The following is a 44,779-nucleotide window of genomic DNA, read 5'->3' on the forward strand; positions in this document are numbered from 1 at the left end:
TCCCGCGGCGTGCTGCGCGTGGGTGCCCGCTGTTCACGCACGGAGCCCAGTGGGGTGGATGCTGCTTCTCTTCGCATCATCCCTGGCCAGTTGAGGTCCGCACCTCCATGTGTAGTCCGTGAGGGCGGTCACAGCAAGGGCTCAGACGGGTGCACCGTTTCAGAGCCGGGGATAAACGGAAGGTGTCGGACACGCCGTGGTTGCGGCACAACCACTCCCGGTCAATCCCCGAGGCGGATCAGTCGCCGGACTCACTATTACCGGCGCGTCCACGCCGGTGCCGCCGCAGTCCGTACCAAGCCGCCCCCGCCGCCGCGACCACCCCGAGCCCCACCGCGGCCGCCGCCACGGTCGCCCCCGACGGGGTTGGGATCCGGGCCCGCAACGAGACCGGATCGGAGAAGGTCAGCACCGGCCAGCCCCGCTGCGCGGCGAGTTTCCGCAGCGCACGGTCCGGGTTCACCACGGTCGGATGGCCAACGGCCTCCAGCAGCGGAAGATCGGTGATGGAGTCGGAGTAGGCGTGCGAGGCGCTCAGGTCGTACCCGTGCTCCTCGGCCAGCCCGCGCACCGCGACGGCCTTGTTCTCGCCGTAGCAGTAGAAGTCGACATCTCCAGAGTAGCGACCCTCGGTAACCACCATCCGGGTGCCGACCGAGTGCGTGGCTCCCACCATGTTCGCGATCGGAGCCACTATTTCCGCCCCGGAAGCCGACACCACGACCACGTCGTGGCCCTCCTGCCGGTGCTCCCCGATCAGCTGGGTCGCCTCGGCGTAGACCAGCGGATCAACGATGTCATGCAGGGTCTCCTCCACGATCGAGCGAACCTGCTCCACATCCCACCCGGTGCACAGCGCGGTGATGTGCGACCGCATCCGATCCATCTGATCGGCATCCGCCCCCGCGAGCATGAACACGAACTGGGCATAGGCACTCTTGAGCACCGCCCGCCGATTGATCAACCCCTCCTGGAAGAACGGCCGGCTGAACGCGAGCGTGCTGGACTTCGCGATCACCGTCTTGTCCAGGTCGAAGAACGCGGCAACCCGCTTGCCAGCACTGATGCCATCGCCACGAGGTTCGGTCACCCGACCAGCATAGGTGTCGGTGAGATAGCGATGAGGTTGCGAGCCGTGTCGCTCGAACGGACGAGAAGCGTCACCCACCCGCGGGGGGATACAGTAGACGCGTCCGGCTTAGCCGGATGAGTTCAGTCCGACCCCCCGGGGCTGAACTCCTGACGACCCCCGTCCCTCCCCCCTGGCGGGGGTCGTCCCATATCCGGACCCCGGTTCCGCACAGTGACAACCCCAGTCACTCCCAAGTTGCCAGAACCCGGCCCCGAACGCACACTCCTCCCGGCTCCCGGCTCCCGGCTCCCGGCTCCCGGCTCCCGGCTCCCGGCTCCCGGCTCCCGGCTCCCGGCTCCCGGCTCCCGGCTCCCGGCTCCCGGCTCCGCGCGGCCTCACCCCGCCGCGTCCCACGCCGCCACCGCTCCCAGCCGACGCCCCGCCCCAGCCAACCTCCGCCATGCCTCCGCCCAAGGCCCTGGTGCCCACTTCACGCACCTCTCCTCAGCGGTCAATCACCCGACCCTCTGCCCGGCCCCACTCAGTCAGCCAACCCCGACTCGGCCCCACTCGCCCAGCCAACCCCGGCCCTGCCCGGCTCACAGCCGCGCCCCACGTCCCTCCGCAGCCCAAGCCGCCAAACCAATGCACCCTGCCCTGTCTCTCGCGCAGGCCCGTGCGCCCACTCCACAACTCCGCCCCCGGCTCGCCCCACCCGAGTGTCACCCAACTCCGCCCAACTCCACCCGATCCCGGCCGCCCCCGCCGCTCGCCCAATCCCGTCGCCAGCCCGCCCCGCCGCTCGCCCTCTCCCGATCCCTCACCGATCCTCCCGTTATCCCCTCCCAACTCCCGTTATCGCCCTCTCCCCTCCCTGTCACTCCCCCCCGAACCCCCTCTGCCCACCAATCCCTTCTGCCCGCCCGCGCGCGAGGGGATCCCCCATTTCCAGCCTGCCCCACCCACCCGGCACCCCACCCCCAAACCCCCTCCAAGATCCCGACTTATCCACATCACCCCCACCTATCCACAGAACCAATCCACCCCCTGGCTCCACGCCCCCATCCCCGCCACGGTGGACACACACTCGCAACCACCGCACCACCCCAGGGGGATGCATGCCCGAGACCCGCCCGCTAGTCATGGTCAACGAGGACACCCTGCTCGACGAGGTCCTCCGCGTGGCCGCCGCCACGGGCCGCGACGTCGAGTGCGTCCCCGACCTCACCGCCGCCCGCCAGCGCTGGGCGCGGGCCCCGCTGGTCGTGCTCGACGACGACGGCCTCGCCCAGTGCGCGAACGCCGGCATGCCCCGCCGCAACGGCATCTACGTCCTCTGCCGCACCGACCCGCCGCCGGAGATCTGGGCCCGCGCCCTGGCCGTCGGCGCCGAACAGGTGAGCTGCCTCGCCGAGGCCGAGCCCTGGCTCTCCGCCGCGCTGGCCAAGGCCGAGGAGGTCGAGGACGAACCAGACGGCCGGGTCATCGCGGTGCTCGGCGGCCGCGGCGGCGCGGGCGCGTCGGTGTTCGCCACCGCCCTGGCCCTCACCGCCGCCGACCGCGGCTCCCCGGCCATGCTGCTCGACTGTGACCCACTGGGCGGCGGGCTCGAACTCGTTCTCGGCGGTGAGAAACGCGAAGGCGTCCGCTGGTCCGGCATCACGGTGAACCGCGGCAACCTGGGCAGTGCCACCCTGCGCAACGCCCTGCCCAGCTTCGGCCGCAACCAGCTCACCGTGCTCTCTTGCGACGACGACACCACCGAACTGGAACCCCAGGCGGTGGACCAGGTCCTCGACGCCGGGCGTCGCGGCGGCGGCACGGTCGTCTGCGACCTGCCCCGCCACTTCGACCAGCCAAGCCGCACCGTGCTGGACGCCGCCGACCTGGCCGTGCTGGTCGTCCCGGCCGAGGTCCGCGCCTGCACCGCCGCGGCTCGCATCGCCGAGCGCACCAAGGAACGCGGCACGCCGCTGGCCATGGTCGTCCGCGGGCCCGCGCCCACGGGGCTGTCCGTCCGCGATGTCGAAGCCGCCGTCCGGCTCCCGGCCCTGGTCACCATGCGCCCCTTCAGCGGCCTGGAAGCCGCGCTGGACACCGGCGGCCTGCCCAACCGGCCACGGGGCCCACTGGCCCGCGCCGCCCGCCGGGTGCTCGACCGGGCCGACGACGGCCGCGACTGACGTGGACAAGGGACTGATCGACCGTGTGCGCAACAGACTCGCCCAGCTCGGCAGTCGGCCCACCCCGGCCAACCTGGCCGAGGCCATCCGCGCCGAGACCGGCGGCCTGCTCACCGACGCCGACCTGCTGGACACCCTGCGCCTGCTCGATCGCGAACTCATCGGCGCCGGGCCGCTGGAACCGTTGCTGCGCATGGACGGCGTCACCGATGTCCTGGTGACCGGCCCCGGCCGGGTGTGGGTCGATCGCGGCCACGGCCTGACCCGCACCGCGGTCACCCTCCCCGACGAGGAGGCCGTGCGCCGCCTGGCCCAGCGCCTGGCCCTGGCCGCGGGCCGACGGCTCGACGACGCCCAGCCATTCGTCGACGGCTGGCTCCCCGGCGGCGTCCGCCTGCACGCCGTGCTGGCCCCGATCGCGGCGGGCGGAACGTGCATCTCACTACGTGCCCTGAAACCCGCCGCCCACGACCTCGCCACCCTGCGCTACCTCGGCACCTTCGCCGAACCAACGGAGAACCTGTTGCGCCGCATGGTGAAAACCCGGCTGAGCTTCCTGGTCGTCGGCGGCACCGGTTCCGGCAAGAGCACCCTGCTCAACGCCCTGCTCGGCTGCGTGGACCCCGCGGAACGAATCGTCACCGTCGAGGAAGCCGAAGAACTCCACCCCGCCCACCCGCACGTGGTCCGCCTGGTCGCCCGCCCACCGAACATCGAGGGCGCGGGCGAGATCACCCTGCGCGACCTGGTCCGCCAGGCCCTGCGCATGCGCCCGGACCGCCTGGTCCTGGGCGAGGCCCGCGGGGCCGAGATCGCCGACCTGCTCGCGGCCATGAACACCGGCCACGAAGGCTGCGCGGGCACCCTGCACGCCAACTCCCCGACCGAGGTCCCAGCCCGTCTGGAAGCCCTGGCGGCTCTTGGCGGCATGTCCCGCCCGGCGCTGCACAGTCAGCTCAGCGCGGCACTCCAGGTCGTCCTGCACCTGCGCCGGGACGACCACGGCAGCCGCACCCTCGCCGCCATCGGCGTCCTGGACCGCACCGACGACTACATCCGCGTAGTGCCCGTCTGGCAACAAAACCACGGCTGGACCACCGCCAAAACCCGCCTCACCACCCTGCTCCGCGCCCGGGAACTCGCACCCACATGACCGCAGCCGCCGCCTTCGCGCTAGCCCTGGCCCTGTTGCTCTGGCCACCCAGGACCGGCCACCACCGCCTGTCCCAACTCCGCCCATCCCCGCCCCGCCACCGCCGAACCCACCCCACCCGCGTCCTGCTGCTGATCCCGCCAATCGGCGCCACCCTGCTCGCCGGCATCGGCGGCCTGCTCGCCGCAACCGTCCTGACCTGGACCCTGCACCGCCAGCGCACCCGTGCCAACGCCATCCGCAAGGCCCGGCACATCGACATCGCCCGCGCCGACGCCCTCAACCTGCTGGTCACCCAGCTCCGCACCGGAACCCACCCGGCCCTGGCCGCCGAAGCCGTAGCCAAAGAGGCCGACCCGGCCATCGCTCCCACCGTGACCGCCCTGGCCACCGCCATCCGCCTCGGCAGCCACGCCGACAACTCCGGCAACCGTCTGCTCCGCGCCTGGCACACCGCCCACAACCACGGCATCCCCCTCGCCGACCTGCTGGACGCCGAACGCCGAGACCTGGCCGAACGAACCCGATTCGCCACTCAGGTCGAGGCCCGCCTGGCAGGTGCCCGCGCGACCGCCACCATCCTGGCCGCCCTGCCCGTGCTGCCAATCCTGTTGGGCGAAGCCATGAACGCCCACCCCGTGCACATCCTCACCGCAACCTCAGCAGGCCAGTTCCTGCTTCCCCTGGGCGCCCTGCTCATCTGCCTCGGCCTCGAATGGAGCGCCCACCTAACCGCCAACACCACAAAACCCAAAACCCCAACAAACCACCAGATCCCCTCACCCCCACCCCGGACCCCACCATGCCCACCCAAGCCACAGCCGCCCTCCTCCTAGCCCTGGCCCTGCTGACCTACCCCAGCCGCCCCAACCACCGCACCCGCCTGAACCTCCCACCCACCCCCCGCCCCAGCCGCACAATCCCAGTCCTGCCAACCCTGCTGGGAATCTCCATCGCCGCCGTCACCCTGCTCAACGGCCTGCACCCCGCCATCAGCCTGCCCCTGGCCGCAGCAGCCACCGCGCTAAGCCACACCCTGCAATCCCGCGCGCCCCAATCCCCACCCCCCGACCCACTGGCCCTGGCCACCGCCTGCGACCTCCTGGCCGCCTGCCTACGCGCCGGACTCCCCATTCCCCAAGCCCTACGCCTGTCCGCAGCCGAACTGACCGGCCCACCAGCCGTCGCCCTGCACGACGTGGCCGCCCTCCTCACCCTGGGCGCCACCCCCACTCAGGCATGGACTCCAGCCACTCAACTCCCAGCCCTGACCCGCCTGGCCCGCGCCGCCCGCCACACCGCCCGCTCCGGCGCAGCCCTGGCCGGCACCGCAGCCAATCTGGCCACCCAACTCCGCACCGAAACCGAACAACAAGCCGAAGCCCGAGCCCAACGCGTCACAGTCCTCATCACCGCCCCACTGGGCCTGTGCTTCCTCCCAGCCTTCATCTGCCTCGGCGTAGCCCCCACCATCATCGGCCTGGCCCAAACCCTGTTCCCCCACTGAAAACCAGCCCCGAGCCCCCCGCCTGTCCAACCCACCGGATCAATCCGCCTGCCAGATCCACGGCCCGTTGACCGGAACTTGTTTCCCGCACAACACATTTCCGCTCGCAGGCCACTCGATTCGCCGATCACCTAACGCGCGACCTACCCAATGCGGCGCCTACTCAACGCGCCCAAACACGGACGCGCCCAAAAAGCCACTCACCCAACAGCTCCACCCGCACCCATCGCGCGAGCCGCGGCCACACATGCCGCCGACACCACCATCACCTGGGCGACCAGCCCACACTCACTTCCATCCGGCCCCATACCCGCTCAGCGCTTACCCGCCCGCCGCCTCACCCTGCCTGTCCCACCTCGCCCGCCCCACCTCGCCCGCACCGGCTCGCTCCAAACTTCGCCCGCCGTGCCCGCCCCTACCCGCTCGCGCCCGCCCTTGCCCACTCCGCGCGCGCGACTGGGGGTCCCCCCGAATTCCATTCTTCCAGGCAGCGCAGACATTTCCGCCGATCAGTGGCCCAGTGATCGCGAGTTATCCACATAGACCCCAGCTATCCACAGATCCGCTGAGCTGGCTGGCGAAGTGTCCGAGATCGAGGAAAGTGGGAGCTGCCGCACCCGTGGCAACAACCGGTCCACAGTGGACAAAATCCGCCCGAAGGAGAGCCATGCGATCCGAGTTCCTGCTGCCACCCAATGCGTTCGCGCGGTTCCGGCACTCCGACGACGGGACCATCACGGTCGAGTACGCGATCGCGATCACCATCGGCGCCGCGCTCGCCGGAATACTGCTCACCGTTGTCACGGCTGGGTGGGTCTCCGAATTGATCTCCGAGATGTTTCGGGATTCGTTGGAGGTGAAGAGGTGATGCGAAGACCACTGGCCGGTGATCGCGGGTCGGTCACCGTTGAGGCGGCGATCTGCATCGCGTCCATCGCCGTGGTGCTGGCGCTTGCCTTCGCCGGTTTCCGGTTGGCGGTGACTCAGCTGCGGTGTGTGGACGCGGCGCGGGAGGCGGCTCGGCTGATCGCGCGTGGTGAACAGGATCGCGCCGCGGTGGTGGTGCGGGAGATGGTGCCGGGGCCGGTGCAGCTGTCCAGCCGGGTTGAGGCGGATGCGGTCCGGGTCGAGGTTGTGGCGCGGCCGCTCGGTGGGGTGTTTCCGTTGCGGGAGAGTGCTTTCGCGTTGCTGGAACAGTCGACGGAACCGATCGTGGGCGAGGTTTCGCAGGGACGATTACCCGGCGCTGTCGGTGGGCTGAGGCGGGACGCCCCGGCGGTGGCGTCGCGGTCGCATCAGATCGAACCCGCTGGCGCGCAAGGAATTGGGCGTCTCAGCGTACGAGGTCGCGCTCGTTGGCAGGCTGGCCCGCGCAGGCAAGCCCGCCTGCGGACTCGTCGCGCCAGTAGCCGGGTACGAGGCAGCGCCCGTGATGCGAACGCGGAGCGTACGGTCGCGACGGCCCCGCCGTGCGAACCTGCACTGGCGCTCGAACTCACATTGGCGGGCGAGCCGACGCCGGTGCCTGCCCATTCACCTGTGCGCGCCCTCGCGCCCGCACGCGTGCCCGCGCGAGGGCGCGTGCCTGCCCGCTCGTGCGAGTGCGCCCGCGCGCACACGCTGGCATGCCTGCTCGCCCGCACGCGGAGAACTCGGCCCAACACGGCTTCCGAGCCCGCCGCCACCGGGGCGCTCAACTCCGCCGCGGAGCCTAAGCCAAACCCCGGACGGCCAGCGGCGACCAGCGACCCGCGTCCACGACCCACTCTCGGCGACGACCGTGGATTCGCGACCGGACTCGCGGTGCTGGTGATCGCGGGACTGCTCGCCGCGACGGTGGTCCTCGCCCATCTCGGCGCGGTGGTGGCCGCTGGGCGGCGGGCGGCGGCGGCCGCTGATCTGGCGGCGCTGGCTGCCGCTGGGCGGCTGGTGGAAGCAGGGCAGGGGTGTGCGGCGGCGGGGCGGGTGGCGGGGGAGATGGGTGGGCGGTTGGCGGAGTGCCTGGTGGATGGATGGGCGGTGACGGTGCGGGTGCGAGTGGGGCTGCCGGGGGTGTTGGCGGTGTTCGGCGCGACGAGCGCGCGGGCGCGGGCCGGTCCGGCAGAACTGTGAACGGCGCCGGGTGCGATGAGCGGTCATCGAGCGGCGGTGAGCGGGCAAATGGCGTCATTACACGGGTTTGCGGGTTGCGGTCAACGGTGAAACCTGTGTTCCGCCCTGCTTGTGGCCTGCGTTACTCGGCGTGCCGTTCCGACCGGTGGTCGACTTACCGGTTACCTCCGTTGGGGGCGGTGCCGTTTCTTGTAGGAGAAGGATTTGGTTGCGGTAGGAGGCGACATGGACTGGTCGGATAGTTGGCGCGGGGCATTCCGGATCGAGTTGCGGGCGGAGGCCATCGGTCTCGCGTTCCGCGGCTGGCCGGTGCTGCCCGGCACCTATCCGGCGGGCTCGCAGTGGGCGGGCCGGGACGGTGTGCAGGCCGAGGGTCCGGTGCCGGTGCACCGTGACTGGCAGGAGCGGATCGGCACCCAGGCCGAGCAGGTGGCCTCCTGGTGGACCGGGCGTCCCTACTCGCTGCTGCTGGCCACCGGCGTTGTGCTGGACGCCATCGAGGTTGACGCCGAACTGGGCCGCCGGGTGGCCACGGCGCTGCGGGTCGCCGGTGGACCGGTGCCGATCGCGGCGACGCCGACCGGCAAGTGGCTGTTCCTGACCACCGCGGGCGAGCCGCTGCGGGACGCCCTGGCCGAGCGGTCCGACATCGCGCTGCTCGGCAAGGGCAGCTGGATCCCGTTGCCGCCCTCGCCGTTCCAGCACGGCGTGGTGCACTGGCGGGTCAAGCCGCAGATCTGCAACTGGAACCTGCCCGAGTCGCACGTGGTGCAGGACGCCATCACCGAAGCTCTTCGGGACGACATGCTTGCCGGGGTCGTCGAGCTGGTCAGCTCGGAACGATCCCACTGATTGGGGTGGCCGGAGCGGGGACGTCGTGGGGCAGCACTCCCAGTACGGCGTCCAGCACGGCCACCGCGCCCGCCTTGTCCAGCGGTTCGTTACCGTTGCCGCACTTCGGCGACTGGACACAGGATGGGCAACCAGCCGGGCACTCGCAGGCGGCGATCGCCTCCCGCGTAGCGGCCAACCAAGGGACCACCGCGGCATAGCCGCGATCGGCGAAACCGGCTCCGCCGGGATGCCCATCGTGCACGAACACCGTCGCCTCCCCGGTGTCAGCGTGCGAAGCGGTGGACACACCGCCGATGTCCCAACGGTCACAGGTCGCGAACAGCGGTAGCAGGCCGATCGCGGCGTGCTCGGCTGCATGCAGCGCACCGGGGATGCGCGCCGGATCGAGACCGGCGCCCCCCGGTGCGCTGCTCCGTAGCAACTCGGCGGAGATCGTGTACCAGACCGCCCTGGTGGGCAGGGACTGCGCGGGCAGATCCAGAGGCACCCGGTCGATCACCTCGCCGGAGGGGCGGCGGCGCAGGTAGCCGACGACCTGGGCGGTGACCTCCACCTCGCCGAGACAGACAGTCACGCCAGGCTCGTCGGAGGCGGCACCGCCGGCGCCGGGCGAGCTTGCCACTGCCGGGAAACGGCGTTCAGCCAGGGTGCGGAGCACGCTGATGTCGACCGTGGTGCTGGCCATCGTGGACCAGTCCGGTGTCTCGGCGTGCACCAGCGCCAGGTGGTTGTCCAGGTCCAGCTCGTCCACCACATAGGACTGGCCCTGGTGCAGGTACAGCGCGCCGGGGTGGACCACCGCGCAGGCCGAGTCCGGGTCGACGGTGCCCAGCAGGCGGCCGGAATCAGCCTCCACCACCGAGATCTTGTCGCCGCCGCTGCCGCGGATGTCCACTCCGCTGTGCGGTGGGCGCACATCCGACCAGTACCACCCGGCCGGGCGGCGGCGCAGGTGTCCCTCGGCGACGAGCTGGTCGATCACCTGGCGGGCCGCCTCGCCGCCGAAGGCGGGCAGGCAGTCCTCGGTGAGCGGTTGTTCGGCCGCGGCGCAGGCCAGTTGCGGGGCCAGCACATACGGGTTGGCCGGGTCCAGCACGGTGGCCTCGACCGGGCGGGACAGCATGGCCTCGGGGTGGTGCACCAGGTAGGTGTCCAGGGGATCGTCGTTGGCGACGAAGACGACCAGCGCGCCCTGACCGTCGCGACCGGCGCGGCCCGCCTGTTGCCAGAAGGAGGCCAGGGTGCCGGGGTAGCCGGCGATCAGGACCGCGTCCAGGCCGGCGATGTCCACGCCGAGTTCCAGGGCGTTGGTGGTGGCCACCGCGAGCAGGTCGCCGGTGCTCAGCGCGGTTTCCAGGGCCCGGCGTTCCTCGGGGAGGTAGCCGCCGCGGTAGGCGGCGACCCGGGCGGCGGAGTCCAGGTCCACATCGGCCAGGTGGCGGCGGGCGGCCATCGCGGTCAGCTCCGCGCCGCGGCGGGAACGGACGAAGGCCAGCGTGCGGGCGCCAGCCAGGACCAGATCGGCCATGATGCGGGCCGATTCGGCGCCTGCCGAGCGGCGGACCGGGGCGCCGTTCTCCCCGGCGAGGGCATCCAGCAGCGGCGGTTCCCACAGCGCGATGGTGCGCGGGCCGGCGGGGGAGGCGTCCTCGGTGACGCCGGTGCAGGGCAGGCCGGTGAGCCGGGTGGCCGAGGCGGCCGGGTCGGCGACCGTGGCCGAGGCCAGCACGAAGGTCGGGTTCGCGCCGTAGCGGGCCGCGATCCGGCGCAACCTGCGCAGCAACAGGGCCACGTGCGAGCCGAACAGGCCGCGATAACTGTGGCACTCGTCGATCACCACATAACTCAGCCTGCGGAAGAACGCGCCCCAGCGCTGGTGCCCCGGCAGGATGCCGCGGTGGATCATGTCCGGGTTGGTGAAGATCCACCTGGCGTGTGCGCGGACCCAGTCCCGCTCGACCAGCGGGGTGTCGCCGTCGAAGGCCGCCGGGCGCACCCCTGGCAGGTCCAGTTCCTTCACCGCACGTAACTGATCCGCGCCCAGCGCCTTGGTCGGCGACAGGTACAGCGCGGTCGCCCTGGGGTCGGCGAGCAGCCGGGACAGCACCGGCAACTGGTAGGCGAGGGACTTGCCAGAGGCGGTGCCGGTGGCGATCACCACGTGCCCGCCCGACCACGCCAGCTCGGCCGCCGCCGCCTGGTGCGCCCACGGCCGCGGCACCCCGGAGTCGGTCAACTTCTCGATCAAGGGCGCGGCCACCCAGGTGGGCCAGTCCGTATGCGCGGCAACGCGTTCAGGTAGTTCGGCCACATGGGTCAACGGGGAGGACTCCAACGGGATGCCGCTGACCACCCGGTCCAGCAGTCCGCCGCCCCGGCCGGGCCGCCGCCCGGTCTGCTCCGCCCGCTCCGCTCGTGCGCCCACCACGGCAGCCTGACACAGCACACCGTCGGTTCGCGCCAATGCCCGAACGGACCAAGATCCACAGCTCAGACCACTTGAACGGTCTAGTGCACCTGCCCCGAAGTCACTCTAGGTATTTGACAAGGGACGCCCCGCAAGGCCCTGTGACCTTGCCAATAGACTCCGCCTCCGTCGCGCTGCCTCGATGGTGGCGCGCGTGACTCACCACGCGTCAGAGCGGACGCAAGAGCCCGGCTCCTGGCGCACGGACCACGGAGAAGCAGGAGGACGGATGTCCCCCCAAAGCCTCGCCCAGGGCAACTGGGCGGCCGAGGAACTGGTGCTCACCGGGGGTGACCGCGGAATTGTCGCGGTCGTCGCGGTAGTCGCCCTCGCCGCCCTGGTCATTGGGTACATCCTGCTCCGCGAGGTGCTGGCCGCAGGCCAGGGCACCGCGAAGATGCAGGAGATCGCCACCGCGGTGCAGGAAGGAGCATCGGCCTACCTGAACCGGCAGTTCCGGACACTCGGCATTTTCGTCGTCGTGGTGTTCCTGCTGCTGTTCGCACTGCCCGCGGCTGACTGGATGGAACGGCTCGGCCGTTCCCTGTTCTTCATCGTCGGCGCGGTGTTCTCCGCGGCGATCGGTTATCTCGGCATGTGGCTCTCGACCCGCGCGAACGTGCGGGTCGCGGCGGCGGCCAACGAGACCGGTGGCCGCGAGAAGGCCACCCGGATCGCCTTCCGCACCGGTGGCGTGGTCGGCATGATGACCGTCGGCCTCGGCCTGTTCGGCGCCGCGCTGGTCGTGCTGGTCTACGCGGGGCAGGCCCCGAAGGTGTTGGAGGGCTTCGGGTTCGGCGCCGCGCTGCTCGCGATGTTCATGCGAGTCGGCGGCGGCATCTTCACCAAGGCCGCTGACGTCGGCGCCGACCTGGTCGGCAAGGTGGAGCAGAACATCCCCGAGGACGACCCGCGCAACGCCGCGACCATCGCGGACAACGTGGGCGACAACGTCGGTGACTGCGCCGGTATGGCCGCCGACCTGTTCGAGTCCTACGCGGTGACCCTGGTCGCCGCGCTGATCCTGGGCACCGCGGCCTTCGGCACGCAGGGCCTGATGTTCCCGCTGATCGTGCCTGCCATCGGTGTGCTCACCGCGGTGCTCGGCGTCTACATCACCAAGGCCAGGGCCGGTGAGAGCGGCCTGACCGCGATCAACCGCTCCTTCTACATCTCCGCGATCATCTCCGCGGTGCTGTGCACGATCGCGGCCTTCGCCTTCCTGCCCAACACCTTCACCGGCCTGACCAGCGTCAGCCCGGAGATCGCGGCCACCGAGGGCAACCCGGCCATGGTCGCGGCCATCGCGGTGATCATCGGTATCGTGCTGGCCGGCATCATCCTGTGGCTGACCGGCTACTTCACCGGCACCGACTACCGCCCGGTCAAGGACGTCGGCAAGACCTCGCTCACCGGCGCGGCCACCGTCGTGCTGGCCGGTATCTCGGTCGGTTTCGAGTCCGCGGTCTACACCGCCATCGTCATCGGCGGCGCGGTCTACGGCGCGTTCCTGCTCTCCGGCTCCATCACGGTCGCGCTGTTCGCGATCGCGCTGGCCGGTTGCGGTCTGCTGACCACCGTCGGCGTCATCGTCGCGATGGACACCTTCGGCCCGGTCTCGGACAACGCCCAGGGCATCGCCGAGATGTCCGGGGACGTGCACGGCGAGGGCGCGCAGATCCTCACCGAGCTGGACGCGGTGGGCAACACCACCAAGGCGATCACCAAGGGCATCGCGATCGCGACCGCGGTACTGGCCGCGACCGCGTTGTTCGGCTCCTACACCGACGCGATCAAACAGTCGCTGCTCGGCGCGGGCCAGGCCTTCGCCGATGCCGACTTCGCCGTCTACGGCCCCGGCATCCTGGTCGGCCTGATCATCGGCGCGGCCGTGGTGTTCATGTTCTCCGGCCTGGCCGTCAACGCGGTCACCAGGGCCGCGGGCGCGATCGTGTTCGAGGTGCGCCGCCAGTTCCGGGAGAACCCCGGGATCATGGACGGCACCACCAAGCCGGAATACGGCCGGGTCGTGGACATCTGCACCAAGGACTCGCTGCGTGAGCTGGCCACCCCCGGCCTGCTCGCGGTGCTGGCCCCGATCGCGGTCGGCTTCGGCCTCGGCGTCGGCCCGCTGGCCGGTTACCTGGCTGGCGCCATCGCCTCCGGCACGCTGATGGCGGTGTTCCTGGCCAACTCCGGTGGCGCCTGGGACAACGCGAAGAAGCTGGTCGAGGACGGCCACCACGGTGGCAAGGGCTCCGACGCGCACGCGGCGACGATCATCGGCGACACCGTCGGCGACCCGTTCAAGGACACCGCGGGCCCGGCGATCAACCCGCTGATCAAGGTGATGAACCTGGTCGCGGTGCTCATCGCGCCCGCGATCGTCACCCTGTCCGTCGGCGCGGACGCCTCCCCGGCGATCCGGGCCGCCATCGCCATCTTCGCGGTGCTGGTCATCGTCGGCGCGGTGATCGTGTCCAAGCGGCGCGGCACCGCCATCGCCGAGGACAGCCCGTCCGAGGGCGAGAAGGTCAGCAACGGCGCTGCCTGATGGCAGCACCTGATGGCAGATAGCTAGACAGATGCGGCCCGTCCCCGGCTCCGGGGGCGGGCCGCACCTCGTTCTCACGGGGCGTCGCCTAGCGTCGGCGAGCGCCCCCAGCGAAGAGGAGAGCTTCATGGCCCGCCGTACCCCCGCCGGCGTCCTGGCCGCGGCCGCCGGACTCACCCTGGTCCTGGCCGCCTGTGGCTCCGGTGGCGACACGCCAGCCTCCCCGGGTGCCAACACGCCGTCCAGCGACTCCAGCGCCACCTCAGCCCCGGAAACCAGCGCCAGCGGCGGCGTGGACCGCGGTCCCGGCGGACAGCCGGGCGCGCCCGGCGGCGGCCAGCCCGCTCCCGGCGGCACCAACGCCGACCCGGTGCGCTGGAACGACGCGGTCTGCAAGGGCCTCGGCGGCTCCATGCGGGCCATGCTCACCGCGCTCAAGGCCAACTCCCCCGACCACAAGCCGGAGGACCGCAAGGCCGCCACGGTCGCCTACCTCGGCGCCACCGAAGGCGCCCTCGGCACCGCCAGGACCGAGCTGACCGGCCTGGGCCGCCCGGCCGCACTGCGCCAGGACACCCACAACGAGCTGATCGGCTACCTCGGCGCCGCGGTCGAGACGATCAAGCGCAAGCAGCCCGAGGTGGCCGGCCTGGACGTCAAGGACCCCCGGTTCGAGGAGAAGTTGCAGCCCTTCGCCGCCGAGGAACTCGATCCGGCCCGGCTGCTGGCCAAGTTCGAGGAGGTCCGCACCGCGCCCGGCATGGAGGAGGCATATCGCAAGGCCCCCGAGTGCCAGCGGATGGTCAAGGACACCGAGGGCGCCTTCGGCGGCTGACCCGGTCACTGGGACGATCGCGCGACCATGGCGCGTTTCGAGACGAAGAGCCTGGTCTTCCTGCCCGGTCAGCGGGTCCGGGCCATCGTGCGGGCCCACTTCACCTGCGGGCCAGAGCGTTGACCGTCGGGCGGAAATCGGGCTGAAGCACCCCAGAAATTCACACCATCGGGTGGATCTGACCGTCGCCTGAGTCGAACATGTGTTCTACGCTGCACCCGTGGGACAACTGTCCTTCTACTCCGCGGAGGCCAGGCAACCGAGGGTTGCCGACCTGGCCGGGCTGTTGTGCGGCCCTGGTCAGGCGGTCGGCTTCGGCCGGGGCGCCGCGGCCAAGGTCTCGGTCGAACTGGCCGAGCCGTGGCGGGCGCACGCCGTGGCGCTGGCCTGCGCCGAGCGTGGGGTGCAGGCCGAGGTCAGCCCCACCGAGGACGGGCGCAGGCTGCTGCGCACCGCCTTCCGCTGCGATCTCGCGCCACTGGCCACCGCCTGGCTGCGCGGCACCGAGAAGGCCGTCCCGGATGACCTGGAACTGGACGGACCGGCGCTGCGGATCTGGGCGCTGACCGCGGGCGCGCTGGAGACCAGCGGTTATCTGCTCGGCCTTGACCCGCTCGCGCCGGAAACCCACCCGCTGCTGGCCGCCGCGCTGCTCCGGCTGGGCCTGGCCGGGCACCTGCTCGGCCCCAAAGCCGGTGGTCCCGCACTGCGTTTCACCGGGCGACGGCGGCTGGCCCGCCTCGCCGAACTCGTCGGCCCCACCCCGGTGGCGGCCGCGCACAGCTTCTGGCCGGCCGCCTGAGTCGCCGGTCAGCGCGAAGCCGAAGGGGCCGTTCCGGGCACTCCCACCGTGCGGAACGGCCCCTTCGGGCACTAAATCGTGCTCAGACCCTCGGCTTGGGCAGCGTGCAGCCCGCCCTGTTCGGATCCACGTTGTTACCGGTGCTCATGCAGGCGTTGACCTGGAAGGTCTGCTGCCCGTAGTTGATGCCGCGGCGCACCGTCACATTCCCGGCCGCGTCCACCTCGCACGGGTTGTTCTGGGTGCACCGGCCACCGTTCTCATTGCCGGTGTTGTTCACCCCGACCACCGTGCCGTCGGCGGTGTCGATGATCGGCGAGCCCGAGGTGCCGCCGATGGTGTTGCAGCTGGAGGTGTAGCGAAGGGAGTCCTTCCAGGTCCAGTTCGCCTCCTTGAGCTGGTGCACGAAGGCGTCGACCTTGCAGGAGTAGATCCGCTTCCAGTAACCCGAGACCACCCGGATGTCCGCGCCCTGCTTCGGGTGCGCCGAGTTCAGGGTCAGCGCCTTGGTCCGGTACCGGCTCTCGATGTCGGCGTAGCTCTCCCGCAGCTGGTACAGCGCCAGGTCGGTGTCGGTCATGGTCGCGTAGGCCAGCTTGGTCGCGGTCAGCGTGCCCAGGTTCTGCGCCGAGGGGTTCAGCAGGGTGAAGGTGCGCGAGCTGGCCTGGTTCACGATCACCTCGCCCGCGGCCATGAACTTCACGCAGTGACCGTTGGTGAGCACCAGCGCCTTGTCCGTGCTCGCCGCGCCGGAGGGCCGGACCACCGAGCCGGAACAATTGTTCAGCGCCACGATCGCGGTGTAGTCCACCGCGTTCGGCGCGGCCGTCGCCGGGGCGGCCGCGAGTGTGCCCGTGATCGTCATCGCGGCCGCCGCGGCCGCCATAAAACCGACAAAACGCCTGGTCATCCGGGATCTCCTTCGAGCAGGGCGAAGAGGACTGGGGTGGTTCAGCACATCCTGTCGGCCGAATGGCCGCCACCCCCGGAAGTCGGCGGCGAAACACTGGAAGTCAACGGTCTTACCGGCTGTTGAAAGAGGTGCCCCAGGGGGCCTGTGACCACATCGGCGTGGGTGACCGCGCACAGCGGCTGTCATGATGGGTCATTGCACGGGGGTCATCACGGCAAGCTGGGGGGCCCGGCCGGGTGGACGGGCAGATCGGTCAGACAAGGAAGCAGGCGCGCGTGGCACGGACGAAGAGCAGCGAAAACGGGGCGGGCGGTGGCTCAGCTAACCGACGACTGGTGATCGTCGAGTCGCCCGCGAAAGCCCGTAAGATCGCCTCGTACCTCGGGCGCAACTTCGTCGTGGAGTCCTCCAAGGGACACATCCGCGACCTGCCCAAGAACGCCGCGGACGTGCCGGAGAAGTACAAGAGCGAGTCCTGGGCCCGGCTGGGCGTGGACGTGGACAACGACTTCGAACCGCTCTACGTCGTCTCGGTGGACAAGAAGACCACCGTCAATGAGCTGAAGCAGGCGCTCAAGGGCGTCGACGAGCTTTACCTGGCCACAGACGGTGACCGCGAGGGCGAGGCCATCGCCTGGCACCTGCTGGAGACGCTCAAGCCCAAGGTCCCGGTGCGCCGGATGGTCTTCCACGAGATCACCGAGTCCGCCATCCGGGCCGCCGCGGCCAGCCCGCGTGACCTGGACCAGGACCTGGTCGACGCCCAGGAGACCCGCCGCATCCTGGACCGGCTCTACGGCTACGAGGTCAGCCCCGTGCTGTGGAAGAAGGTCATGCCGAAGCTCTCGGCTGGCCGGGTCCAGTCGGTGGCCACCCGGATCGTGGTCGAACGCGAACGTGAGCGGATGCGCTTCCGCTCCGCCGGGTACTGGGACATCGCCGCGGTGCTCGACGCCGGCGCCCAGGCCGACCCGCGCACCTTCGCCGCCCGGCTGCACACCGTGGACGGCGCCCGCCTGGCCACCGGCCGCGACTTCGGCCCGGACGGCAGGCTCAAGCAGTCCTCCGACGTGCGGGTGCTGGTCGAGACCGAGGCCCGCGCACTGGCCGCCGCGCTGGAGGGCGCGCCCTACGCGGTCACCTCGGTGGAGGAGAAGCCCTACACCCGCAAGCCCTACGCGCCGTTCATGACCTCGACCCTGCAGCAGGAGGCCGGCCGGAAGCTGCGCTTCTCCGCCGAGCGCACCATGCGCGTGGCGCAGCGGTTGTACGAGAACGGCTACATCACCTACATGCGTACCGACTCCACCACGCTGTCGGAGACCGCGCTCACCGCGGCACGCAGGCAGGCCACCCACCTCTACGGCGCGGAATACGTCAGCAAGACCCCGCGCCAGTACACCCGCAAGGTCAAGAACGCCCAGGAGGCGCACGAGGCGATCCGGCCGGCCGGTGAGTCCTTCCGCACCCCCGGCGAGGTCGCCAACGAACTCGAATCCGACGAGTTCCGCCTCTACGAGCTGATCTGGCAGCGCACCATCGCCTCCCAGATGGCCGATGCCCGCGGCACCACCCTGAGCGTGCGCATCACCGGCACCGCCACCAGCGGGCAGGAGTGCGTCTTCGCCGCCTCCGGCCGCACCATCACCTTCGCCGGGTTCCTCAAGGCCTACGTAGAGTCGGTGGACTCCGAGGCCGGTGGCGAGAGCGACGACGCCGAGCGCAGGCTGCCCAACCTGGCCAAGGGGCAGGCGATCCAGGCCAACGAGCTGTCCCCGGACGGCCACACCACCAGCCCGCCGCCGCGCTACAGCGAGGCCGGCCTGATCAAGGCGATGGAGGAGCTGGGCATCGGCCGCCCGTCCACCTACTCGCCGACCATCAGCACCATCCAGAACCGCGGCTACGTCTGGAAGAAGGGCTCCGCGCTGGTGCCCTCCTGGGTCGCCTTCGCAGTGGTCGGCCTGCTGGAACAGCACTTCGGCAGGCTCGTCGACTACGACTTCACCGCCGCGCTGGAAGACGAACTCGACGGCATCGCCGGCGGGCGCCAGGAGCGCACCGCCTGGCTGTCCGGGTTCTACTTCGGCGGCGAGATCGGCCCCGAGGGCTCGATCGGCCGCGCAGGCGGGCTGAAGAAGCTGGTCGGCTCCAGCGTCGAGCACATCGACGCCCGCGAGGTGAACTCCATCCCGCTGTTCTCCGACGAGGCCGGACGCACCGTGGTGGTCCGGGTCGGCCGCTACGGCCCCTACCTGGAGCGGCCGGAACTCGACGAGGACGGCAACGCCACCGGTGAGTCGCAGCGGGCCAACCTGCCCGACGAACTGCCGCCGGACGAGCTGTCCGCCGAGATCGCCGAGACCCTGTTCTCCACCCCGATGGAGGGCCGCACCCTCGGCGCCGACCCGGTCTCCGGGCACGACATCGTGGCCAAGGACGGCCGCTACGGCGCCTATGTCACCGAGGTCCTGCCCGAGGGCAGCAAGAACAAGCCGCGCACCGGCTCGCTGTTCAAGGACATGGAGCTGGCCTCGATCACCCTGGAGGACGCGCTGCGGCTGCTGTCCCTGCCCAGGGTGGTCGGCGTGGACCCGGCCTCCAATGAGGAGATCACCGCGCAGAACGGGCGCTACGGGCCGTACCTGAAGAAGGGCACCGACTCCCGCTCCCTGGTCACCGAGGAACAGCTGTTCACGGTGACCCTGGAGGAGGCGCTGGCGATCTACGCCGAGCCGAAGAAGCGTGGCCGCCAGGCCGCCGCCTCGGCCCCGCCGCTCAAGGAAATGGGCAACGACCCGGTCTCCGGCAAGCCGATGGTGGTCAAGGACGGCCGGTTCGGCCCGTACGTCACCGACGGGGAGTACAACGCCTCGCTGCGCAAGAGCGACAGCGTGGAGACCCTCACCGACGAGCGCGCGGCCGAACTGCTGGCGGAGAAGCGCGCCAAGGGCCCGGCGCCGAAGAAGAAGGCCGCGCCGAAGAAGGCCGCGGCCAAGAAGACCACCGCGGCCAAGACCACCAAGGCCGCCAGCACGAAGACCACGGCCGCGAAGAGCACCACCACCAAGACGGCGGCCACCAAGACCGCGGCCAAGCCTGCCGCGAGCAAGTCCAAGGCGGCCAGCAAGTCCTGATTCACCCGGCTACCTCCCGGAACCGGCGTTAACCTGGTTCCGGGAGGTGGCTTCCGTGGCCAAGGACGCGCTCTCCGGTGGGGACGGCACCCAGTCGCCGTCACCCCCGGCCCCGATGCCCGACGCGCTGCTCCCACCCCGCAACCCGGCGGGCGAGGAACCCCAGCGCCGGATCGACACCCCGGCCGCGGTCGGCGACCCGGCCCAGCTGCGCGCCGCCATCGAGGCCGCGCTCAGCGCCGAGGCCGACCAGCCGCTGCCCGGCTACGCCCAGGCCACCCCGTTCCACCAGCAGGTCGAACCACTGCCCCGGCGCCGGTTCGTGCCCAAGGCCCGCATTCCACGACCCCGCCTGCCCGAACTCCGCCGCGCCCTGCCCGCCGGAGGGATCAGCGGGGCCACCCTCGCCTTCCTGGCGCTGATCATCCTCACCGTGGTGCTCGTGCTCGCCTTCCTCTCCAGCTTCATCAGCTGGTTCTCCGGCCTGCTCGGCTAGCGCCCGGCTACCCTGGGGCCCGTTCGGGGACGTGCACGTCAGCGCGAGCGAGGTGAGCAGGATCCGGCAGGAACCCGCCGAGTCGTCGGCCTCGACCGTGCACCGGGTGCGCAGCGTGCTGGCCATCGGCCCGTTCCGCAGGCTCTGGGCGGTCAACTCGCTGTGCAGCGTCGGCGACTGGCTCGCCCTGCTGGCCACCACCGCGCTGGCCACCAACCTCACCACCGGCTACCAGGCGCAGAGCTTCGCCTTCGGCGGCGTGGTCGCGATCAAACTGCTGCCCGCGCTGCTGCTGGCCCCGCTGGCCGGGGCATTGGCCGACAAGTTCGACCGGCGCAGGCTGATGGTCGTCTGCGATGTGCTGCGCTGCCTGGTGCTGCTGAGCATCCCCCTCGCGGGCTCGCTGTGGTGGCTGTTCGTGGCCACCTTCCTGCTGGAGCTGTGCACCCTGTTCTGGGTGCCTGCCAAGGACGCCTCCATCCCCAACCTGCTGCGCAGACCGGCCCAGGTGGAGACGGCCAACCAGCTGTCCATGGTGATGACCTACGGGGTCTCCGTGGTGACCGCCTCCGGGCTGTTCACCGCGCTCACCGTGCTCGGCCCGACCCTGTTCCTGCCGCTGACCCCGACCCAGATCGTCTACTTCGCGCTGGTGCTCAACGGCCTGATCTACCTGACCAGCTCGATCACCCTGGCCACCCGCATCCCGGAGATCTCCGGCCGGGCCGGGGCCAGAACCGAACAGGTGCGTAGCGCCAGCCTGCTCGCGCTGATCAGGGACGGACTGCGTTTCGTCGGCACCACCCCGCTGATCCGCGGCCTGGTGATCGGCATCGCCGGCGCGTTCACCGCGGGCGGCGCGGTGATCGCCTGCGCCAAGCTGTACGCGGTCAGCCTCAAGGGCGGCGACGCCAGCTACGGCCTGCTGTTCGTCTCGATCTTCCTCGGCCTGGGCAGCGGCATGATCGTCGCGCCCAAGCTGTCCCAGCGCATCCCGCACAACCGGCTCTTCGGCGCGGCCATCGTGGGCGCCGGGGCGGTGCTGCTGCTGGTCGCGGTGGCCCCGCACCTGTGGCTGGCGCTGCTGGCCGTGATCGGCGTCGGCGGCTCCGCCGGTGTGGCCTTCCTGACCGGCATGACCATCATCGGCGCCAGGGTCGAGGACGAGATCCGCGGCCGCACCGTGGCCTTCATGCAGTCCCTGGTCCGGCTGGTGCTGATGGGCTCGATGGCCCTGGTGCCGGTGCTCGTCGGCCTGCTGCCACCGCGGACCTGGAACATCTTCGGCGCCGAGCTGACCGTGGACGGCACCCGGCCGATCCTCTTCGGCGCCGGGATCATCGCCGCCGTGCTCGGCGTGATCGCCTACCGGCAGATGGACGACCGGCGCAGCGGCCCGATCCTGTCCGACCTGATGTCCGCGCTGCGCCGCCCGCGCCGCAGCAGCGGCCTGCTGATCGCGGTGGAGGGCGACACGGTCGCGGACACCTCCGCCCAGTCCCAGCGGCTGGCCGACTGGCTGCGCGAGCAGGGCCAGGCGGTGGTGCTGGCCGCCGATCCCGCCTGCGAGGAACGCACACTGCTGGCCGGGGCCGGACTGCACAGCCCGAGGGCCCAGGTGCTGATGTCCGCCGCGGTCCGCGCCGACCTGGTCGAACAGATCGTCAAACCCGCGCTGGCAGCCGGTTCGGTGGTGGTCATGGAACGCTCGGTGCACGGCGGACTGGCCGAACTGGGTGCGGGCGCGGGCATGGACGCGGCCGAACTGGAAGGCCTCGCCGAGTTCTCCACCGGCAGGCTGGCCGCCGATGTCACCGTGCTGCTGGACAAGGACCCGGCCACCCCCTCGGCCAACCTGGCCGAACAGCCCTGGCGGATGCACCGGCTGCTCACCGAGATGGCCGCCGCCGAACCCGACCGCTACGTAGTGGTGGAGGCAGGCGGCGGGGTCGAGGAAGTCGCCGAACGGGTGCGCGAGGCAGTCCGCCCAGTGCTCGCCGCGCGGCAGACCGCCACACCGGAACAAGGATTGTCGGCCGCCGAGGCAGGATAGAACCCGTGACGCTCACCGAAGAGGCCATCCAGCAGGCGCCCACCACCGGCGTGTGGGGCGGCGTGGTCGGTCAGCCCGGCGCGGTGCGCACCCTGTCCACCGCCGCGCGGGCAGCCGCCGACCTGGTCGAAGGCCGTCCGATCACCCCCGGCGCGATGACCCACGCCTGGCTGTTCACCGGCCCGCCCGGCTCCGGCCGCTCGGTGGCCGCGCGCGCCTTCGCCGCCGCGCTGCAGTGCGTCCAGCCCGACGCCGACGGGGTGCGCGGCTGTGGGGAATGCCGCCCCTGCCACACCGCGCTGGGCGGCACCAACGCCGACGTGCGCCTGGTCGTGCCGGAAGGGCTGTCCATCGCGGTCGCCGAAATGCGCGCGCTGGTGCAGATCGCCGCCCGCCGCCCCACCGGCGGCCGCTGGCAGGTAGTGATCATCGAGGACGCCGACCGGCTCACCGAGGGCGCGGCCAACGCGCTACTCAAGGCGGTCGAGGAACCCCCGTCACGAACCGTGTTCCTGCTCTGCGCGCCCTCGGATCACCCCGAGGACGTCTCGGTCACCATCCGCTCCCGCTGCCGGGTGCTCGCCCTGGGCACACCGACCGTGGCCGCCATCGAGGACGTGCTGCGCCGCCGCGACGGCATCCCCGCCGACCTGGCCGCCTGGGCCGCCTCGGTCTGCGGCGGGCACGTCGGCCGGGCCCGCAGGCTGGCCACCGACCCGGAAGCCCGCGCCCGCCGCGAGGCCGTGCTGCGCATCCCCACCGGCCTTCGCCGCCCCAACGACGTGTTCACCAGCGCGGACGAGCTGGTCAAGACGGCCGAGGCGGAGGCGGCCGCGGTCAGCGAGGCCAAGGACGGGGTCGAACGCGACGCGCTGGAGACCGCGCTCGGCGGTGGCGGCACCGGCAAAGGCGTGGCCGCCGCGGCCCGCGGCGCCAAATCCGCGCTCAAGGACCTGGAGAAGCGGCAGAAATCCCGCGCCACCCGCACCCAGCGCGACGCCCTGGACCTGGCCCTGGTCGACCTGGCCGGGTTCTACCGGGACGTGCTCACCGCCCGGCTGGGCGCGGACGTGCCGCTCAACCACCCCGACCGCGCCGCCGACATCCGCACCGCGGCCGCCACCTGGACCCCGGAGGCCACGCTGAAGCGGCTGGAGGCGGTGCTGGCCTGCCGGGACGCCCTTGGCATGAACGTCAAGCCCAGGATCGCCATCGAGGCCATGGTCACCACCCTGCATCACGGCTGAAGCACTCGCTGGTTGGTTGCGTCACAGGGCTGTGGACCAGCCGAACGCGGTGGAGACCTCCCGTGCCGCCCGGACCACCCGCGCGCCGTGCCCGGTCAGCTCGGCCAGCCGGTGTTCCAGCACCAGCGCGGACACGCTCACCCCGCCGATCACCGCGCCGGTGTGATCACGCACCGCGGCGGCCACACAGCGCACCCCGGGCTCGTTCTCTTCGTCATCCACCGCGAACCCGGCCGAACGCGCCCCGGTCAGCCGCTCCCGCAGCACGGCAGGGGTGCTCGCGGTCCGCGGCGTGCGGGCCTCCAGCCGCAGCTTGCCGAGCAGCGCGGACAGCTCGATCTCGGGCAGCGCGGCCAGCACCGCCTTGCCGATCGCGCTGGAGTGCAACGGCAGGCCCATGCCGATCCGGGAGGCCATCCGGTACGGCTTGTCCGCCTCGACCTTGTCCACGTAGACCAGTTCCGCGCCGAAGAGCATGGCGAAGTGCACCGCGCAGCCGGTCCCGGCCTGCAGACCGGTCAGCGCGGGCCTGGCCCGGCGGGCCGGGTCCAGGCGTTGCAGCACCCGCCCGGCCAGCGCCAGCACCTTGGGTCCGGCCAGATAGTTGCCGTGCGCGTCCGGCAGCGCGAAACCCTGTTCGGCCAAGGTCTGCAGCACCCGGTGCACGGTTGACCTGGGCAGGCCGGTGGCACGGGCCAGATCGGTGACCCGGCTGTGCTCGGCGAGCGCGTCCAGCACGGCCAGGGCCTTCTCCACCGCCCCGCCGGGGCCTTCGGTCACCTGCCCATCCAACCGCCGTCGACCACCAGCACGTGCCCGTTGACGTAGTCCGAAGCCGGCGAGGCGAGGAACACCGCCGCACCGGCCAGGTCCTCCGGATCGCCCCAGCGCCCGGCCGGGATGCGGGCCCGGATGGCCGGTTCGCGCACCGGGTCCGCGCGCAGCGCCGCGGTGTTGCTGGTGCTGATGTAGCCCGGCGCGATCGCGTTGACCTGCACGCCGCGCCCGGCCCACTCATTCGCCAGCGCCGAAGTCAGCCCGGCCACCGCGTGCTTGCTCGCGGTGTAGGCGGGCACCAGGATGCCGCCCTGGAAGCTGAGCAGCGAGGCGATGTTGATGATCTTGCCGGAGCCGCGTGCGGTCATCTGCCGCCCGGCGAGCTGGCAGAGCGCGAACACCGAGTCCAGGTTGACGCTGAGCACCCGCCGCCAGTCCGCCATGGGCACCTCGGTGGCGGCCTGCCGGTGGATGGTGCCCGCGTTGTTGACCAGGATGTCGATCTCCTGATCCGCAAGCAGCGCACCGACTTCGCGCTGCACACGGTCCACATCGGACAGATCGACGATCAGGCTGCGCGCGGTGACGCCATGCCCGCGGATCTCCGCCTCGACCTCGGCCAGGTCGCCGCCGCGGCCCAGCAGCACCAGGTCCGCGCCCGCGCCTGCCAGGCCGTTGGCGATGGCCCGGCCGATCCCGGTGCGCGCGCCGGTCACCAGCGCGGTCCGCCCGCGCAGCGAGAACATCCGCTGGACTGCCCCGTTCACCCTGTTCTCCTTCAGCGCAGTTCGGTGAGCGCGACCGGGTCCATGTCCTCGTAGGCCTGGTTCTCCCCGGCCATGGCCCAGACGAAGGAGTAGGCGTGCGTGCCCGCGCCGGAGTGCACGGACCAGCTCGGTGAGATCACCGCCTGCTCGTTGGACACCACCAGGTTCCTGGTCGCCGTCGGCTCACCGAGCAGGTGGATCACTCGCTGGTCGTCAGGCAGGTCGAAGTAGAGATAGCACTCGGTGCGCCGGTCGTGTGTGTGCGGCGGCATCGTGTTCCACACGCTGCCTTCGGCCAGGGTGGTGATACCGAGTACCAACTGGCACGAGGAGATTCCATTCACATGGATGAACTTTCTGATCGATCGGACGTTTGCGGTCCGCTGCTCGCCCAATTCCAGAATGTCCACATCCGTGAACCGCGCCAATTCCGTCGGATGGCTGGTATGGGCGGGCGTGGAGAAGAGGTAGAAATGCGGGGAGTCCGTCCCGTCCGATTCGAACACGACGTCGACCGCGCCGCGGCCGACGTAGAGGCAGTCCCGATGGGTCAACCGATACGCCGTGCCGTCGACGGTCACCGTGCCGCCGCCGTGCACCGCCACCACCGCCAACTCGCGTCGTGCCAGGAAGTTCTCGGCGCGCAGCGGGTCGGCCGACGGCAGCCGGAGCGGCTGGCCGGACAGTGGGACGGCGCCGCCGAGCACGGTCCGGTCCTCATGCGAGTACACCGTGTGCACCTGTCCCGGTTCGAAAAGATCCGCTACCAGGTAGTGCGCGCGGAGCTGCTCGGTGTCGAAACCGGCGATCTGCGCGGGATTTGTCGCATGCCTAACCTGCATGAATTGCCTCCGGCGGGAGCGTATGCGCTGGATGGCCCTTTACGTTTCGGACCGGGCGGTGTCACGATGTGCCCGCGCCCTATGGAACACCGTTCTGCGGAACGGAACAAGTCGGCGAACAGGCGAGGAGGTCGGCCCCGTGTACCAGCAGGACCCGAACCCCACGGGGTCGTTGTTCGTCTCCGCGCTGCTCGCCCTGCTGCCGCTGGTCGTGCTGCTGGTGCTGCTCGGCGTGTTCCGCTGGAAGGCGCACTGGGCCGGACTGAGCACGCTGGCGCTGTCCCTGGCCATCGCGGTGATCGGCTACTCGATGCCGGTCGGGCTGGCGCTCAACTCGGCCGCCTACGGCGCCGGGCAGAGCGTGCTGGTGGTCCTCTGGATCACCTTTAACGCGATCTGGATCTACAACCTGACCGTGCACAGCGGGCACTTCGCGGTGCTGCGGCGGGCCTTCAGCTCGATCAGTGACGATCCGCGCACCCAGGCGATCGTGATCGCCTTCTGTTTCGGCGCCCTGCTGGAAGCGCTTGCCGGCGGCGGCGGACCGGTCGCGATCTGCTCGGTGATGCTGATCGCGCTGGGCGTGAACCCGCTCAAGGCGGCCACCCTGTCCCTGGTCGCGGACACCGCGCCGGTGGCCTTCGGCGGCATGGGCAACCCGATCACCGTGCTCAGCTCGGTCACCGGCCTCTCCGCCGACGCCTACGGCGCGATGGCCGGCAGGCAGGTCTCCATCCTGGCCGTGCTGGTGCCGTTCCTGCTGGTCTTCATCGTCGACGGCAAACGCGGGCTGCGCGAGGCGTGGCCGGTGGCGCTGGCCGCCGGCCTGTCCTTCGGCATCACCCAGTTCGTGGTCTCCAACTACATCTCCTACCGGCTCTGCGACATCATCGCCGCGATCGTCTCGGTGGGCGCGGTGCTCGTGGTGACCAGGCTGCGCCGGTCCGCGCCGGTCCCGGTCACCGTGGGCGGTGGCGGTAGCGCGGACGAGCCCGAGCAGCCGGACTCGCGGCGGGACGTGGCCACCGCCTTCGCCCCCTACGCGATCATCGTGGCCATCTTCTCGCTGGCCCAGTTCGACGCGGTGAAGGCGTTGCTGGCCAAGGCCACCTGGGTGTTCCAGTGGCCGGGCCTGCAGGTGGCCAACGCCAGTGGGAAAGCGGTCTCCACCACGTACACCTTCAACATCGGCGGCGCGACCGGCACCCTGCTGCTGATCTCCGGGCTGTTGTCGCTGCTGGTGCTGCGGGTCTCCCCGGTCAAGGCGCTGCACATCTACGGCCGCACCATCCGCCAGTTCGGCTGGGCGATCCTGGCCATCCTCAGCGTGTTCGCCCTCTCCTACGTGATGAACCTGTCCGGCCAGATCATCACCCTCGGCGTGTGGCTGGCCGGCACCGGCGCGTTCTTCGCCTTCCTGTCCCCGATCGTCGGCTGGTTCGGCGTCACCATCACCGGCACCGACGCCGGAGCCAATGCCCTCTTCGGCGGGTTGCAGACCACCGCGGCCAACCAGGTCGGCGCCTCGCCGATCCTGTTCGGCGCGAGCAACTCCTCCGGTGGCGTGATGGCCAAGATGATCTCGCCGCAGAACCTGGCCATCGGCACCGCCGCGGTCGGCCTGGTCGGCAAGGAGGGCGACCTGTTCCGCCGGGTCTTCGGCTGGAGCCTGTTGCTGCTGCTGGCCATGTGCGTGCTCAGCTACCTGCAGTCGACCCCTGTGCTGGGCTGGATGGTTCCGTAACCAGCCCCCTTGAACCCTGGGCGCCACCCTTTCCCTGTGCGGCAATTCCCCGAGAGGACAACGATGACAGCGCTATCCCGACGTGTGCTGCTCACCGGAGCGGCGGCGACCGCCGGAGCACTGGCCATGCAGCCAGGTGCGGCGCTGGCCGCCGCGGGCGCTCCGGCCGGACCAGCCTTCGCGCCGAACCCGGCCCGGCTGCGCCAGACCCTGGACTACGCGGTCGCCAAACTGCGCCAGACCGCGCCGACCGTGGCCACCTTCCCCGAGGAGACCAAGTTCGAGAAGTGGATCCCGGTCAACGACGGCGGCTGGGTTGGCGGCTTCTGGCCGGGCCTGCTGTGGCTGGGGTTCGTGGACAGCCGCGACCCGCAGTTCGAGAAGTGGGCCAGGGAGGCCGCGCTGCGGCTGACCCCGCGCATCCCGGACACCGGCACCCATGACATGGGCTTCCTGTTCTACCCGTCCTGGGTGACCGCCTACCGGCTCACCGGGGAGGCGTCCTGGCGGGACGGCGCGGTGCGCGCGGCGGAATCGCTGAGCAAGCGGTACAACACCGCGGGCAAGTTCATCCGGGCCTGGGGTTCGCTGGGCTCCACCGGCAACGCGGGCCGCACCATCATCGACACGATGATGAACCTGGACCTGATGTTCTGGGCCACCGAGGTCACCGGGGACGGCAAGTACGCCGACATCGCGGCCAACCACGCCCGCACCACGATCAAGCACTTCATCCGCCCGGATGGCTCGACCCCGCACGTGTTCGACTTCGACCCGGTCAGCGGCACCGCGGTGGGCCCGAACACGGTGCAGGGCTACAGCGCCACCTCGACCTGGGCCCGCGGTCAGGCCTGGGGCATCTACGGTTTCGCCACCACCTACCGCCGCACCGGCGACCGCCAGTTCCTCAACGCGGCGACCAGGATGGCCGACCACGTGCTGCCCTACCTGGCGGAGAGCCCGGTCCCGATCTGGGACTACCGCTCCCCGCTGGCGCCCCACGACATCCGTGACTCCTCGGCAGGCGCGATCACCGCCTGCGGGCTGCTGGACCTGGCCAAGATCACCGGCAATGCCAGGTACCAGACCACCGCGCTGACCGTGCTGGACGCGCTGTCCCGCACCTGCCTCACCACCAGGTCCGACCGGCATGACGCGGTGCTGGCCCGCGGCACCAAGAACCGCAGGGCGGAGAACGGCATCGAGGTGTCACTGCCCTACGGCGACTACTACCTGATGGAGGCCATCCTCCGGGTGCTCAAGCCCAGGGAGATCGCCAAGGCCATCGGCCTCTGAGTCACCTGATCGCGTTGCCCCGTCAGCCGCGCTGGCGGCGGCGGGGCAACGCGGCCACCACGATCACCCCGCACAGCAACAGGATCATCCCGGTCCACAGCAGCGGCACGGTCTGGTACGCGGCGCTGGTGTAGGCCAACGGCGGCGGCCTCTCCTTACCCTGCGGCGCGGGTGCGGGCGCGGGCCCAGGCGAACTCGGCGCGGGCGTGATCGCCTTGCACACATACCCACCCGCGGGCGCCGCGGCCCGAACCACCTGTTCTCCCAACGAGATCTGCACCAGCGAGGTCGGCAAACCGGGCAGCTTCAACGCATCCGTCGGCAGCAGCTGCAGATCCAGCAGCCTGGCCACCGCACCCACCGCCGCCCCGTCCCGCTTCTCGTTCACCTGCGCGATGGACAGCCGCAACACCCCGATGTCCAGCAGCTTCAGCGCATCCGCCCCCGGCAACGGCCCGCTCACCGGCACGTCCAGCTTCGGCGCGGCCGCGTCCAGCTTGCCGAGTTCCTTGCCACCACGGGAAACCCGCAACACCGGCGCCTCGTACCGCACCGTCGAGGTCTTCGCGTCCCCGGTCGAGGTCGCCACCAGCTTCGGCGCGCTGACCACGTCGATCCGCACCTCACCGGGTGTCCCGGCCAGCAACTGGATGCTCGCCACCTGCACCGTGGACGTGGCCTGCACCGCTTTCCCTTGCCGCCCAGGCACATCCACCAGCCGCACGGTCGAGCGCGCGCTCAGCGTGTCCGGCAACCGCAACAGCGACCCGCCGTTCAGCAGCCCGGGAATGGCAGGCAGCACGTTCACCGCGGACAAACTCGCCAGCGAGGTCCTAGAGTCCGCGATCGGCTCCACACAGGGCCCCAGCTTCTCATCCCACCGGGCATGCACACTGCCCTGCAACAACCCCAGCTTGACCAGCGCGTCCAACGGCGAGGCCGGCGGCGTCAACCCACCCGACAGCGGCTCCGGATTGTCCGGAATCGCCAGCTGTGCCAACGATCCCGGCAACCGAGGCGCCCGCCCGTTCACCGCGAACCCGAACGGCGAGGACTCCGCGATGGCCCGTTCGAAGGACTGCACCGCCTGCGAGTTCACCTGCGCCGAAGCCAGCCCCAGCCCCAGTTCCCCGGCCGCCTGCTTGGGCAACTTCTTCTCGTCCTCATCGGTCAGCCCAGGCGAGTTCGTCTGCACCGCCCCCGGCAACACCCGGATGATCCCCAGCCCGGTCCCGGCATCGGCCACCAGCGGCGGGAACTTCGGCGCGTTCGGATCACTGATCCCAGGCCCATTCGGATCCACCGGCGAGGGCACCGGCGTGGTCGGCGGCGGCGCCGCCCCGGCCACCGGCCCCAGCGCGAGCAACACAACAGCAGGCACAGCACAAACAACGGCTAGGCGGCGTGCACGCATCAGGCCGGGCCCTCCTCGCGGTGTCACGGGCGATCCGGTCAGTGAGACCGGCGTCACGCATGGCCTAACGAGACGGGTACCAACGGGTAACGCGGCGTACCGCTTTCGCTGCCCACCGGGCCGGGTTTGGGGAGGCAGGCGAGCTACCGCTAGACTCTGTCGCGTCTTGCCGCCTTAGCTCAGACGGTAGAGCAACGCACTCGTAATGCGTAGGTCAGGGGTTCGATTCCCCTAGGCGGCTCAGCGAGCAGAAACCCCAGGTCATCTCGCATGACCTGGGGTTTCTCGCGTTCCGGGCAGGTTCTGTCGGTGCTGTCGGGATGATGGCGGGGTGACTTCAACGATCACCCGCTGCGAGCGATGTGACCTGCCGACCGGCCAGTGCCCGCACACCCGCCGCCGGGTCGTGGTCCGGGCCGAACCGGATCTCATCCTGGTCAGCCGGACCAACACCGCGCACCTGCCAGGGGCCTGTCACCACGACGCCCCGCCGGACTACCGGGGCTGGGGTGAGATCCGGGGGGTGCCGCGGGCGTGGGAGCGGTTGGGCAACGCCGAGCCGATCGCCGCGACGGGTGGGGACAACCCGTCGCGGGTGGCGGACAAGCGGTGCCGGCACTGTGCCAGTTCCTACTGAACCAGCTGGTCAGCCCATCGACTTCTGGCCGTCCAGGGACTCGCGGATGATGTCGGCGTGACCCGCGTGCTGGGCGGTTTCGGCGATCAGGTTGGTCAGGACGCGGCGGGCGGTCCAGGAACCCTTCTCGAACCACGGTTCCTCGGGGAGGGGGTGGGCGAGGTCGAGGCTGGGCAGGGTGGCGATCAGGTGGTCGGTGCGGGCGGCCACCTCGGTGTAGCGGTCCAGCAGGGCGGCCAGGGTTTCGCCCGGTCCAGGGGTGAAGGTGTCGGACCAGGCGCCGTCGGGTTTCTCTTCCCAGTACATCCGGTAGGCGCCGTGTTCGATGAAGTTGGTCCAGCTCACCTCCGCGCCGGTGACGTGCTTGATCAGGCCGGCCAGGGTCAGTTCACTGGCCGTGGTGCGCTGATTGGCCTGCTCGTCGGTGAGGCCCTGGGTGGTGTGGCGGAGGAAGTACCGGGCACTGGCGAACGCGGCCAGGAGGTCGGCGCGCTCGCCCGTGGGCTTGGTCTCGGTCATCGGCTCAGCCCATCGACTTCTGGCCGTCGATGGTCTCGCGGATGATGTCCGCGTGACCCGCGTGCTGGGCGGTCTCGGTGGCGATGTGCGCGAACACCCGGCGGGCGGACCAGGACTTGCCGGGCTCGAACCAGGGGGCCTCGGGGAGCTTGTGCGCCACGTCCAGGCTGGGCAGGGTGGCCAGCAGTTCGTCGGTGCGGGCGGCGACCTCGGCGTAGCGGTCCAGCAGGGTGGCCAGCGGCTCGGTGACGGTCCAGAGCGCGTGCCAGTCCGCCTCGTCGAAGTCCATCGCGGACGGGCCCTCGACGATGAACCTGGCCCAGGACGACTCGGTCTCGGCCACATGCTTGATCAGCTTGGCGATGGTCAGCTCGCTGACCGTGGAGTTCTGGTTGGCCTGCTCCTCAGTGAGGTTCTGCGCGGTGTTGCGGAGGAAGAAGCGGGCGTTGCCCAGTGCCTCCAGCAGGTCGGCGCGCTCGCCGGTCAGGGTGGCGTCGGTGCTGGTCAGCTCGGTGCTGGTCATCGGTTTTGCCTTCCTCGGTGGGCTGCTGGGGACTACGTTATGAGGCGTATAGGTCAGCTACGGTCCTATTTCCGAACCGGATTCCGGGAAATTTTCGGGAGGGGGTACCAGAGGGTATGAGCACCGCGGAAGGAACTGAAGCGATCGGCCGCAGGCTGCTGGTCTCGCTGGCAGCGGGACTGGGGCCCGGCCTGCTGTTGTTGCTGGTGGACGTGCTGCTCACCCGGCAGCTGATCTGCACGAACCAGGGCTTCAACTGCCTCGGCGTGGCCCTGCTGGCCATCCCACTGGCGGTGGCTCTCGGGGTGGGGCTGGCCTGGCTGGTGCTGTACCGCGCCCGGGTCGAGCAGGGCTGGCGGATCGCGCTGATCGGACCGGTGGCGGCCTGGGCCATCGCCAGGGTGCTGTCCGGGATGCCGCTGCCGCAGTCGGCGTTGTTGCTGCTCTACGGCATGCTCGGCTACCTGGCCGCCGGGTTCGTCACCGCGCCGAGGGTGGCCTGGCCGTGGCGGGCCGGAGTCGGGCTGCTGCTGCTCGCGGCGGCGGTGCTGCCCGGCCTCGGCTGAGCGCTCAGGGCAGCAGGCGGAAGTGCAGGCAGACCACCTGGGTGTCGTCCGCGACGCTCGCGCCGCTGTCGGTGAAGTACCGGGTGTGCACCTCCCGCCAGTGCTCGACCGAGCGGAAGTCTTCACCCTCGGCCTGGGCGAAGTCCCAGTCCACCGCGGCGAAGGGCACCACCTCGACCTTGGTCACCTCGACCGTGCCGATCCGCCGCTCCTGGCTGTCCACCAGCGCCAGCAGTTCGCCGATGTGCTCCAGCGGCTCGCCCTCGGCCTGGTAGTCGGCGCCGAGCAGGCCGGCGGTGGCCTGTTTGTGCCCGCCCAGCACGCGTTCGTTGAGCCAGTCGCGCATCTCGCCGGGGGTGCCGAGGCCGAGCACCCGCTGCCCATCGAGGCGGTCCCAGGCCATCTCAGTCCGCCGCCCGCTTCGCCTTGGGGCGCAAGCGGATCCCGGTGATCGCGTGCCGGTCCACCGCGGTGATCTCCAGCGTCCACTCGGCCAGCTCCACCCGGTCGCCCGGCTGGTCAGGGATGCGCCGCAACGCGATCAGGGCCAGGCCGGCGATCGTGGTGTAGTCGCCCTCGGGCGCGTCGCTCAGTTCCACGCCCAGGTCGATGAGGTCGTGCACCGGGAAGGTGCCGGGCAGCAGCAGGGCGCCGTCCGGTTCGGCCTGTACGGCCATGATGTCCCGGTCGGTCTCGTCGTAGATCTCACCGACGATCTCCTCCAGCAGGTCCTCCAGCGTGACGATGCCGTCCACCGCGCCGCGTTCGTCGACCACCAGGGCGAACTGCTGGTGGGTGGCCTTGAACTGGCGCAGGGCGTCGGAGACGCGCAGGGAGTCCGGGAAGATCGTGGCCGCGCGGGTCACCTCCAGCACGGTGGTGCTGTCATCGAGCAGCTCACGCAGGTGCACCATGCCCGCCACGTCGTCCAGGTGCCCGGAACGCACCACCGGCGCGCGCGAATGGCCGGAGCCGGCCAGCATCCGGCGGGCCTCCTGCACGGTGGCATCAGCGGGGACGACGAAGACGTTGCGCCGCGGCACCAGCACGTGCCGGAGCAGCCGCTCGTGGATCTCCAGCGCGCCGGTGATGATCATTCGCTGCTCGGCGTTGAGTCCACGGTGCCCGGCCACCAGATCGCGTAGTTCCTCCGGGCTGAGCTGTTCGGACCCGGCCTCCGGGTTGCCGCCGAACAGGCGCACCACCACGTTGGTGGACCGGCTCAGCGCCCAGATCGCCGGGCGGGCGATGGTCGCGATCAGATCCAGCGGGCGGGCCACCAGCATCGCCCACCGGTGCGCGTACTGCATGGCCAGCCGCTTGGGCGCCAGCTCGCCGAAGACCAGGGTGAAGAAGGTCAGCACCAGCGTCACCAGCGCCACCGCCAGCGGACCGGCCGCCTCCCCGGCGAAGCTCAGCGCCGGGACCAGCGGCTGGGCCAGGGTCACCGCGGCGGTGGCCGAGGCGAGCGCGCCGGAGAGGGTGATCGCCAGCTGGATCGCGGCCAGGAACCGGTTCGGGTCCCTGGTGAGCCGGATCAGCACCCGCGCGGTGCGGCCGCCGCGACGTTCGAGCTGCCGCAACTGCCCTTCCCGCAAGGAGATCAGCGCGATCTCACTGCCCGCGAACAACGCGTTGACCAGGATCAGGAACGCGACGAGCGCGAGGTTCAGCCAGTAACCGTCCATGGTGGCGACCACAGTAGTGCCGTCGCACCGGCGGCCAGGCGCGCACCGCGAACAACACGCCCAGCGCGGCCAGGCCACCGAGTACGGCGAAGGTCAACGGCCCCGGCCCGAGCAGCCCGGCGAGCAGGTAGGTCACCAGCCAGGCCGCGTGCGAGAGGGTGAACTGGGCGGCGAAGAGCCCGGCCCACCCATCCGGCGACCCGGACCGGCGCACCAGCCGTCCCACCGGCGTCTGCACCACCGCCCCGGCCGCGCCGAGCACCGCCCACAGCACCAGCAACGCGGTCAGCCCCGGCGCGAACGCGAACCACAGCGCACCCAGCCCGAGCGTCCCGGCCAGCGCCGAACCCCCGCCCAGCAGCACCGCCCGGTCGGACACCGCGCGCAGTGTGCGCGGCAGCACCAGCGCGGCCAGCACCGACCCGGCCCCGTAGCAACCCAGCGCCACCGCGACCGCCACCGCCGTGCCGCCGAAGCGGTCCCGCACCAGCACCACGGTGTTCACCAGCACCAGCGCGCCACCGGCCGCGGTGGCCAGGTTCAGCCCCAGCAACGCCCGAAGTGCCGGTGTGCCAAGGAAAGTGCGGAGCCCGCCGGTCCGGCCGCGGCGGATCTCCTTGCGTGGCAACACACTCCCGGCCACCAGCAACGCCGAGGCCAGGAATCCCAGCGCGGTCCCGAAGAACAGCTCGACCGGCGTGAGCACCAGCAGCAACCCGGCCGCCAGCACCGGCGACAGCAGCGCCTCCAACTCGAAAGCCAAGCGGGACAACGACAACGCCTGCGTGTAGTCCCGCTCATCGGTGAGCACCGCGGGCACGGTGGCCTGGTAGGTCGGGGTGAACGCGGCCGCCGCCACCTGCAACAGCACCACCAGCGCGTAGACCTGCCACAGCGCGTCCACCAAGGGCAGCACCCCGGCCACCACCGCGCGCAACACATCCATCGACACCAGGAACGCCCGGGTGGGCACCCGCGCCGCCACCGCGGTCACCACCGGCGCGACCAGCACGTACGCCGTCATCTTGATCGCCAGCAACACCCCGAGCACGGTGCCGGCCTCGGCCCCGGCCAGCCGGTAGGCCAGCAGGCCGAGCGCCACCGTGGCCAGCCCGGTGCCCAGCAACGCCAGCACCTGCGCGGCGAACAACCGACGGAAGACCGGGTTCGCCAGTGCGCTCATGGCGGCACCGTAGGCGCGCGCCACACGCTGCGACAACGCCGCAACAGCCGCACCCTGGCAACAGCGAAACCCTGGCACAACTGGGGAAAGTCCGGATATGGTGGGTTTGCGCGGTGTCGGGGGGCATGGGGCGCGCATCATCTTCTGTGGGGGAAGACCACCTTGACCACGTTCGGCTTTTCGCGCCGGGCTGGGGCACTCACCGCTGGACTCGCGCTTGGCGCGGGCCTGCTGGCGCCCTTGGCCCATGCTGACCAGACCAGTGCCACCAGCACGCCACCCGCCACCAGCAGCGCCACCCCGTCGGCTGTCACTCCGTCGCCAACACCGCCGACCACGGCGCCCTCGAGCGCCACCCCTTCGGCCACCACGCCGGTCACCACCAGCAGCAACCCGGCCAAGAAGGAGGCTGCCGACCAGCCGGATCTGCGCATCACCGCGGAACTCCCGGTCACCGGCGACCTGGTCAACGGCCAGCAGTTCAAGACCAAGGTCACCATCACCAACGCGGGCAAGGGCGTGGCCCGCTCGGTGCGGGCCACCGAGGTCTCGGGCAGCTCGCTGGAGGCTTACGGCTGGGGCGAGTTCGAGATGTTCCTGCCTGGCGGAACCATCGAGCCCGGCGCCTCGGTCACCCTGACGCCGGAGACCAAGGTGCACTGGCGGCCGGAGAACAACACCAGCACCAAGTTCACCGTGACCACCGACAACGAGGCGAATCCGGCGGACAACAGCACCACGGTGACCTACCGGATCGTCCCGCCCACCACCAAGGGCGACATCGCCGGTGTGCTCTACGGCGACCGCAACGGCAACCGCGAGCGGGATCCGGGCGAGGAGCTGGGCGGGATCAAGCTCATCGTCTCCGCGGCCAGCGGCGCCGAGAGGTTCGAGGGGCGCACCGACGCGTCCGGGCGGTTCGGTTTCCCCGGCCTGGTCGCCGGGGCGTACTCGCTGGACTTCCAGGACCTGCCTGACGGCTGGGTGCTCCCTGACAACCCGACGGTCCTGGTGGACGGCACCGAGCGCAGCACGAAGGTCGCGGTGCGCGCGGTGCGGCCGGAGACCGATGTGCTCACCGCGACCATGGCCTTCACCAAGAAGTCCTACCGGGTCGGCGACCAGGCCCAGGTCCGGCTCACCCTGACCAACAAGGGTGACAAGACGCTGACCGACATCGAGTCGGCCTGCAACCGCAGCGGCGATGGTCCGCACATCGGTGGCGGCTACGAGTGGCAGCCGCTGCCCGGCGGCAAGCTCACCCTCAAGCCAGGTGAGAGCCGGACATTCCAGCCGACTGGCAAGGTGCCGGATTCGGCGGGCAAACTCGGCTACACCTTCGCGGCCTGTGACTTCGGCCGGGCGGGCACGCCGGAGAGCGGCCGGGCCGAGGCGGCCACCCAGGCGCGGGTGCCGGGGGAGAAGGGCAGCTCCTGGGGCTACGTCTACCACGACAAGAACGGCGATGGCCGGCGCGAAGACGACGAGGGTCTGGCCAACGTCAAGATCGGGCTGATCGACCCGGACACCGGCAGGCAGGTCACCACCGCGGTCACCAACAGCACCGGCCGGATCGAGTTCACCAACATCCCGGTCGGCGGCTACCGCCTGCACATCTACGGGCCGTGGACGGTGGCGGAGATCTCCAGCGGACTCGTCACCGTCTACGCGCCGCCCTACAGCGGCAACGGCTGGCAGGCCAAGGTCAAGCCGGGCACCCAGCTGCCGGACCCGGCGCCCGCCGGGGACCCGGCCGACCCGGAGCCGCAGCCCGCTCCGGTCAAGAAGCTGGCCAGCACCGGCGCGGACGTGACCGGCCTGGCCGGGATCGGTTTCCTGGTGCTCGCCGGCGGGGCCGCGCTGGTGTTCGCGGTGCGTCGCCGCCGGGTCACCGGCTGAGGTGCTGCTCGCCTCCGGGTTCCCGACCGGCCCGGAGGCGAGCACTATGCGGGGTATGCACCCGGAAGCCGACGAGCACGCGCTGGCGCGCGGTCAGGCCGTCGCGCTGCTGCTCGCGTTGCGGGCGCACGAGCTGGACCGGACCCGGCAGGTGCTGGCGGAGAACGCGCGGGCCGGGCGGGGCAGGCTGGTCGAGCTGCTCTACGTGCTGGTGCGCGGGGTGGCCGCGATGCTGCACGAGGTGGGCTGGGACATCGCGGGCACGCTGGCGGTGCGGCTGGAGTCGCGGCCGGACCTGGTGCCGGTGGACGCCGAGGTGGAACAGGCGCGGGCGCTGGTGCTGCGGGCCGTGCAGCTGGAGGCCGACGGGGACGCGGCCGGGGCGGAGCGGATCGTCGGGCAGGTGGTGGACGCCGAACCGAGCGTGGTCCTGGTGTGGGGACTGGTCACCGCGGCTGAACTCATCGAGCAGTTGCTGGTGGTCTGCCGGGACCGCGGCGTGCCCGTGCCGACCTGGCTGGAACCGGCCGGATAACTGTGCGTAATGCGTTCTATTGTGCAAGATTCACCTGGACAGGCTATGTACTCCGGTACGCTCCGCTGTCCATAACAGACCCGTAGTGTTCTGGATCACTCTCGTTATGTGGATCTCTCCTCGGCAGAGCGGTTCTGCGCTACGCTTTGCTAGTCGTAGTCAGCTTTGCCTTGAGCGCCCGTGGGCTTATGACCACGGGTTTTGTTGTATGCCGAACCCTTCGGGGAAAGGGCGGATCTTGACTGCGGCCACGCCTCCAACCTGGGCGTGAGATCGGCCCTGCAAGGAGAGAAAAATGGCTTCTGGCACTGTGAAATGGTTCAACAGCGAGAAGGGCTTCGGCTTCATCGCGCAGGACGACGGCGGACCGGACGTGTTCGTGCACTACTCGGCGATCGTCGCCAAGGGCTACCGCTCGCTGGAGGAGAACCAGCGGGTGGAGTTCGAGATCACCCAGGGTCCGAAGGGCCCGCAGGCCGACCAGGTCCACACAGTCTGAGCTTTGTGGTTCTGATCTTCCTTTAGTCACACCCACGAATGGCCCGCACCACTCGGTGCGGGCCATTCGTGTCTGCGTCAACTACCGCCTGTATTGATTCCGTGCGCAAGATCACCCGCGCGGACCCTTGCGGTTAACCGTTTACCTGCGCTAAGTGCACCCATTTGGGTGATTACGCAGCGGAGCTTCGAGGCGAAGACTCCCCGCATGCGTGCTGACCTCGAAGAACATCTAACGGCCGTACCGCGGCGACTCCGTCTGCGGCATGGCGAGGCCACCCACTTGCTCGACGGACTACTCGGACCGGGGGAACGGGTCCGCGCGGCGGTGGCCGGGATGCTCGCCGGGGTCGGGCCGGTGCTGGTCGTCGCGACCAACCGCCGGGTAGTGGCGGCCGGTCGCGACGGGTGGAACCTCTCGGTGCTCTACTCGCAGATCTCCAGCGTCGACTCGGGTGGCTGGTTCGGGCACACCGTGGTCATCCAGTCCGCGGGGACCGTCTACGCGGTGCGCTCCAGCCGGGCCACCCAGCTCTTCACCGCCACCGTGCAGGCGGGCATTCCCTCCGGCGCGCCCACCGCGCGGCTGGCCACGGCCATCTAGGCCACCGCCTTCGCCGATGGCAGTCACCGGCTAGGCGGGCAGCTCCCCGATCACATGCGGCACCAGTCCGGCCAGGCGGCGGATCGAATCGGTGTCCAGTGCGATCGGCTCGCTCTGCCCGGCCAGCCGGTGGTTGCCGTGGAAGGTCACGTCCTCCTCACCCTGCAGGGCGACCAGCACGCAGCCGGGCACGTACAGCCACTGTGACCCGGTCGCTTCGTGCCGGATCAGCCGCGGGCCGCCCATGGGCCATCGACGCAGCTCGTCGACTGCTTGCTCTAATCGGATCAGCCGGTCCCGGTCGGACTGCTGGAACTGGTCCCCGTTGATCCACTGCGCGACTCCCGCCCGGAAGCCGTCCATATCGCCGGGCCAGCCGGCCGGGTCGATCTTGCGAGTGGGCGCCCACTCCTTGTGCGCGATCGCCCGGTCGACGGCCAGGCGCAGGTGGCGGAGCAGCACGGCGACCCCTCGCGGGTAGACGTCGAGCTGCGCCTGCGTCCAGTCGCCGCGTCCGGTGGACTCGGCCTCGATGCCGATGATGTGGTTGTTGCCGTTGTCCCGGCCGCACCACGCGACGTAGCCCGCGCCCGCGTGATAGGCGAGCCCGGCCGCGATGACGTACCAGGTGCCGTCCCGGGCCAGGCCCAGGTTGGACAGCGGTCCGGCCAGTCCTGGCCTGCCGTTGACGACCACGTCCAGCGACGGGAAGTTCCCGATCGCCGGTCCGGCCGTGTGGTGCATCATCACGCCGCGGATGTCCGAGACGTTGCCGTGGCCGCGGTCCTGCCAGCCGGCCACTTCCTGCACGGACAGCCCGGCCTGCCGGAGCACGGAGGCCATCCAGGTGAGTGCGTGAGCCATGGTGATCACCCCAAGCTCAACAAGAGTTGATAACAGAGAGTTACTAATTGGATGCGCTCGGTTATCTCTAGGGTGTGGTGAAAAAAGCACCTGGTCTAGCGCCAAGTGGGTGACTAGTCGACCAGCTCCAGCGTGACCAGCTCGTCGGTCGGCGCGGCCACCACCTGGGCGCCGCCGCGGAAACGCACCACCAGGTCCCCCGCCGCGGTGGCCGCGGTGCCGGAGACCTGACCGACCGGGCCCAGGCTGCCGTAGAGCCGGGCCCACTGACCCGGTCGCAGCACCGAGGCGAGCACCGCAGGGCCCGCGCTGAACCGGGAGGCCGGTTGCAGCCAGGTGGTCACCAGCTGCCAGCCGCCGAAGCCTGCCACCAGGCCGATGGCCAGGCCCAGCCAGCCCAGCACCGGGGTCAGCACAGCGATCCCGGCCAGTCCGCTGAGCAGTGCCGAGGGCACCGGGCGGCGGCCAAGCAGCAGCCAGCCGGTGGTGCGCACGGTGCCGTCGGGGCACAGTCCGCGCGGGGTGCGGCCGTCGGGCAGTCGCGGTGGCTCGACCTCGCCCGGTGGGCGTTCGCCGAGCACCTCGGTGACCAGCAGCGGGTCCACCGGCAGGGTGTGCGCGCACTCCGGGCACACCAGCAACAGGCCGGAGCCGTTGCGGATCGGCCGCAGCTCGCCGTGTCCGATCGGACAGCCGTAGGCCCGGTCGGGCTCTCGCTGCCATTCGATCAGCGCGGTGACGGCCGCGTCGTCGGGCTGCTCACCGGTCACAGGCAACCCCGTCGCCGTCCTTGTCCAGCTCCGGGCGGTACCCGGGCTGATCGCGCAGCAGCGGCGCCTTGCCGGCCTTCCGCACCTGCGCGCAGTTCTTGTAGAAGGGCGCGTCCGCGGTGCTCGTCGGCGCGGGGGTGTTGCTCGGCGGCGGTTCGGCCGTGGTCGGCGGGGCCTGGGCGGTGGAGCTGCTGCTCGGCGCGGCGGCGCTGGTCGTGCTGGCGCGCTGGCAGGCCGCCAGCCAGTCGGCGAGCAGGCTGGCGTACTCGTGGCCCGCGGTGAACACCCTGGCCGCCGGGCGGGAGTTCTCCTCGCGCAGGTCGAGCAGGCCGACCTTCTTGCCCAGCAACTCCTTCTCCGCGAACCGGGCCGCGTCCCCGGCCGCGCAGCCGGGCTGGGCTCCCGGTTGCGGCGTGCCCACCACCTGCACGGTCACCGGCGAGCCGCTCTCGTCGGTGCCGGTGATGGTGCGCGCGTCGAGCACCTTGGTCACCGTCAGCACCCGGCTCGGCCAGGCCGGGGTGCGCCCGGCCACCGGCGGCGCGGTGATGCTCGGGGTGATCTCACTGGAGGTGCCCAGCGGCTGCACCACGCCACCGGCCAGCGGATCGGGTTGCTCAGTCGGCAGCACCGGCAGTGAACCGGCCGCGCTGATGAGGGCCACCGTGGCCAGCGTGCCGCCGGTGGTGCTGAGCAGGCGCTGCCAGGTCGCCGCTCGCCACCACCAGCGGCGCAGCGTGGAGGCCCTGGGCAACTCACTCATCGCTTCTCCCGGCGGACTCGACTTGGCTCCGGGCAGTTCATCACTGTTCACCTGCCGTGACAATCCTCGCACTGTCGGCAGCCTCGAATGGGTAGGTATCGCGCAAAAAAGCCGGACCCGGACACGCATCGCGTGCCAGGCCCGGCCTTGATCCCGCGGCTGGGCGGGAAGGGCGCTACTTCGAGTGCGGCTTGAGGGTCCAGATGATGTCCAGCGCGCCGGTCACCACACCCTCGGCGTTGGTGATCTCCACGTGCACCGGGATCTCCGGGCGGGTGCCCGACTCCAGCTCGGCCACCGCCTCCGCGGCCGGCCTGCCCAGCGTGGCGGTGGCGGTCAGCGGTCCGAGCGCGAGCTTGTAGAAGCCGATCTGACCCTTGGTGGGCAACGGGATCGCGATCGCGAGCTGATCGGCGAAGGCGGCCAGCACCAGCGCGCCGGAGGCGGTCTCGGCCACGCCGAACATCATCGCCGCGTGCGGTCCGCCGACGTGGTTGCGCAGTTGTTCGGCATCGCCGAGGGCGGCGACCACCCGCTCTGGAGTGGTCTCGGTGAACTCGATGCCGACGGTGCGCACCCACGGCACGACCTGCTTCATCAGGTCGCCGACCTGGCTGGTGTCCACGCTCATACCCGGCATGTTACTCACGGGTAACCGAGTTTGGGAAGTGCCGGAACAACCCGCAGCGGCCGCTGGTTGGGCTGAAGGTGCTGATCGGCGAACTGTCCGCGCGCACCGGGGTCAGTCCGCGGTCGCTGCGCTACTACGAGAAACAGGGCCTGCTGATTCCCGGGCGCTCGGTCAACGGCTACCGCGAGTACCCCGAGTCCGCGGTGCGAACCGTCGGCGTGGTGCGCAGGCTGATCGAGGCCGGACTGTGCACCGGGACCATCGCGCGGGTGCTGCCGTGTGTGCGCGCCGAGGGCGCCGCGGTGGTGCCGTGTGCCGGACTGGTGGCCGAACTGGCGGCCGAGCGGGCCCGGATCACCGCCCAGCTGACCGAGCTGTCCCGCTCCCGCGCGCTCCTGGACGAGGTCATCGCCGCAGCTCAGTGATGGTCCGCGCACGCTGAGTGCGGAGATCCAGGTCACCGCAGAAATAGTTTGCGAAATAAGAGTTCTCGTCGCATGCTTGTATGCAGCAACTAATTGGATGATGCAAGCAACTAGAGGGATCGACATGGACGAGACGGGACTGGCCCAGGCCAACGAGATCGGCATGGCCCTGGTCCGGCTCAACCGCGCGACGGCGTGCATGGCGGCGCAGAGCGCCAAACTGGGGATCGACAAGACTTCGTTCACTCTGCTCGCCACGCTGGTGCACACCGGGCCGCTGCGGTCCAGCGCGCTGGCCGAAGCCGTCTACTCCGATCCATCCACGATCAGCCGTCAGGTGGCCCAACTGGTCAAGGACGGCCTGGTCGAACGAACCGCCGACCCCCTCGATGGCCGGGCCACCCTGCTGGCCGCCACCGAGTCCGGGCGTGCGTTGTTCCTCCGGCATCGCGACCGGCGCAACGAGATGATCGCCAGCATGGTCTCCGGCTGGCCGCCGGAGGACCGGCGGCAGTTCGCCACCCTGCTGCATCGCTTCGTGGGCGCCTACGAGGAACACATGCCCGGCCTGATCGCCGAACTGGTCGACTACGCCCGTTCGGGAGTGGAGAAGTAGATGTCAGACACCCCAACCGCTCCGGTCGCCAGTGGCCTGAGCCATCGCCAGATCATGGCCATCATGTCCGGTCTGATGATGGGCATGTTCCTGGCCGCCCTCGACCAGACCATCGTCTCCGCGGCCATGCGCACCATCGCCGACCAACTGCACGGGCAGACCGTGCAGGCCTGGGCGACCACCGCGTACCTGATCACCGCGACCATCTCGACCCCGCTGTACGGCAAGCTGTCCGACATCTACGGCCGTAAGCCGATGTACCTCACCGCGATCTCGCTGTTCCTGATCGGCTCCGCGCTGTGCGGGGTGGCGAACTCGATGTACGAGCTGGCTGCCTTCCGCGCCGTGCAGGGCCTGGGTGCCGGTGGCCTGATGTCCCTGGCGCTGGCGATCATCGCCGACGTGCTGCCGCCCCGGGAACGCGCCAAGTACCAGGGCTTCTTCATGGCCGTCTTCGGCATCTCCAGCGTGGCCGGTCCGGTCGCGGGCGGCTTCTTCGCCGGGCTGAACGAGTTCATGGGCATCGACGGCTGGCGCTGGGTCTTCCTGGTCAACCTGCCGCTGGGCATCGCCGCGCTGATCGTGGTCACCAGGGTGCTCAACATCCCGCACAACCGGGTCAACCACCGCATCGACTTCCTCGGCGCGGCCTCGCTGGCCGTCGGCCTGGTGCCGCTGCTGATCGTGGCCGAGCAGGGCAGGCAGTGGGGCTGGGGCGACCCGCTCACCCTGGGCCTGATCGGCCTGGGCATCGCCGGGCTGGTGGCCTTCGTGCTGGCCGAACGGCGGATGGGCGATGAGGCGCTGCTGCCGCTGCGACTGTTCCGCAGTTCGGTGTTCAGCCTGGGCAACCTGCTCAACTTCATCATCGGCATCGGCATGTTCGGCGGCCTGCTCTCGCTGCCGCTGTACCTGCAGATCGTCAAGGGCATGAGCCCGACCGAGTCCGGCCTGATGATGCTGCCGCTGACCTTCGGCATCCTCACCGCGAGCATGTACAGCGGCACCCGGACCGCGAAGACCGGGCGGTACAAGACCTTCCCGATCGTGGGCATCGGCCTGATCGTGGCCGCGCTGCTGCTGTTCAGCACCATCGGCTTCAGCACCCCGCTGTGGCTGAGCGCGATCTACATGGTGCTGATGGGCGCCGGGCTCGGGGCCTGCATGCAGACCCTGGTGCTGGCGGTGCAGAACGACGTGCCGCCCTCGGACATGGGCGTGGCCACCGCCTCGGTGACCTTCTTCCGGCAGATGGGCGGCACCATCGGCGCCGCGGCCTTCCTGTCCATCCTGTTCGGGGTGGTCGGGGACCGCATCGCCAGTGCCCTGCGCAGCGCCGCGCTCACCCCGGAGTTCCTGGCCGCGGTGCGCGATCCGGCGGTGCTGGCCAACCCGGCCAACAAGCCGGTGCTGGACATGATGGCCAACGGCGGGGTGGGCGCCCCGTCGCTGGATGACACGTCCTTCCTGATCCACCTCGACCCGCGGCTGGCGCGGCCGTTCCAGGACGGCTTCTCCTCCGCGATGGACACCGTCTTCCTCACCGGCGCGCTGGTGATGCTGGTGGCCTTCGTGGTGGTCTGGTTCCTCAAGGAGAAGCCGCTGTCCAACCAGTCCGGCATGCAGCGCCGGGCCCAGGAGGAGCACGCGGCCGCCGCACTGGCCGGCTGATCGATCCCACCACGACGACGGCCCCGGGCGCGCTGGGCGGTTTCAAGGGGTCGTTGCAACACCGCTGTGGTTTAGGCGGTGAGTAGATCACGCAGACGCTCGGCTGGGGTGGCCCAGCCGAGCGTTTTGCGTGGACGGCCGTTGAGTTCCTGAGCGACGTG

At 70.6% G+C, this 44,779-nt stretch carries 41 protein-coding genes and 1 tRNA gene; 26 read left to right on the top strand and 16 right to left on the bottom strand.

Translation table 11 applies throughout. The features are described 5' to 3' along the window. Positions 1–238: 238 nt before the first annotated feature. On the bottom strand, positions 239–1,090 hold the full coding sequence (locus ACTOWY_RS35545; RefSeq protein ID WP_441313980.1) for an HAD-IB family hydrolase: 852 nt from the start codon (positions 1,088–1,090) through the stop codon (positions 239–241). A gap of 1,100 nt (positions 1,091–2,190) precedes the next feature. On the opposite strand from ACTOWY_RS35545, the gene ssd reads away from it, so the two are divergent. The 7 genes from ssd to ACTOWY_RS35580 all read left to right on the top strand — a co-directional run bounded on the left by ssd (position 2,191) and on the right by ACTOWY_RS35580 (position 8,879). After that, positions 2,191–3,255 carry a septum site-determining protein Ssd gene (ssd, locus tag ACTOWY_RS35550; RefSeq protein ID WP_441313981.1) on the top strand — a complete coding sequence of 355 codons (1,065 nt, stop codon included), beginning with the start codon at positions 2,191–2,193 and terminating at the stop codon, positions 3,253–3,255. Between the two features lies 1 nt (position 3,256). Further along, a complete protein-coding gene (locus ACTOWY_RS35555) occupies positions 3,257–4,408 on the top strand; it encodes a TadA family conjugal transfer-associated ATPase (RefSeq protein ID WP_441313982.1) in 1,152 nt (383 codons plus the stop codon). After that, positions 4,405–5,244 carry a type II secretion system F family protein gene (locus ACTOWY_RS35560; protein WP_441313983.1) on the top strand — a complete coding sequence of 280 codons (840 nt, stop codon included), beginning with the start codon at positions 4,405–4,407 and terminating at the stop codon, positions 5,242–5,244. The genes ACTOWY_RS35555 and ACTOWY_RS35560 overlap by 4 nt, the downstream gene beginning before the upstream one ends. Continuing rightward, on the top strand, positions 5,211–5,915 hold the full coding sequence (locus ACTOWY_RS35565) for a type II secretion system F family protein (protein WP_441313984.1): 705 nt from the start codon (positions 5,211–5,213) through the stop codon (positions 5,913–5,915). Before ACTOWY_RS35560 ends, ACTOWY_RS35565 begins: the two co-directional genes overlap by 34 nt. 667 nt (positions 5,916–6,582) lie before the next feature. Next, the gene (locus tag ACTOWY_RS35570) at positions 6,583–6,783 is read left to right on the top strand and encodes a DUF4244 domain-containing protein (protein WP_441313985.1); all 201 of its coding nucleotides are present in this window, start codon (positions 6,583–6,585) and stop codon (positions 6,781–6,783) included. Continuing rightward, positions 6,783–8,027 (top strand): Rv3654c family TadE-like protein, encoded by a 1,245-nt coding sequence (locus ACTOWY_RS35575; protein ID WP_441313986.1) that lies wholly within the window; start codon positions 6,783–6,785, stop codon positions 8,025–8,027. Before ACTOWY_RS35570 ends, ACTOWY_RS35575 begins: the two co-directional genes overlap by 1 nt. 225 nt (positions 8,028–8,252) lie before the next feature. Further along, positions 8,253–8,879, top strand: a complete 627-nt coding sequence (locus tag ACTOWY_RS35580; protein ID WP_247761135.1) for a bifunctional DNA primase/polymerase — start codon at positions 8,253–8,255, stop codon at positions 8,877–8,879. Here the strand turns inward: ACTOWY_RS35580 and ACTOWY_RS35585 are convergent. Next, positions 8,857–11,307, bottom strand: a complete 2,451-nt coding sequence (locus tag ACTOWY_RS35585; RefSeq protein WP_441313987.1) for a DEAD/DEAH box helicase — start codon at positions 11,305–11,307, stop codon at positions 8,857–8,859. The genes ACTOWY_RS35580 and ACTOWY_RS35585 overlap by 23 nt on opposite strands. Before the next feature lie 271 nt (positions 11,308–11,578). On the opposite strand from ACTOWY_RS35585, the gene ACTOWY_RS35590 reads away from it, so the two are divergent. The 3 genes from ACTOWY_RS35590 to ACTOWY_RS35600 all read left to right on the top strand — a co-directional run bounded on the left by ACTOWY_RS35590 (position 11,579) and on the right by ACTOWY_RS35600 (position 15,540). Next, positions 11,579–13,903: a sodium-translocating pyrophosphatase gene (locus ACTOWY_RS35590; RefSeq protein ID WP_441313988.1), complete on the top strand. Its 2,325-nt coding sequence runs from the start codon at positions 11,579–11,581 to the stop codon at positions 13,901–13,903. 127 nt (positions 13,904–14,030) lie between these two features. Beyond that, on the top strand, positions 14,031–14,738 hold the full coding sequence (locus ACTOWY_RS35595; RefSeq protein WP_441313989.1) for a hypothetical protein: 708 nt from the start codon (positions 14,031–14,033) through the stop codon (positions 14,736–14,738). Positions 14,739–14,958: 220 nt separating this feature from the next. Further along, complete coding sequence (locus tag ACTOWY_RS35600) at positions 14,959–15,540, top strand: hypothetical protein (protein ID WP_441313990.1); 582 nt, start codon at positions 14,959–14,961, stop codon at positions 15,538–15,540. Between the two features lie 82 nt (positions 15,541–15,622). Here the strand turns inward: ACTOWY_RS35600 and ACTOWY_RS35605 are convergent, their stop codons facing one another. Beyond that, positions 15,623–16,450, bottom strand: coding sequence for a S1 family peptidase (locus tag ACTOWY_RS35605; RefSeq protein ID WP_441313991.1), 828 nt, complete (start codon positions 16,448–16,450; stop codon positions 15,623–15,625). 335 nt (positions 16,451–16,785) lie between these two features. On the opposite strand from ACTOWY_RS35605, the gene topA reads away from it, so the two are divergent. Genes topA through ACTOWY_RS35625 form a run of 4 tightly spaced genes read left to right on the top strand, consistent with a single transcriptional unit; the run spans position 16,786 to position 23,386 of the window. Further along, positions 16,786–19,590: a type I DNA topoisomerase gene (gene topA, locus ACTOWY_RS35610; RefSeq protein ID WP_441314023.1), complete on the top strand. Its 2,805-nt coding sequence runs from the start codon at positions 16,786–16,788 to the stop codon at positions 19,588–19,590. A 55-nt stretch (positions 19,591–19,645) separates the two neighbouring features. Then, a complete protein-coding gene (locus ACTOWY_RS35615; protein WP_441313992.1) occupies positions 19,646–20,086 on the top strand; it encodes a hypothetical protein in 441 nt (146 codons plus the stop codon). Positions 20,087–20,138: 52 nt separating this feature from the next. After that, the gene (locus ACTOWY_RS35620) at positions 20,139–22,139 is read left to right on the top strand and encodes a bifunctional MFS transporter/dTMP kinase (RefSeq protein WP_441313993.1); all 2,001 of its coding nucleotides are present in this window, start codon (positions 20,139–20,141) and stop codon (positions 22,137–22,139) included. Between the two features lie 5 nt (positions 22,140–22,144). Continuing rightward, positions 22,145–23,386, top strand: coding sequence for a DNA polymerase III subunit delta' (locus ACTOWY_RS35625; protein ID WP_441313994.1), 1,242 nt, complete (start codon positions 22,145–22,147; stop codon positions 23,384–23,386). A gap of 21 nt (positions 23,387–23,407) precedes the next feature. Here ACTOWY_RS35625 and ACTOWY_RS35630 read toward each other — a convergent pair whose 3' ends face one another. From ACTOWY_RS35630 to kduI, 3 genes are read right to left on the bottom strand one after another with little or no spacing between them, the layout of a single operon-like run. Further along, on the bottom strand, positions 23,408–24,166 hold the full coding sequence (locus ACTOWY_RS35630; RefSeq protein WP_441313995.1) for an IclR family transcriptional regulator: 759 nt from the start codon (positions 24,164–24,166) through the stop codon (positions 23,408–23,410). After that, entirely contained in the window at positions 24,163–24,930 is a 768-nt protein-coding gene (locus tag ACTOWY_RS35635; protein WP_441313996.1) for an SDR family oxidoreductase, read from the bottom strand. Before ACTOWY_RS35635 ends, ACTOWY_RS35630 begins: the two co-directional genes overlap by 4 nt. An 11-nt stretch (positions 24,931–24,941) precedes the next feature. Next, positions 24,942–25,772: a 5-dehydro-4-deoxy-D-glucuronate isomerase gene (kduI, locus tag ACTOWY_RS35640; RefSeq protein WP_441313997.1), complete on the bottom strand. Its 831-nt coding sequence runs from the start codon at positions 25,770–25,772 to the stop codon at positions 24,942–24,944. A gap of 139 nt (positions 25,773–25,911) precedes the next feature. On the opposite strand from kduI, the gene ACTOWY_RS35645 reads away from it, so the two are divergent. Both ACTOWY_RS35645 and ACTOWY_RS35650 read left to right on the top strand, forming a co-directional pair. Beyond that, positions 25,912–27,516: an L-lactate permease gene (locus tag ACTOWY_RS35645; RefSeq protein WP_441313998.1), complete on the top strand. Its 1,605-nt coding sequence runs from the start codon at positions 25,912–25,914 to the stop codon at positions 27,514–27,516. A gap of 63 nt (positions 27,517–27,579) precedes the next feature. Then, positions 27,580–28,812, top strand: coding sequence for a glycoside hydrolase family 88 protein (locus ACTOWY_RS35650; RefSeq protein ID WP_441313999.1), 1,233 nt, complete (start codon positions 27,580–27,582; stop codon positions 28,810–28,812). 22 nt (positions 28,813–28,834) lie between these two features. On the opposite strand, the gene ACTOWY_RS35655 is transcribed toward ACTOWY_RS35650, so the two are convergent. Continuing rightward, positions 28,835–30,193 carry a hypothetical protein gene (locus tag ACTOWY_RS35655; RefSeq protein WP_441314000.1) on the bottom strand — a complete coding sequence of 453 codons (1,359 nt, stop codon included), beginning with the start codon at positions 30,191–30,193 and terminating at the stop codon, positions 28,835–28,837. Between the two features lie 201 nt (positions 30,194–30,394). Here ACTOWY_RS35655 and ACTOWY_RS35660 point away from each other — a divergent pair. Together ACTOWY_RS35660 and ACTOWY_RS35665 are read left to right on the top strand one after the other, a co-directional pair. Then, positions 30,395–30,467, top strand: a tRNA-Thr gene (locus ACTOWY_RS35660). Positions 30,468–30,557: 90 nt separating this feature from the next. After that, positions 30,558–30,863 (top strand): hypothetical protein, encoded by a 306-nt coding sequence (locus tag ACTOWY_RS35665; protein ID WP_185001273.1) that lies wholly within the window; start codon positions 30,558–30,560, stop codon positions 30,861–30,863. Between the two features lie 9 nt (positions 30,864–30,872). Here the strand turns inward: ACTOWY_RS35665 and ACTOWY_RS35670 are convergent, their stop codons facing one another. Both ACTOWY_RS35670 and ACTOWY_RS35675 read right to left on the bottom strand, forming a co-directional pair. Continuing rightward, the gene (locus ACTOWY_RS35670; RefSeq protein WP_441314001.1) at positions 30,873–31,382 is read right to left on the bottom strand and encodes a DinB family protein; all 510 of its coding nucleotides are present in this window, start codon (positions 31,380–31,382) and stop codon (positions 30,873–30,875) included. 4 nt (positions 31,383–31,386) lie between these two features. Beyond that, positions 31,387–31,905, bottom strand: coding sequence for a DinB family protein (locus ACTOWY_RS35675; RefSeq protein ID WP_441314002.1), 519 nt, complete (start codon positions 31,903–31,905; stop codon positions 31,387–31,389). A 116-nt stretch (positions 31,906–32,021) separates the two neighbouring features. On the opposite strand from ACTOWY_RS35675, the gene ACTOWY_RS35680 reads away from it, so the two are divergent. Beyond that, positions 32,022–32,471: a hypothetical protein gene (locus ACTOWY_RS35680; protein WP_441314003.1), complete on the top strand. Its 450-nt coding sequence runs from the start codon at positions 32,022–32,024 to the stop codon at positions 32,469–32,471. Between the two features lie 4 nt (positions 32,472–32,475). On the opposite strand, the gene ACTOWY_RS35685 is transcribed toward ACTOWY_RS35680, so the two are convergent. Genes ACTOWY_RS35685 through ACTOWY_RS35695 form a run of 3 tightly spaced genes read right to left on the bottom strand, consistent with a single transcriptional unit; the run spans position 32,476 to position 35,342 of the window. Beyond that, positions 32,476–32,874: an ASCH domain-containing protein gene (locus ACTOWY_RS35685; protein WP_441314004.1), complete on the bottom strand. Its 399-nt coding sequence runs from the start codon at positions 32,872–32,874 to the stop codon at positions 32,476–32,478. A gap of 1 nt (position 32,875) precedes the next feature. Then, positions 32,876–34,159: a hemolysin family protein gene (locus tag ACTOWY_RS35690; RefSeq protein ID WP_441314005.1), complete on the bottom strand. Its 1,284-nt coding sequence runs from the start codon at positions 34,157–34,159 to the stop codon at positions 32,876–32,878. Beyond that, entirely contained in the window at positions 34,086–35,342 is a 1,257-nt protein-coding gene (locus ACTOWY_RS35695) for an MFS transporter (protein ID WP_441314006.1), read from the bottom strand. The genes ACTOWY_RS35690 and ACTOWY_RS35695 overlap by 74 nt, the downstream gene beginning before the upstream one ends. A gap of 240 nt (positions 35,343–35,582) precedes the next feature. Between ACTOWY_RS35695 and ACTOWY_RS35700 the strand changes: the two genes are divergently transcribed. From ACTOWY_RS35700 to ACTOWY_RS35715, 4 genes are all read left to right on the top strand, one after another. Next, positions 35,583–37,241: an MSCRAMM family protein gene (locus tag ACTOWY_RS35700; RefSeq protein ID WP_441314007.1), complete on the top strand. Its 1,659-nt coding sequence runs from the start codon at positions 35,583–35,585 to the stop codon at positions 37,239–37,241. Positions 37,242–37,296: 55 nt separating this feature from the next. Next, positions 37,297–37,776, top strand: a complete 480-nt coding sequence (locus ACTOWY_RS35705) for a hypothetical protein (protein ID WP_441314008.1) — start codon at positions 37,297–37,299, stop codon at positions 37,774–37,776. A 295-nt stretch (positions 37,777–38,071) separates the two neighbouring features. Next, the gene (locus tag ACTOWY_RS35710) at positions 38,072–38,275 is read left to right on the top strand and encodes a cold-shock protein (protein WP_247761250.1); all 204 of its coding nucleotides are present in this window, start codon (positions 38,072–38,074) and stop codon (positions 38,273–38,275) included. Between the two features lie 282 nt (positions 38,276–38,557). Then, positions 38,558–38,878, top strand: coding sequence for a hypothetical protein (locus tag ACTOWY_RS35715; RefSeq protein ID WP_441314009.1), 321 nt, complete (start codon positions 38,558–38,560; stop codon positions 38,876–38,878). A gap of 30 nt (positions 38,879–38,908) precedes the next feature. Here ACTOWY_RS35715 and ACTOWY_RS35720 read toward each other — a convergent pair whose 3' ends face one another. The 4 genes from ACTOWY_RS35720 to ACTOWY_RS35735 all read right to left on the bottom strand — a co-directional run bounded on the left by ACTOWY_RS35720 (position 38,909) and on the right by ACTOWY_RS35735 (position 41,906). Next, the gene (locus tag ACTOWY_RS35720; RefSeq protein ID WP_441314010.1) at positions 38,909–39,742 is read right to left on the bottom strand and encodes an N-acetylmuramoyl-L-alanine amidase; all 834 of its coding nucleotides are present in this window, start codon (positions 39,740–39,742) and stop codon (positions 38,909–38,911) included. Between the two features lie 113 nt (positions 39,743–39,855). Continuing rightward, entirely contained in the window at positions 39,856–40,512 is a 657-nt protein-coding gene (locus tag ACTOWY_RS35725; protein ID WP_441314011.1) for a hypothetical protein, read from the bottom strand. Then, positions 40,502–41,275: an excalibur calcium-binding domain-containing protein gene (locus ACTOWY_RS35730; RefSeq protein WP_441314012.1), complete on the bottom strand. Its 774-nt coding sequence runs from the start codon at positions 41,273–41,275 to the stop codon at positions 40,502–40,504. Before ACTOWY_RS35730 ends, ACTOWY_RS35725 begins: the two co-directional genes overlap by 11 nt. Before the next feature lie 175 nt (positions 41,276–41,450). Next, positions 41,451–41,906, bottom strand: coding sequence for a DUF4442 domain-containing protein (locus ACTOWY_RS35735; protein ID WP_441314013.1), 456 nt, complete (start codon positions 41,904–41,906; stop codon positions 41,451–41,453). Between the two features lie 77 nt (positions 41,907–41,983). Here ACTOWY_RS35735 and ACTOWY_RS35740 point away from each other — a divergent pair, with 77 nt between their 5' ends. From ACTOWY_RS35740 to ACTOWY_RS35750, 3 genes are all read left to right on the top strand, one after another. Beyond that, entirely contained in the window at positions 41,984–42,331 is a 348-nt protein-coding gene (locus tag ACTOWY_RS35740; RefSeq protein WP_441314014.1) for a MerR family transcriptional regulator, read from the top strand. Positions 42,332–42,455: 124 nt separating this feature from the next. Then, positions 42,456–42,947 (top strand): MarR family winged helix-turn-helix transcriptional regulator, encoded by a 492-nt coding sequence (locus ACTOWY_RS35745; protein ID WP_247761261.1) that lies wholly within the window; start codon positions 42,456–42,458, stop codon positions 42,945–42,947. Continuing rightward, positions 42,948–44,618 carry an MDR family MFS transporter gene (locus ACTOWY_RS35750; protein ID WP_441314015.1) on the top strand — a complete coding sequence of 557 codons (1,671 nt, stop codon included), beginning with the start codon at positions 42,948–42,950 and terminating at the stop codon, positions 44,616–44,618. Positions 44,619–44,779 lie beyond the last annotated feature (161 nt).

This window comes from Crossiella sp. CA198, from assembly GCF_052078295.1.
Classification (GTDB): domain Bacteria; phylum Actinomycetota; class Actinomycetes; order Mycobacteriales; family Pseudonocardiaceae; genus Crossiella.

Excerpts from the sequence above, each read along its gene's own strand:
- ACTOWY_RS35695 (WP_441314006.1), bottom strand. The coding sequence starts at position 35,342 with ATGAGCGCACTGGCGAACCCGGTCTTCCGTCGGTTGTTCGCCGCGCAG.
- ssd (WP_441313981.1), top strand. The coding sequence starts at position 2,191 with ATGCCCGAGACCCGCCCGCTAGTCATGGTCAACGAGGACACCCTGCTC.
- ACTOWY_RS35590 (WP_441313988.1), top strand. The coding sequence starts at position 11,579 with ATGTCCCCCCAAAGCCTCGCCCAGGGCAACTGGGCGGCCGAGGAACTG.
- ACTOWY_RS35570 (WP_441313985.1), top strand. The coding sequence starts at position 6,583 with ATGCGATCCGAGTTCCTGCTGCCACCCAATGCGTTCGCGCGGTTCCGG.
- ACTOWY_RS35605 (WP_441313991.1), bottom strand. The coding sequence starts at position 16,450 with ATGACCAGGCGTTTTGTCGGTTTTATGGCGGCCGCGGCGGCCGCGATG.
- kduI (WP_441313997.1), bottom strand. The coding sequence starts at position 25,772 with ATGCAGGTTAGGCATGCGACAAATCCCGCGCAGATCGCCGGTTTCGAC.
- ACTOWY_RS35650 (WP_441313999.1), top strand. The coding sequence starts at position 27,580 with ATGACAGCGCTATCCCGACGTGTGCTGCTCACCGGAGCGGCGGCGACC.
- ACTOWY_RS35680 (WP_441314003.1), top strand. The coding sequence starts at position 32,022 with ATGAGCACCGCGGAAGGAACTGAAGCGATCGGCCGCAGGCTGCTGGTC.
- ACTOWY_RS35580 (WP_247761135.1), top strand. The coding sequence starts at position 8,253 with ATGGACTGGTCGGATAGTTGGCGCGGGGCATTCCGGATCGAGTTGCGG.
- ACTOWY_RS35565 (WP_441313984.1), top strand. The coding sequence starts at position 5,211 with ATGCCCACCCAAGCCACAGCCGCCCTCCTCCTAGCCCTGGCCCTGCTG.
- ACTOWY_RS35735 (WP_441314013.1), bottom strand. The coding sequence starts at position 41,906 with ATGAGCGTGGACACCAGCCAGGTCGGCGACCTGATGAAGCAGGTCGTG.
- ACTOWY_RS35690 (WP_441314005.1), bottom strand. The coding sequence starts at position 34,159 with ATGGACGGTTACTGGCTGAACCTCGCGCTCGTCGCGTTCCTGATCCTG.
- ACTOWY_RS35575 (WP_441313986.1), top strand. The coding sequence starts at position 6,783 with ATGCGAAGACCACTGGCCGGTGATCGCGGGTCGGTCACCGTTGAGGCG.
- ACTOWY_RS35595 (WP_441313989.1), top strand. The coding sequence starts at position 14,031 with ATGGCCCGCCGTACCCCCGCCGGCGTCCTGGCCGCGGCCGCCGGACTC.
- ACTOWY_RS35730 (WP_441314012.1), bottom strand. The coding sequence starts at position 41,275 with ATGAGTGAGTTGCCCAGGGCCTCCACGCTGCGCCGCTGGTGGTGGCGA.
- ACTOWY_RS35685 (WP_441314004.1), bottom strand. The coding sequence starts at position 32,874 with ATGGCCTGGGACCGCCTCGATGGGCAGCGGGTGCTCGGCCTCGGCACC.
- ACTOWY_RS35705 (WP_441314008.1), top strand. The coding sequence starts at position 37,297 with ATGCACCCGGAAGCCGACGAGCACGCGCTGGCGCGCGGTCAGGCCGTC.
- ACTOWY_RS35560 (WP_441313983.1), top strand. The coding sequence starts at position 4,405 with ATGACCGCAGCCGCCGCCTTCGCGCTAGCCCTGGCCCTGTTGCTCTGG.
- ACTOWY_RS35675 (WP_441314002.1), bottom strand. The coding sequence starts at position 31,905 with ATGACCAGCACCGAGCTGACCAGCACCGACGCCACCCTGACCGGCGAG.
- ACTOWY_RS35720 (WP_441314010.1), bottom strand. The coding sequence starts at position 39,742 with ATGGCTCACGCACTCACCTGGATGGCCTCCGTGCTCCGGCAGGCCGGG.
- ACTOWY_RS35670 (WP_441314001.1), bottom strand. The coding sequence starts at position 31,382 with ATGACCGAGACCAAGCCCACGGGCGAGCGCGCCGACCTCCTGGCCGCG.
- ACTOWY_RS35710 (WP_247761250.1), top strand. The coding sequence starts at position 38,072 with ATGGCTTCTGGCACTGTGAAATGGTTCAACAGCGAGAAGGGCTTCGGC.
- ACTOWY_RS35745 (WP_247761261.1), top strand. The coding sequence starts at position 42,456 with ATGGACGAGACGGGACTGGCCCAGGCCAACGAGATCGGCATGGCCCTG.
- ACTOWY_RS35750 (WP_441314015.1), top strand. The coding sequence starts at position 42,948 with ATGTCAGACACCCCAACCGCTCCGGTCGCCAGTGGCCTGAGCCATCGC.